Genomic DNA, 56988 nt, shown 5'->3' on the forward strand with positions numbered 1-56988 from the left:
CGCTCGTCGCGACGGAAGCCACCACGGTCGTCCCGACGCTCGAACGAACGGCCACCACGGTCGCCATCACGGTCACGGTTGAACGGACGACGGTCATCACTGCGCTCGTCGCGACGGAAGCCACCACGGTCGTCCCGACGCTCGAACGAACGGCCACCACGGTCGCCATCACGGTCACGGTTGAACGGACGACGGTCGTCACGACGGTCGTCGCGGCGGAAGCCGCCACGGTCGTCCCGACGCTCGAACGAACGGCCACCGCGCTCGTTGTCACGGTCACGGTTGAACGGACGACGGTCATCACGACGGTCGTCGCGGCGGAAACCGCCACGGTCGTCCCGACGCTCGAACGAACGGCCACCACGGTCGCCGTCACGGTCACGGTTGAACGGACGACGCTCGTACGACGACGAACCCGCCGCACGCTCCTCGCGCTCGCCGCGGTCCACGTCCTGCGCGGCCGGCTGCTCCGGCAGGGAGACCTCCACGACACCCTCGGCCGCCGCGACCGCCTGCGCCTCGGCCACCGCGGCCTCGGGGTCCTCGCCCCGCTCGCGCGCGACCCGCGCCACCAGCCGGTCGGCCTCCTCACGCAGCTCGGTCGCACGCCGCTGCGCACGCTCCAACTGCTTGGTCAGCTGAGCGACCTCGCGCTCCGCCTGCTGAGCGGCGTTGCCGGCCGACTCGGCCTGCACCTCGGTCATCGACCGGGCACCCGTGATCTCGGCGACCGCCGGGTCGAAGGCCGCGCCACCCTGGATGATGTGACGCCCGGCGTCGACGCCCGCGTCCTCCATCAGCCGGAAGATCTGGCGCCGCTGGTGCGGCAGGGACAGCGACACGACCGTGCCGGTCCGGCCCGCACGCGCCGTACGGCCCGCCCGGTGCAGGTAGTCCTTGTGGTCGCCGGCCGGGTCCACGTTCAGCACCAGGTCGATGCCGTCGACGTGGATACCGCGGGCCGCGACGTCCGTGGCGACCAGGACGTTGACGTACCCGTCCTTGAAGTCGGCCAGCGTCCGGGTGCGCGCGCCCTGGGTCATGCCGCCGTGCAGCGCGTCCGACTTCACACCCGCGTCGCGCAGCTGCTCGGCGACACGGTCGGCGCCGAGCTGGGTGCGCACGAAGATGATGGTGCGGCCCTTGCGGGAGGCGATGGCCGCGGTGACCGGAGCCTTGTCCTTCGGCTTCACGATCAGGATGTGGTGCGACATGGTGGTGACGGCGCCCTGGGCGGCGTCGACCTCGTGGCTGACCGGGTTGTTCAGGTACCGGTCGACGAGGGTCTTGATCTCGTTCTCCATCGTCGCGGAGAACAGCATCCGCTGACCGCCCGCCGGAACCTGGTCGAGCAGCTCCGTCACCTCGGGCATGAAGCCCAGGTCGGACATCTGGTCGGCCTCGTCGAGAACCGCGATCTGCACGTTCTCGAGCGAGCAGGCGCCGCGGTTGATGAGGTCGCGCAGACGGCCCGGCGTGGCGACGAGGACGTCGACACCGCGCTCGAGGGCGTAGATCTGGTTGCCCATCGACGTACCGCCGCAGACGACCTTCATCTTCAGGCCGAGGACGTCGCCGTACGGCTGGAGCGCGTCCGCCACCTGCATGGCGAGCTCACGCGTCGGCGTGAGGATCACGGCACGCGGCTTGTGCTTCTCGGTGCGGCCGCCGGCCAGCGTGGCCAGGGCCGGCAGACCGAAGGAGAGGGTCTTGCCGGAGCCGGTGCGGCCACGGCCGAGGATGTCCTTGCCGGCCAGGGCGTCCGGAATGGTCGCCGCCTGGATCGGGAAGGGGACCGTCACGCCGTTCTGCGCGAGCTTGCGCACGATGCCCTCGGGGAGACCGAGGTCCGCGAAGGTGACCTCGGGGGTCGCCTCGACGGAGTCGTTCTCGCCGTTCTCGGGCACGACGACGTGATCAGTACTGGAAATGGACATGCGAATGCGAAACCTTCCGGAGTCTCGTCGGCACGCGCCCGTCAACTCCGTGTTCGCATTCGACCGCCTCAATGCGGTCCGCCACGGCAAGGGAGAGTACGCGCCACACGGCGCGCTCTGCGTTGGCGCCGGGCAAATGGGATCAAACGATCTACCACCATACGCACCCCCTGCCCCTCCGCGCAAATCCACTCCGAAACCGCAGCTCAGCAACCTCGCCGCCGCACCCTCGCCGTGCACAGTTGCGGCGGACATCACACCGGCGACCCCGCCATGGGCGCCGGCTCCCGCTGCTCCAACTGCGGCCCCGGAGGCTGAGGCTCATGCGCCGACGACGACGGCTCCGCCACCGTCGGAGTCGGCGACGGCTGCTGCGGCGGCGGCTCCGGCGACGGTTGCGGCGGCAGCGGATCAGGCACCGTCCGCGTCGGCGTCGGCTGCGCCCTCGTCGGCGTGGGCTCCCCCGGCTTCTCCGTCCACCCCGGTGCGACCGGCGCCGAGGCCGACACACTCGCCCCCGGAGACGGCGACGCGGAGGGCGCCGCGGATTCACCCCGCTTGCCCTTCCCGTGCCCACGCTTGCCGTCCCCGGCCGCCACACCCACCCCGGCCCCACCACCCGACACGGCCGGCCCCCCGTCCGGCGCCGCACCACCCCGCTGCCCCGCGGAATGCGACGGGCTCACACTCCCCCCGGCGTCGTCACCCACACTCATGCAACCGGCGGCAGCGGCGACCGCCACCACCGTGACAGCCAGACGGACGGAAACGCACAAGGGGCGCACGAGCAGCCACCTCCGAGGGTGAGGGAGTCAACCTGCCCAACTCCCCCCGCCCACAAGAGGACACGCGCCACACCGAGGACACGGCCACACCCCGACCGGCCTACCCGTACCCCAGTGCGTGCAGCCGCGCGTCGTCGATCCCGAAGTGATGCGCGATCTCATGCACCACCGTCACCTCGGTCTCCTCGACGACCTCCTCCCGCGACTCACACATCCTGAGCGTCGGCCCTCGATAGATCGTGATCCGATCCGGCAGCACACCCGCGTACCACTCCCCGCGATCGGTCAGCGGAGTCCCCTCGTACAGCCCGAGCAACTCGGGATCCTCCGCCGGCGGCTCGTCCTCGACGAACACCGCGACGTTGTCCATCAACCGAGTCAGCTCCGGCGGAATCCGGTCCAACGCCTCGGCAACCAGTTCCTCGAAGTCCTCGCGCGTCATCTCCAGCACACGCTCATTGTCCGGCACAACACCCCCGAACGAGAGTCCCCAACCCACCGCATATCAGCACCAGCGCTTGGGCATACGGGACCAATGGCCCGCGTCCCCCTCGCCGCCCTGCTCCCCGACCACCGCTCACGCCGCCCCCAGCCGACCCTCGAACTCGTCTCCCGCCCCCGCCCCTGGACACGCGCCCTCGGCCTGGTCCTCGTCGTCCTCGTGGGCGCCTGGCTGGGCCTGCTGATCGTGGGAGACGTACGGGCCCCCGTCGGCCCCATGAACACCACCATGACCCTGCGCCCCTCCGTCACCGGCGGCACAAAGATCAACGTCTCCCCACTGGGCGCACTCAGCCTGGACAGCCACATCGCCCCCGTCCGCCTGGACGTGAACGTCGACCAGCTCGACCCGGTCCGCTCCCAGGCCCTCGTCGACCACCCCGAACGCCTCACCGGCCTCCAGGACGAGATCGCCCAGGACGTCGAGCACGGCACCCTCGACCTCGCCGTCCGCTCCTGCGTCGCCGTCGTCACCGGCGCCACCGCCCTCGGCCTCGCCGTCTACCGCCGCCCCCGCCGCGCCCTCGCCGCCGGCGGCCTCGCCCTGACCCTCCTCGCGGCCTCCGGAGCGACGGCCTACGCCACCTGGAACCCCAAGTCCGTCCTGGAGCCCAGGTTCTCCGGACTGCTCTCCTCCGCGCCCTCCCTGGTCGGCAACGCACGCAGCATCGTCACCGAGTTCGACGTCTACCAGAAGGAACTGGCCCGCCTCGTCACCAACGTGACGAAGCTGTACGACGTCACCTCCACGCTGCCCGCCTACGCGCCGGACCCCACCACCCTCCGCGTCCTGCACGTCTCCGACATCCACCTGAACCCCGCCAGTTGGAAGATCATCGCCTCGCTCGTCGAGCAGTACAAGGTGAACGTCATCGTCGACACCGGCGACACCATGGACCACGGCACGGCCGCGGAGAACGGCTTCCTCGACCCGATCCAGGACCTCGGCGCCCCCTACGTCTGGGTCCGCGGCAACCACGACTCCCGGGTCACCCAGCGCTACCTGGAGCGCATGAAGAACGTGCACGTCCTCGACGAGGGCCGGGCCACGACCATCGCGGGCCTGCGCTTCGCCGGCATCGGGGATCCGCAGTTCACCCCCGACCGCTCGAACAAGCCCGGCGCCGAGGAGTCCCAGGAACTGGCGGGCGCCCGACTCGCTCAGGCCCTGCGCGAGCAGAAGGCCGCCGGAAAGCCCGTGGACGTCGCCATGGCCCACGAGCCCTCCGCCGCCCGCGGGACGGACGGCGAGGTGCCGCTCGTGCTGGCGGGCCATGTCCACCACGAGGGGATGGAGGTCATGAAGAAGGGCACCCGCCTGCGCATCGAGGGCTCCACCGGCGGCAGCGGCCTCCGCGCGGTCGAGGGCAAGTACCCCGACCCCATCGAGGCGTCGATCCTCTACTTCGACCGCGACACCCGCCGCCTCCAGGCCTGGGACGAGATCAAACTGGGCGGCCTGGGCCTCACGACAGCCGAGGTCAGCCGCCACCTCCCCAAGGAGAACCAGCCGGGAGCCACGCCGTCCCCGACCTCGACCTCTCCCTCGCCGGGAGCCCCGTCCACGACCTCCCCGGCGCCGGGGTCCCCCAGTCCCTCGCCCGCCCCCGCCTCCACTCCTCGGTAAACCGTTTTGGCGATACCTCCCGCCATCCCATATGCTTCTCACGTCCCCGACGCGCTGAGAAGCGCCCAGGCGGGCCGATAGCCCTCATCGTCTAGCGGCCTAGGACGCCGCCCTTTCAAGGCGGTAGCACGGGTTCGAATCCCGTTGGGGGCACGCAACACCGTGTGCGACACTGTCGTACACACAGCTTGGTCCTGTGGAGCAGTTTGGAGTGCTCGCCACCCTGTCAAGGTGGAGGCCGCGGGTTCAAATCCCGTCAGGACCGCTGAGGTTTCACGTGAAACCTCGTGGCTGGGTAGCTCAGTTGGTACGAGCGATCGCCTGAAAAGCGATAGGTCGCCGGTTCGACCCCGGCCCCAGCCACAACCGCCCTCATCAGGGCATACGGCCCCACCGAAGATTTTCGGTGGGGCTGTTTTCGTGTCGGCGGCGGGATCGCGCGGAAAGGCACGGGAGTTTTCCCGGAAGGCAACGCCCCGGTTGTGTAAGGGCTCTGGACAACGTCCTGGTTGCGTGAGGACTCCGCTGAACGCGGATCATGATCGTTACGCTGGCCGCGGATCGAGTGCATCCCTGAAAAATTTGAAAGAGGTAAGCCATGCGTGCCTTCGGGCGACTCGCGGCAGCGACGGTGTCCGCCGCCGCTCTCTTCGGCGGTCTGGTGGCCATCGCTCCCGCCGCTTCGGCTCTGCCCGCCGCCTGCACCAAGGACACCACCTACCCCGTACCCCTGTCGGAGACGGTCACGGCGAACGTGAACCTCCGCAAGAACCCGGGGACCGGTTCCGCCTCCCTGGGCATCCTGGCCAAGGGCACGAAGTTCACCAGTCACTGCCTCACCAACAAGGGCGGGACGAACTGGGAATACGGCAAGGTGACGTCCGGGGCGAACAAGGGCAAGTGGGGCTGGGTCGCGTGGGAATACCTGCGCGACTAGTGCGACTCCGGTCTCCGGTCACACCCAAGGCCCCGATCTTCCGGTCGGGGTCTTCGTGTGGGCCCGGCAAAAGGGTTCGCCACGAATTTCGCGGGGGTGAGATCCTGGGTTCCGTATGTCTACGCACCCTGCCCCCGCCTTCGGCGCCCTCGCCTCCCGCCTGACCGAGCTTTCCCTGCGTGACGCGCAGCGGCTCGGGCGGCGGCTCGAAGGTGCGCGCAAGATCCGTAAGCCCGACGCCCGGGCCGCCGTTCTCGCTGAGATCGAGGCGGAGGTGGCCAAGGGCGAGGCCCGTATGGCTGCGCGCGCGGCACGTGTGCCGGCCGTCAGCTACCCCGAGCAGCTTCCCGTCAGTCAGAAGAAGGACGACATCGCGGCGGCGATCCGTGATCACCAGGTCGTCATCGTGGCGGGTGAGACGGGGTCGGGCAAGACCACGCAGATTCCGAAGATCTGCATGGAGCTCGGGCGCGGGGTGAAGGGGATGATCGGGCACACCCAGCCCCGTCGTATCGCGGCCCGGACCGTCGCGGAGCGGGTGGCGGAGGAGTTGGAGACGCCGCTCGGGGAGGCTGTCGGCTGGAAGGTGCGGTTCACGGATCAGGTGGATCCGGAGGCGACCTTCGTCAAGCTGATGACGGACGGCATTCTGCTGGCCGAGATCCAGACCGACCGTGAGCTGCGCGCCTACGACACGATCATCATCGACGAGGCGCACGAGCGGTCCCTCAACATCGACTTTCTGCTGGGTTATCTGGCTCAGCTGCTGCCGCGCCGGCCTGATCTCAAGGTGGTCATCACCTCGGCGACGATCGATCCGGAGCGTTTTTCCCGGCACTTCGGTGATGCCCCGATCGTCGAGGTCAGCGGCCGGACGTATCCCGTGGAGGTGCGGTACCGGCCGCTTCTGGAGGACGACTCGGAGGACTCCGACCGGGACCAGATCACCGCGATCACGGACGCGGTGGAGGAGCTGATGGGTGAGGGGAAGGGCGACATCCTCGTCTTTCTCTCCGGTGAGCGGGAGATCCGGGACACGGCCGACGCGCTCACGAAGAAGCAGTACCGGTTCACTGAGGTGCTGCCCCTTTATGCCCGGCTGTCGCACGCCGAGCAGCATCGCGTCTTCCAGCCGCACACCGGTCGCAGGATCGTTCTGGCCACCAACGTCGCCGAGACGTCGCTGACCGTCCCGGGGATCAAGTACGTCATCGATCCCGGATTCGCCCGGATCTCCCGCTACAGCCACCGCACGAAGGTCCAGCGGCTGCCCATCGAGCCGATCTCGCAGGCCAGCGCCAACCAGCGCAAGGGCCGTTGCGGTCGTACGAGCGACGGTGTCTGCATCCGTCTGTACTCCGAGGACGACTTCGAGGCGCGGCCGGAGTTCACGGACGCGGAGATCCTCCGTACGAACCTGGCTTCCGTCATCCTGCAGATGACCGCGGCCGGCCTCGGCGAGATCGAGAAGTTCCCGTTCATCGACCCGCCGGATCACCGCAACATCCGTGACGGTGTGCAGCTCCTGCAGGAGCTGGGTGCGCTCGATCCCGCGCAGAAGGACCCGCGCAAGCGGCTCACGCAGAATGGCCGGAAGCTGGCCCAGCTGCCCGTCGACCCGCGGCTGGCGCGCATGGTGCTGGAGGCCGACAAGAACGGCTGTGTCCGCGAGGTCATGGTCATCGCGGCCGCGCTGTCCATCCAGGACCCGCGCGAGCGCCCGGCCGACAAGCAGGCCCAGGCCGATCAGCAGCACGCCCGGTTCAAGGACGAGACGAGCGACTTCCTCGCCTATCTGAACCTGTGGCGGTACGTCCGTGAGCAGCAGCGGGAGCGGGGTTCGTCGTCGTTCCGCCGGATGTGCAAGCAGGAGTATCTGAACTTCCTGCGGATCCGCGAGTGGCAGGACATCTACACGCAGCTGCGGACGGTCGCCAAGCAGATGGGCATCCACCTCAACGAGGACGACGCCCCGGGCGACCGCATCCATGTCTCCCTCCTCGCCGGTCTGCTCTCGCACGTCGGTATGAAGGACGTGAAGGACGGCAACAAGAACGAGTACCTGGGTGCCCGCAACGCCAAGTTCGCGATCTTCCCGGGTTCGGCGCTGTTCAGGAAGCAGCCCCGGTTCGTGATGTCGGCGGAGCTGGTGGAGACGAGTCGTCTCTGGGCCCGCGTCAACGCCAAGATCGAGCCGGAGTGGGTCGAGCCGCTCGCCGAGCATCTGCTGAAGCGGACGTACAGCGAGCCGCACTGGGAGAAGGACCAGGCGGCGGTGATGGCGTACGAGAAGGTCACGTTGTACGGCGTACCGATCGTCGCCCAGCGGAAGGTGAACTACGGGCGGATCGATCCGGAGGTCTCCCGGGAGCTTTTCATTCGCAACGCTCTGGTGGAGGGCGACTGGCGTACGCACCACAAGTTCTTCGCCGACAACCGCAGGCTCCTCAGCGAGGTCGAGGAGTTGGAGCACCGTGCGCGGCGTCGGGACATCGTGGTGGACGACGACACGTTGTTCGACTTCTACGAGCAGCGGGTCCCGGAGCACGTGGTGTCGGGCGCGCACTTCGACTCGTGGTGGAAGCGCAAGCGGCAGGAGCAGCCGGACTTCCTGGACTTCGAGCGGGAGATGCTCATCCGGGAGTCGGCGGAGGCGGTCACGAAGGCCGACTATCCGGACTCGTGGCGGCAGGGCCCGCTCAAGTTCCGGGTGACGTACCAGTTCGAGCCGGGTGCGGACGCGGACGGTGTGACGGTCCATGTGCCGCTGCAGGTGCTGAACCAGGTCACGGACGAGGGCTTCGACTGGCAGATCCCGGGGCTGCGGGAGGAGGTCGTCACCGAGCTGATCCGGTCCCTGCCCAAGCCGATCCGCCGCCACTACGTCCCGGCTCCGAACTACGCGAAGGCGTTCCTGGAGAGCGCGGTCCCGTTGCAGGAGCCGCTGACGGTGACGATGGCGCGTGAGTTGAAGCGGATGGTCGGGGTGCCGTTCACCGCGGACGACTTCGACTGGTCGAGGGTTCCCGACCATCTGCGGATCACCTTCCGGATCGTGGACGAGCGGCGGCGCAAGCTGGCCGAGGACAAGGATCTGGAGGCGCTGAAGCTCCGGCTGAAGCCGAAGGCCCGCCAGGCGCTGTCGCAGGCCGCCGCGGCGACGGCGGAACGGGAGGGTGGTGAGTCCCTGGAGCGCAGGGGGCTGACCGACTGGACGATCGGCGCCCTGACGCGTGTCTTCGAGACCCGTCGTGCCGGGCAGCCGGTGAAGGCGTTCCCGGCGCTGGTGGACGACGGTGACACGGTCTCCGTGCGGCTCTTCGACACGGAGGCGGAGCAGGCGGAGGCGATGTGGAAGGGCACGCGTCGGCTGATCCTGCGCAACATCCCGGTGAATCCGGCGAAGTTCGCGAGTGATCGTCTGACGAACGCTCAGAAGCTCGCGCTGTCCGCCAATCCGCACGGCTCGGTCCAAGCGCTGTTCGACGACTGCGCGATGGCGGCGGCGGACAAGCTGATCGGCGACTTCGGCGGTCCGGCCTGGGACGAGGAGTCGTACCGGAAGCTGTTCGACAAGGTGCGTGCGGAGATCGTGGACACGACGGTCCGTGCGGTGGGGCAGGTGCAGCAGGTCCTCGCCGCCTGGCAGGCCTGTGAGCGCCGCCTGAAGGCTGTACGGAGCCCTGTGTTGCTGGCAAACCTGCAGGACGTACGGAAGCAGCTGGACGGCCTTGTGAGGCCGGGCTTCGTGACGGAGGCGGGGGTGGGTCGGCTGGCGGACCTGATGCGGTACCTGGTGGCCGCGGACCGACGGCTCCAGCAGATGCCGACGAACGTCCAGCGGGACACCACACGCATGGAGAAGGTCCACGAGATGCAGGACGAGTACGCCTGGCTCCTGGAGCAGATGCCCCAGGGCCGGCCCGTCCCCTCCTCGGTCCTGGACATCCGCTGGATGATCGAGGAGCTCCGGGTCAGCTATTTCGCCCACGCCTTGGGCACGGCGTACCCCGTCTCGGACAAGCGGATCGTGAAGGCGATCGACGCGGCCGCACCGTGACGACATGCGCACGCTGGGTGAGTTCGACCGTGGGGCTCACCCTCCTGTACAGTCCTTCTCGCAGCGCAACGCAGCAGTAAGCGCCGCAAAACCTGGTCCTGTGGAGCAGTTTGGAGTGCTCGCCACCCTGTCAAGGTGGAGGCCGCGGGTTCAAATCCCGTCAGGACCGCATGGAGCTGGCAGGGGCTCGCATCTCGCAAGAGATGCGAGCCCCTTGGCATGTCCCGCCGTCAACTGAGAGCCTGGGCTTCGGCCCGGGCTCTTTCGTGTGTGCGGAGCGCTCTCAGGGCGCCCCAGGGCCCTCACGCCGTCTTGACGGCGTCACATTCCGCCGGTACCCAGAAAACAGGGCCCTGTTCCCCCGTGCGGCCCGCGGAGGTGGCGTATGGCGGCGTCGGTCAGGCACGAGACGCGAGCGTTGCTCCGCGCGCACCTGTCGGCCGCGTCGTCGTACCGGCATCTGACGCGTCACTGCCCGATCTGCCACCACCTGCTGCGGCTGGCGTTGGACTCCGCTCCTCGGGCCGCACAGGCCCCGCAGGGCCCGGAGGAGGCTGTCGAAGGTGAGAATTCCTCCCCCGCCTGAGGATCCTGGGGTGTGACGGGTGTCACTGCATGAGTTTTTGAAACCTGGGTTCTTACCGGTGTCCTACAACTGGTCAATTTAATATGTGCAATTGCACCAGTCTCACAAGAGATCCGCCACCCCTCCCCAGACTCCGACAAGGCCGCTCACACACCGCCCGGTTGAGCACGCTTCGGCGCACAAAAAAGATCGCGCTGGACCCGGCGGAGTCCAGCGCGATCTACGACGCACCCTTGTTGCGTGCCTGCAGAGCTCTGAGTGGCTTGGGCGTGGGGCCTGTTGGGGCAGTACCCGCGTCGCTTGGAGCTAGGGTTCGGGCGCTACGGCATGTTGGGGGAACTGCCGTTTTGCCCGTTTGTGCGAGCCTCAGGCCTCGCTGCGCTGCTGCGGGATGCCCGCGAGCAGCGCGCGGACCTCAGCCTCGCGGTAACGGCGGTGCCCGCCGAGCGTACGAATGGACGTGAGCTTGCCGGCCTTCGCCCACCGCGTGACCGTCTTCGGGTCCACACGGAACATGGTGGCGACCTCAGCCGGGGTCAGCAGCGGCTCGGCATCAGGGGTGCGAGCGGTCATGAGCGGCCTCCTCGGGAGAACCGAACCTTCTCGGTTCTTTCCTCTAAATTCTGCACCTTGACCCGCGTTGCCCGAAATGGCGGACGCGAGTCGAGTCGGTTATAGGACGAACGGCTTGTCCTCGGCACTACAACTACACCATCTGTCCAGCCGCGTCGGCCAAACCGATGGAATTGCCCCCCAGGTGTTCATCGGCGACGGAAGCCGATGGACCATGCCATAGCGGACAGTCACGCCACTGTGACGATCAGTCACAGGGCGATCAGGAGTCACCAGACCCCCCAAAGCGTGCAATGCTGAGATTCCGGCCACAGTGCAACACAGCGGACGGAAGGAGCCCTCCCCGGACTCCTTGTCCTATTTTGGCACGAGGGGGGGCAAGTGGCGCAAGGGCCGCGTAAGTGCGGTCCATCACCCTTGCGACAAAAGCCGGGATCGGGACCTACGCCCCGTCAGTTCCACAAGTGTCGTAGACCGTACGCTGTTCACAGCTCCCCGGCCGTGACGTACGTCACCTCGGCGACCGCTGTAGCGTGCGTCACACACACGTGTCACGCACGGCCGCCTCACACGCCGTCAGGTCACGGAATCCGGTCGGAGAGTCAGTTCGCCGACCGCCGGTCACGCACCGACCGCCACCGCTCCACGAGCCGCCCGTACGCCTCGCCGGCGCCGACGCCGTCACCGCGCCGCAGCGCCTCGATGCCCTCGGTCACATCCGCCGCCGAGTGGTCGTCCTCCAGCTCGCCGGCCGGCAGCGTGTGCACCAGGCCGCCGTAGTCCAGCTCGACCAGCGAGCGCGGGTGGAACTCCTCCAGCCAGCGCCCCACGTCCACCAGGCCGTCGATGAGCGGCCCCTCGTCGATGGCGTCCCGCAGGGTGCGCAGGGCCCGCGCCACCCGCCGCCGGGCCTGCACCATCGGGGTGCGGTAGCGCAGTAGCGGAGGGACGTCGGCGGTCCCCTTGTCGAACCGCCGCTCCTCGTCGGAGACCAGCACGAACCAGTTCAGCGGGACCTGCCAGGTCGCGGTGCGGATCCAGGGGCGGGCGTCGGGATGGCCGGCCAGCCAGCGCTCGTAGTCCTGGGTGGCCTGGCGGCGTACGACCGGGGGCAGGACGGCGTCCAGGACGGACTCCGGGAGCACCTCGGGCAGCTCCTCCAGTGCCTGCCAGCCGCGCAGCCGGGTCCGCCAGGGGCACACGCAGACGACCCCCTCGACCTCCACCACGAAGGCGTCGCCGCTCTCGTGCACCGGGACCGGGATGGGCGGCATGGGCAGCAGGTCGGCGAGCGAGCGGCGCAGCTCGTCCTGGTACGAGGGGCGGTCGGCGCGGCGGGCGTAGCGGGCCCAGTGAGCGCGCTCCGGCTCCGGGAAGGCGGCCAGCGGCTCGTACACGCGCAGATAGGTCGCGTAGGGGACGATCAGCGAGGACACCTTGGGCACGCCTGCTCCCTCCCCCTCCGACTCTCCGGGAAACCTGCGGAACCCGCACACAAAAGCACGGGAAATCTATGCAAATCGTTGCACGGTCGTACTCCGGGAGTGGGTGATCCTGAGCACTGCACGGATGGCGGGGCCCACAGGCTCTAATCTCGTGCTCACAGCCCCCGCCACCCACACGGGAGCTGTTCTCCACCCGCCGCTACTTACCCAGGAGTCACCACCGTGACCGACGTAACCGGCGCACCCGCTGAGGTCCTGCACACCCTGTTCCGGTCGGACCAGGGAGGCCATGAGCAGGTCGTTCTCTGCCAGGACCGTGCCAGCGGCCTGAAGGCCGTCATCGCCCTCCACTCCACCGCCCTGGGCCCCGCGCTCGGCGGTACGCGCTTCTACCCCTACGCGAACGAGGAGGACGCCGTCTCCGACGCGCTGAACCTCGCGCGCGGGATGTCGTACAAGAACGCCATGGCCGGTCTCGACCACGGCGGCGGCAAGGCCGTGATCATCGGCGACCCCGAGCGGATCAAGACCGAGCAGCTGCTGCTCGCCTACGGCCGGTTCGTCGCCTCGCTCGGCGGGCGCTACGTCACCGCCTGCGACGTCGGTACCTACGTCGCCGACATGGACGTCGTGGCGCGCGAGTGCAACTGGACCACCGGGCGCTCCCCCGAGAACGGCGGCGCCGGAGACTCCTCCGTCCTCACCGCGTTCGGCGTCTACCAGGGCATGCGTGCCTCCGCCCAGCAGCTGTGGGGCGACCCCACGCTGCGCGGCCGCCGAGTCGGTGTCGCGGGCGTCGGCAAGGTGGGCCACCACCTGGTGCGCCACCTGCGGGACGAGGGCGCCGAGGTCGTGGTCACGGACGTGCGCGAGGAGGCCGTACGGCGGATCCTCGACACGTATCCGACGGGTGTGAGCGCCGTCGCCGACACCGAGGCGCTGATCCGGGTCGAGGGCCTGGACATCTACGCCCCCTGCGCGCTGGGCGGCGCCCTGAACGACGACAGCGTCCCGGTGCTGACCGCCAGGGTGGTCTGCGGCGCGGCCAACAACCAGCTCGCCCACCCGGGTGTGGAGAAGGACCTCGCCGACCGCGGGATCCTCTACGCGCCGGACTACGTGGTGAACGCGGGCGGGGTCATCCAGGTCGCCGACGAGCTGCACGGGTTCGACTTCGAGCGGTGCAAGGCGAAGGCGGCGAAGATCTACGACACCACCCTCGCAATCTTCGCGCGTGCGAAGACGGACGGGGTTCCGCCGGCCGCCGCGGCCGACCGGATCGCCGAGCAGCGGATGCACGAGGCGGCCGCGGCGCGCGGTTGGTGAGCCGGTCGGCGAGCCATCGGAAGCGCGTTCCGCGCGTTTGACGGGTACCCGTCGACGGGCAGTTAGAGAGAACTCTCACGTTCGTCGGCGGGTCGCCTGCCAAGAAGTGGTTAAAATCGCGGTTGACCAGCGGGGACAGGGCGCCTCGAGGGTTCTGGACCCAGGCACGTCATGCGGGCGACGTACCGTATGGCCGTGGGCTCAGGTACCGTGGAAGCCCTACGGACCGGTCTCTCTGCGGAGAGTCCGTTCCAGATCATGAACGCGTGTCAAGACTCTGGGGCCGTCGAGCCCCGTCACCGAGGGGGTCGAGCCATGGGGCGCGGCCGGGCCAAGGCCAAGCAGACGAAGGTCGCCCGCCAGCTGAAGTACAACAGCGGCGGGACTGACCTGTCGCGTCTGGCCAGCGAGCTGGGCGCATCGACTTCGAGCCAACCTCCGAACGGCGAGCCGTTCGAGGATGACGAAGACGACGACGACCCGTACGCCCAGTACGCGGATCTTTACAACGACGACGATGAGGACGAGGACGGCGAGTCCGGTCCCGCGTCGCATCGCCGCGGCGCTTGACGCTCTAGCAGTGTTTGACCCGGCCCGGGGTGGTTCGCCACCACCGGACCGGGTTTTGCGCTGCCTTCGCCGTCACCAGGCGTAGCCAGCACCAGGCGTAGTCGGCACCAGGCGTAAGCCTCGTCAGGCGTAGTCGCTCACGAGGGTGGCCCCCGTGGAGTGGTCGCCCCGGTCCGTGATCTCGCCGGCCACCCAGGCGTCGACCCCGCGGTCGGCCAGTGTGGCGAGAGCCACATCCGTCGACTCCTCGGGGACGATCGCAATCATGCCGACGCCCATGTTCAGGGTCTTCTCCAGCTCCAGGCGTTCGACGTCGCCGGTCCTGCCGACGAGGTCGAAGACCGGGGCCGGGGTCCAGGTGGAGCGGTCGACGGTCGCGTGCAGCCCGTCAGGGATGACGCGGGCCAGGTTGGCCGCGAGTCCGCCGCCGGTGATGTGGCTGAAGGCGTGCACCTCGGTGGTGCGCGTCAGGGCCAGGCAGTCCAGCGAGTAGATCTTCGTGGGCTCCAGGAGTTCCTCGCCGAGGGTGCGGCCGAGCTCCTCGATGCGGGCGTCGAGGGAGAGGCCCGCCTGGTTCAGCAGGACGTGACGGACCAGGGAGTACCCGTTCGAGTGAAGCCCGGAGGCCGCCATGGCGATCACGGTGTCGCCCTCACGGATGCGGTCGGGGCCGAGGAGGCGGTCGGCCTCCACCACACCCGTACCGGCGCCGGCGACGTCGAAGTCGTCCTCGCCCAGCAGGCCCGGGTGCTCGGCCGTCTCGCCGCCCACCAGGGCGCAGCCGGCCAGCACACAGCCCTCGGCGATGCCCTTGACGATGGCGGCGACGCGCTCGGGGTGGACCTTGCCGACGCAGATGTAGTCGGTCATGAACAGCGGCTCGGCGCCGCACACCACGATGTCGTCCATGACCATGGCGACGAGGTCGTGACCGATGGTGTCGTACACGCCCAGCTGCCGGGCGATGTCGACCTTGGTGCCCACGCCGTCGGTGGCGGAGGCGAGCAGGGGACGCTCGTAGCGCTTGAGGGCGGAGGCGTCGAAGAGGCCTGCGAAGCCGCCGAGGCCGCCGAGGACCTCGGGGCGCTGCGTCTTCTTCACCCACTCCTTCATGAGCTCCACGGCGCGGTCGCCCGCTTCGATGTCTACGCCCGCGGCTGCGTAGCTGGCACCAGTTGTCTCAGACATGGCTAGGGAGAACCTTCGTGTCGTGCGGCAGGTGTGACGGGCTGTCTACGGGCGGCGGATCGCGTCGGCCGCGGCCGTGGCGGCCGGGCCGGCGGCCAGCTCCGTCTCCAGGAGCTGCTTGCCGAGCAGCTCGGGGTCGGGCAGCTCCATCGGGTACTCGCCGTCGAAGCAGGCGCGGCACAGGTTCGGCTTGGCGATGGTGGTCGCCTCGATCATGCCGTCGATGGAGATGTACGCCAGGGAGTCGGCGCCCAGGGAGGTGCCGATCTCGTCGATGGTCATGCCGTTGGCGATGAGCTCGGCGCGGGTGGCGAAGTCGATGCCGAAGAAGCAGGGCCACTTCACGGGCGGCGAGGAGATCCGGATGTGGACCTCGGCCGCGCCCGCCTCGCGGAGCATCCGGACCAGGGCGCGCTGGGTGTTGCCGCGCACGATCGAGTCGTCCACGACGACCAGGCGCTTGCCCTTGATGACTTCCTTGAGGGGATTCAGCTTCAGACGGATGCCGAGTTGGCGGATGGTCTGTGAGGGCTGGATGAAGGTACGGCCGACGTAGGCGTTCTTCACCAGGCCGCTGCCGAAGGGGATGCCGGAGGCCTCCGCGTAGCCGATGGCGGCGGGGGTGCCGGATTCCGGGGTCGCTATGACGAGGTCGGCCTCGGCCGGGGCCTCCTTCGCGAGGCGGCGGCCCATCTCCACGCGGGAGAGGTACACGTTCCGGCCGGCGATGTCGGTGTCCGGGCGGGCCAGGTACACGTACTCGAAGACACAGCCCTTGGGCTTCGCTTCCGCGAAGCGGGAGGTGCGCAGGCCGTTCTCGTCGATGGCGACGAACTCGCCCGGCTCGATCTCGCGGACGAAGCTGGCGCCGCAGATGTCGAGGGCGGCGGACTCCGAGGCGACGACCCAGCCGCGCTCCAGCCGGCCGAGGACCAGCGGGCGGATGCCCTGCGGGTCGCGGGCGGCGTAGAGGGTGTGCTCGTCCATGAAGACGAGGCTGAAGGCGCCCCGGACCTTGGGCAGGACCGTGTGGGCGGCCTCCTCGATGGTCAGCGGCTTGCCGTCGTCGTCGACCTGGGCGGCGAGCAGGGCCGTGAGGAGGTCGGTGTCGTTGGTGGCCGCCACGCGCGGGGTGCGGCCGCCCTCCTGCTTGGGCAGGTCGGCGACCATCTCGGCGAGCTGGGCGGTGTTGACGAGGTTGCCGTTGTGGCCGAGCGCGATGGAGCCGTGCGCGGTGGCCCGGAACGTCGGCTGGGCGTTCTCCCAGACGGAGGCACCGGTGGTCGAGTAGCGGGCGTGTCCGACCGCGATGTGACCCTGGAGCGATCCGAGGGAGGTCTCGTCGAAGACCTGGGAGACGAGGCCCATGTCCTTGAAGACGAGGATCTGGGAGCCGTTGCTCACCGCGATCCCCGCGGATTCCTGACCCCGATGCTGGAGGGCGTAGAGCCCGAAGTAAGTGAGCTTGGCGACCTCTTCACCGGGAGCCCAGACACCGAAGACGCCGCATGCGTCCTGGGGGCCTTTCTCGCCGGGGAGCAGATCATGACTGAGTCGACCGTCACCACGTGGCACGCCACCGAGTGTAGGCGAGGTCGACCACTGGTCCGAATTGGGGATACGCGCCGGTATTGGATCACTCGTCGGCGACAGCTCGGAGAGTGTCGCCGTTTTCGCTGGTCAGAGCCAGTGTGTCGTGATCGATTCGGTAACTGAGCGTGGTGTTGAAGAGGCTCAGCAGGCTTCGTTCCGTGTCCATGAGTGAGGCGTCGCACATCATTCGCGTGGTGGACGGGCGGCCGAGGGTGATATGTCCGTCCCGCACGGTGGCGGTGGCGTTGACGTGGTTGCAGCCGAGCCGGCCGCCGACCTTGCCGGTCTTCTGGTCGAAGGTGAGGTGGGCGTCGCCCTTCGTGCGGTGGGTCTTTCCGTCGACGGTGGCGCTGTCGATGGTCCACCGCACGCCGGTGACGGGCTTCTCGGGGCTGACGGAACCGCTGCTGCCCGCTTCCTCGGTGCCACAGGCGGCGGCGAGCGGGACGAGGGCCACGGCGGCCGTCAGGGTCAGTCGCTGCTTGTACCTGTACATGTCGTTTCGACGGGCACAGGAGGTGTCCGGTTCCCCTCAGGACAGCAACGGCAGCAGATGGCCGAGATCCGCCCGCTCCCCGCTCGCGCCGACCTGCGCCGCGTCGAGGGCGTCCTGCCAGGATTGCCGCCCGGTGGCCAGCCGGACCCAGGTCAGCGGGTCGGTCTCGACGACGTTGGGCGGGGTGCCGCGGGTGTGCCGGGGGCCCTCGACGCACTGCACTACCGCGTAGGGCGGGATCCGCACCTCGGTCGAGCCGCCGGGCGCCTTGACGGCGAGGGCGTCGGCGAGGAGCCGGGTGGCGGCGGCGAGGGCCTGGCGGTCGTACGGGATGTCGAGGCCGGGGACGGCGGCGTTGAGGTCGTCGGTGTGGACGACGAGTTCGACAGTGCGCGTGACGACGTAGTCGTCCAGCGTCAGGGCGCCCGCGTTGGTGGCGAGCAGGCGGGTGCCGGGGTGTTCGGCGAGGACGGCCGTGAAGCGCTGTTCGCGCTCGGCGAGGTAGGCGACGAGGTCCGGGTTCTGCTCGGCGAGTTCGTGGGCGTACTCGGCGATGGCCGGAGCCTCGGCACCGATCGCGCCGGGCCACTCGGCCGGGGTGGCGTCCTGCCTGGCCGGCGCCGGCTCACCGACCAGCCGGATCACTGCCCCGAGGGACATCCCGATGTGCGCGACGAGATCCCGAACCGTCCACTCCCCGAGCCGGGTGGGCAGCGCGAGCTGCTCCGGCGTGAGGCCGGCCACCGCCTGCCGTACGTTCCCGAACTGGGTCAGGACCGCGGCGCGGGTCTTGGCGGGGTCGTAGGTCCGGGCGCGCTTCTTTGTCGGGGGCATGGCGTGAGCCTAGTTCTCGCGGAAGGTGGAGCTGGAGGGAAATTCCAGGTCCGTGCAGCCGCGGCGGGCGGTGACGTCGGTGACGTAGGCCCTGAAGATCCGTTCGAAGTGCGGGGCCGCGCGGCTGGACATCGAGCTGTAGCCGTAGCGCAGGCGCAGGACGTGGACCGCGGGCTTGCCGGCACAGACCGAGGTGGCCCACCACAGGCCGGTGCGCTCGTGACGGCCGGCCGTGCCCGGGGAGATGGGCGCATCGGTGGCCTTGGTGGAGCCGGTGGAGCCGACGTAGACGCTCGGGGAGCCCTGGTCGTAGAAGGTCTGCACGTCGGCCCACCACGCCTCGAAGGGATCACCGGTGGGCGCGTCGTCCGGGCTGATGCCCTTCGTGCCGGCGTATTCCGCGTCGAAGAGGGTGCGGGCTCTGTCAGTGGTAAGCGGCAGGGCGCACCGCTCGCGGAAGACGTGCGGGTCGGCCGGGGCGCCGATCGCCTCGTCGGGCAGCCAGAGCTGCTCGCGGGACGGGGACTCCAGGCGCCCGTACCAGCCGCAGGTCCCGTCGGCCTGTCCGGCGGCGGTGGGCCGAGGGACGGGCGGCAACCGCGCCGGGGGTGTGGGCAGGCGGCGTGAGCAGCCGAGCCGTGCGGCGACGTTGTTGGCGGTGGCGACGGCGAGGGACGCCATGCGCCTGCGGTCGCCGGGGGTGGCGGGCCTGGGGTAGTACGAGGACATGCCGGTGTAGGCAGCGCTCGCGGTGACCTCGATGCGTTCGGCCGGCTTGCCCCTGTAGGTGCCGTCGGGGCAGTCGAGGCGGACGGTGGTCTGGCTGGGCCCGGCGAGTCCGGATACATCCGCGCCGACGGGGACCTCCAGGCGGGCGAAGCGCTCGGGCAGTTCGGTCGCGGGCCACGAGACGATCGTGTCGCGGCCGCTGCCCGGGCCCGCGTCAACCCGGGCCTCGAACAGCCAGGCGCCGTGGGCGTCTCCGTCGTCGCCCGCGTTCTGGATCAGACAGCCGGAGGGCAGGTCGTCGAGGTCGAGGGAGCCTCGGTTGCGGAGCACGGGGTCGGCGTGGTCCATGCCGCGCACCTCGCGCACCGGCACGAGGTCGGCGCAGCCGGAGCCCACGGCCCGGTACGTCCGCCACTCGTCCCACAGGACGGTGCCGCTCCAGCCGATCCCGGCGACGGCGGCCAGGCACAGCAGCACGTTGACAAACTTGCGCACCCGCTCCCCCATCCCCCGATGACTGCCGCCGACGTTAACAGCCGCCTCTGACAGCGCACGAAGGCCCCGCCCGTCGGAACGGGCGGGGCCTTCAGGGTCGTACTCGCTCAGGCCAGCAGCGCCGGGATGGTCCCCTCGTGGGCCGTGCGCAGCTCCTCCAGGGACAGCTCGAACTCGCCCTGGAGCTCGACCGTGTCCCCGTCCACGACGCCGATGCGGGTGGCGGGCAGACCGCGGGCGCCGCACATGTCGTTGAAGCGGACCTCCTCGGAGCGCGGCACGGCGACGACCGCGCGTCCCGCCGACTCGGAGAAGAGGAGGGTGAAGGCGTCCAGACCGTCAGGGACGATCAGGCGGGCGCCCTTGCCGCCGAGCAGGGCCGACTCGACGACCGCCTGGATCAGGCCGCCGTCGGAGAGGTCGTGCGCGGAGTCGATCATGCCGTCGCGGCTGGCGGAGATCAGGATCTCGCCGAGCAGGCGCTCGCGCTCCAGGTCGACCTGAGGGGGCAGGCCGCCGAGGTGGTCGTGGATCACCTGCGACCAGGCCGAGCCGCCGAACTCCTCACGGGTGTCGCCGAGGAGGTAGAGCAGCTGGCCCTCCTCCTGGAAGGCGACCGGCGTGCGGCGGGCCACGTCGTCGATGACGCCGAGGACCGCGACCACGGGCGTCGGGTGGATGGCCACCTCGCCCGTCTGGTTGTACAGGGAGACGTTGCCGCCGGTCACCGGGGTGCCGAGCTGCTGGCAGGCGTCTGCCAGGCCGCGGATGGCCTCCGCGAACTGCCACATGACGGCCGGGTCCTCGGGCGAGCCGAAGTTCAGGCAGTCGGAGACGGCGAGCGGCTTCGCGCCGGTCGTCGCCACGTTCCGGTACGCCTCCGCCAGCGCCAGCTGCGCGCCCGCGTACGGGTCGAGCTTGGCGTAGCGGCCGTTGCCGTCGGTGGCGATGGCGACGCCCAGGCCGCTCTCCTCGTCGATGCGGATCATCCCGGAGTCCTCGGGCTGGGCGAGGACCGTGTTGCCCTGCACGAAGTGGTCGTACTGGGAGGTGATCCAGGACTTGGAGGCCTGGTTGGGGGACGCGACCAGCTCCAGGACCTGGTCCTTCAGCTCCGCGCCCGACGACGGCCTCGGCAGCTTGTTCGCGTCGTCCGCCTGCAGCTCGTCCTGCCAGGACGGGCGGGCGTACGGGCGCTCGTAGACCGGGCCGTCGTGCGCGACCGTGCGCGGGTCGACGTCGACGATCTTGCCGCCGTGCCAGTAGATCTCCAGGCGGTCGCCGTCGGTCACCTCGCCGATGACGGTGGCGATGACGTCCCACTTCTCGCAGATCTCCAGGAAGCGGTCGACCTTCTCCGGCTCGACGACCGCGCACATGCGTTCCTGCGACTCGCTCATGAGGATCTCCTCGGGCGAGAGAGTCGAGTCCCGCAGGGGTACGTCGTCCAGCGTCACGCGCATGCCGCCGGAGCCGTTCGACGCCAGCTCGCTCGTCGCGCAGGACAGGCCGGCCGCGCCGAGGTCCTGGATGCCGACGACCAGCTTCTCCTTGAAGGCCTCCAGGGTGCACTCGATGAGGAGCTTCTCCTGGAAGGGGTCGCCGACCTGGACCGCGGGGCGCTTCGACGGCTTGGCGTCGTCGAAGGTCTCGCTCGCCAGGATCGACGCGCCGCCGATGCCGTCGCCGCCGGTCCGGGCCCCGTACAGGATGACCTTGTTGCCCGCGCCGGACGCCTTCGCGAGGTGGATGTCCTCGTGCCGCATGACGCCGATGGCACCGGCGTTGACCAGCGGGTTGCCCTGGTAGCAGGCGTCGAAGACGACCTCGCCGCCGATGTTGGGCAGGCCGAGACAGTTGCCGTAGCCGCCGATGCCGGCGACGACGCCCGGGAGGACGCGCTTGGTGTCGGGGTGGTCGGCCGCGCCGAAGCGCAGCGGGTCGACGACCGCGACCGGGCGGGCGCCCATCGCGATGATGTCGCGGACGATGCCGCCGACGCCCGTGGCCGCGCCCTGGTAGGGCTCGACGTAGGACGGGTGGTTGTGCGACTCGACCTTGAAGGTGACCGCGTAGCCCTGGCCGACGTCGACGACACCCGCGTTCTCGCCGATGCCGACGAGGAGGGCGTCGGACTGCGGGGCCTTCTCGCCGAACTGGCGCAGGTGCACCTTCGACGACTTGTACGAGCAGTGCTCGGACCACATGACCGAGTACATGGCGAGTTCGGCGCCGGTCGGGCGGCGGCCGAGGATCTCCACCACCCGCTCGTACTCGTCCTTCTTCAGGCCGAGTTCGGCCCAGGGCAGCTCGACGTCGGGGGTCGCGGCCGCGTGCTCGACCGTGTCCAGAGGCGTCCGGCTCATGCGTTGACCAGCTTCTTGAGGATCGAGGTGAAGAAGGGGAGGCCGTCGGTGCGGCCGGTGCCGATGAGCGGCTCCACGGCGTGCTCCGGGTGCGGCATCAGACCCACGACGTTGCCGGCCTCGTTGGTGACGCCGGCGATGTCCCGCTGGGAGCCATTGGGGTTGCCGTATCCATCAGCGGCTTCGCCGCGGACGAGGTACCGGAAGGCGACACGGCCCTCGGCCTCCAGCTTGTCGAGCGTGTACGCGTCGGCGACGTACTGCCCGTCGTTGTTCTTCAGCGGGATGCTGATCTCCTGGCCGGCCGCGTAGTCGGTGGTCCAGGCGGTCTCGGTGTTCTCCACCCGCAGCTTCTGGTCACGGCAGATGAAGTGCAGGTGGTCGTTGCGCAGCATCGTGCCCGGCAGCAGATGCGCCTCGGTGAGGATCTGGAAGCCGTTGCAGATGCCGAGCACCGGCAGACCGGCCCTGGCCTGCTCCAGCAGGGGCTCCATCACCGGCGAGAAACGCGCGATGGCTCCGGCGCGCAGATAGTCGCCGTAGGAGAAACCACCGCACAGCACCACGGCGTCGACCTGGTGGAGGTCCTTGTCCTTGTGCCAGAGGGCGACCGGTTCGGCACCCGCGAGGCGGATCGCGCGCTGTGTGTCCCGGTCGTCGAGGCTGCCCGGGAAAGTGACGACGCCAATACGAGCGGTCACTTCGCGGCCTCCGCGACTTCCTCCACCTTGACGGTGAAGTCCTCGATCACGGTGTTGGCGAGGAAGGATTCCGCAAGATCATGGATGCGGGCGAGCGCGGCCTCGTCGACCGGTCCGTCAACTTCCAGTTCGAATCGCTTTCCCTGACGTACGTCCGAGATGCCGTCGAAACCCAGACGCGGCAGCGCGCGCTGCACCGCCTGGCCCTGGGGGTCGAGGATCTCCGGCTTGAGCATGACGTCGACTACGACGCGTGCCACTGGCACTCCCGGTGTGTGGTGCTGAGCAGGTTCCTTCAGACTACCCGCACAAAATTTCTACGCGGGTAGAGTTGTAGGAATCTACGTGACAGCGGTCACGATGCGGTATCGGAGTGGGGCGTTCACGAAAAGTTACGGGAAAGATCCCCCATCGGTCCCGGATACCTATTGCGCTCGGACACGCGGACAGATTTAGTCGGGCTTCACAATGCATTGCCGCGCACTGTACAAATGAATTGAAAATAGCCAAGACTCGGCACGTCGCCGCAGCTGAGCTGTATGCGATGCCGGACGAAGGGACCGATATTCGTGGCGCAGAAGGTCGTGGTCACGCTCTTTGACGACATCGACGGCTCGGAAGCGGCGGAAACGATCGCCTTCGGACTCGACGGCAAGTCGTACGAGATCGACCTGAATGAAGCCAATGCCAAGAAACTGCGTAAGGCGCTCGCGCCCTACGTGGACGCCGGCCGCAAGCGGTCGAGGTCCGGCAGGGCCTACAAGCAGACGGAGGTCGCCCCCGACCCCGCGGCCGTCCGGGCCTGGGCCCAGGCCAACAAGATGGACGTCCCCGCGCGCGGACGCATCCCCAAGAAGGTCTACGAGGCGTTCACCGAAGCGCAGTGAGCCCCGGGCCGACGGCCGGTCACCCGCCCCTCGGAACAACCGACTTGCGCTGCACCCCTCCTGGTCAGCTAGAGTCTGGAGCACGCCGAGGGGCGAGGCCGAAAAAGCCCAGCCCACGGAGTACATGCGGGTGTAGTTCAGTAGTAGAACATCCCCCTTCCAGGGGGAAGGCGCAGTGTGCAATTCCTGTCACCCGCTCTGCATCGCCGGTCTGACCACTCTTGTGGATCAGGTAGGCTGGTGCCCGCGCCGATCGGTGAGAGCCGGTCGGAGGCAATGCGGACGTAGCTCAGTTGGTAGAGCGCAACCTTGCCAAGGTTGAGGTCGCGAGTTCGAACCTCGTCGTCCGCTCTTGAATGAGACCCCCGGTCCTCTGGACCGGGGGTTTTTTCGTCGTGAAGACGCCAGTGTCCGTCTGACATTTGTCATGAGGAGTGGTGACACCGCGCACTGCTTCCGGGGCCGAAGTGCCGAGACGCTTGAGCCATGAACACCAACGAACACGGACACGTGATTGAGGTCACTGACCTGCGGCGTGTGTACGGGGGCGGGTTCGAGGCGGTGCGCGGAATCAGCTTCTCCGTGCGCCGCGGGGAGATCTTCGCGCTGCTGGGCACCAACGGCGCGGGCAAGACGTCGACGGTCGAACTCCTCGAAGGGCTCGCGCGGCCGGCCGGGGGCCGGGTGCGGATCCTCGGCCACGACCCGTACGCCGAGCGCGCCGCCGTGCGGCCCCGCACCGGCGTGATGCTCCAGGAGGGCGGTTTCCCCTCCGAGCTGACCGTCGCCGAGACCGCCCGGATGTGGGCGAGCTGCGTCAGCGGGGCGCGTCCCACCGAGGAGGCGCTGGGGCTGGTCGGGCTCGCCGGGAAGGCCGACGTACGGGTGAAGCAGCTGTCCGGGGGTGAGCGGCGGCGCCTGGATCTCGCGCTCGCGCTGCTCGGGGAGCCCGAGGTGCTGTTCCTGGACGAGCCGACGACCGGCCTTGACGCCGAAGGGCGCCGGGACACCTGGGAGTTGGTGAGCGCGCTGCGTGACGCGGGCACGACCGTGCTGCTGACCACGCACTACCTGGAGGAGGCGGAGGGCCTCGCCGACCGGCTCGCGATCCTCCACGAGGGGCGCATCGCGGCCGCCGGCACCCCGGCCGAGGTGACCGCCGCCCAGCCGTCCCGGATCTCCTTCGAACTGCCCGAGGGGTACTTCCTCGGCGACCTGCCGCCCCTCGGCGAGCTGGGGGTCCTCGGACACGAGGTGGACGGCCGGGTCGTACGGCTGCGGACGCGGCAGTTGCAGCGGGCGGCCACCGCGGTGCTGGTCTGGGCCGAGCGGGCGGGGGTCGAGCTTCGCGGGCTCGACGTGCGGTCGGCCTCGCTGGAGGAGGCGTTCCTGGGGATCGCGCGTGAGGCGTCCGGGGCGGAACGGGAGAAGGAGTACGTGGCATGAGCGGCACGACGGCAGTCACCACCCCCGCCCGACGGGAGGTCACCACCCCCGCCGGGCGCATGGCCGCCCTGGCACGCGCCGAACTGACGCTGCTCGGACGCAGCAGGAGCGCGCTCGTGACGGCCGTACTCGTGCCGCTGGCGCTGCCGTTCAGCGTGCAGTCGGCGGTCGGCCAGATGGACGTGGAGGAGGCCGGTCTCACGGTCGGCCTCGTGCTGCTGCCCGCCGCGATCGGCTTCTCGCTGCTGTTCGCGGTGTACGGCACGCTCGTCGGCGTCTACACGGCCCGGCGCGAGGAACTCGTGCTGAAGCGGCTGCGCACCGGTGAGCTGCGGGACGTGGAGATCCTCACCGGGGCCGCACTGCCGGCCGTCGTCACGGGCCTCGTACAGTCCCTGCTGCTGGCGGTGGGCTGCACGGTCCTCCTCGACGTCCCCGCGCCCGAGGCGCCCCATCTCGCCGTCCTGGGCCTGCTGTTGGGCCTGGCGATGTGCGCGGCCCTCGCGGGGGCCACCGCCGGCCTGACCCGGACCGTGGAGAGCGCACAGGTCACCACGATGCCGCTGATGCTGGTGTCGATGGTCGGTTCCGGTGTCACCTTCCCCCTGGAGCTGCTGCCCGACAACGTGGCCTCGGTGTGCGAACTGCTGCCGCTGTCACCGGTCATCACCCTGGTGCGCGGCGGCTGGACCGGTGACCTGTCGGCGTACGAGGCGCTGGGCACCCTCGCCACCGCGCTGGCCTGGACGGTGATCGCGGTGTTTGCTGTACGGCGGTGGTTCCGCTGGGAGCCGCGGCGCTGACGTCGGCGCGACACGGGGGAACCGAGGACATCACGGAAATCGGGGGGCACGGGGAGATGGGCGGGCCGGGGCGTTGGTGGCGGAACAAGAGCACACCGGCGAAGGTCGAGTGGTACACCCGCTGGACGTTCCACCTCTTCGCCGTGATCGAGGTGGCCGCGCTCGGGCTGCCCCTGTTCGGGAACGTGGGGCCGCGACTGGCGGGTGTGCTGCTGCTGACGCTGTCCGTGCACGCCCTCGCCTGTGGTGTGACCGCGTCGATGGCGCTGGACTGGACGCGGGGACGCCGTGAACAGCCCCTGCGGATGGTGTGGACGCTGGGCGTCGTCACCGCGCTGGTGGCCGTCGCGGCGATCGGCATCGCGCAGCGCGGCCCCGACGGTGAGGGCGTCGACGCCGCGGTGGGCGGGACCTTCGGGGTCGTCCTGGTCTTCGGTTCCGGTGTCATGTCGCTCGGCGTCCGCAGGCGACGGCGGGTGTTCGCGGTCGTGGCCGGCTTCGCGGCGGGCTCGGGCCTGGTGGCGTTCCTCCTGGGCGTGCCCGGGCTCGCCGCGCTGGGCACCGCGCTGATGGTGATGGTGGGCAGCGGGTTCCTCGCCTTCACCTCGATCTTCTCCGTGTGGCTCCTCAACGCCGTCTACGAGCTCGACGAGGCCCGCGAGACGCGTGCCCGGCTCGCCGTCGCCGAGGAGCGGCTGCGGTTCGGGCGGGACCTGCACGACGTGATGGGCCGCAACCTGGCCGTCATCGCGCTGAAGAGCGAACTGTCCGTGCAGCTGGCGCGACGCGGGCGGCCCGAGGCGGTGGAGCAGATGATCGAGGTGCAGCGGATCGCGCAGGAGTCCCAGCGCGAGGTGCGGGACGTCGTACGGGGGTACCGGGACGCCGACCTGGGCGTCGAACTCGCCGGTGCGCAGGGCGTGTTGACTGCGGCCGGGATCACCTGCGAGGTGAGTGGGGAGGCGGTCGGGCTGCCGGGCGAGGTGCAGTCGGCGCTCGCCTGGGTGGTGCGGGAGGCGACGACCAACGTGCTGCGGCACGGGGACGCCGGCCGGTGTTCGGTGGGGCTACGGGTGACGGAGGGGCACGTGGTGCTGACGGTGGAGAACGACGGGGCGACTGGGGCAACCGGGGCGGCCGCGTCGCCCGGCAGGGGCTCCGGCTCGGGGCTCGCCGGGCTGCGGGAGCGGCTGGCGGCGGTGGACGGGACGCTTGTGGCGGGGCCGACGGACGCCGGGGTGTTCCGGCTGGTGGCGCAGGTGCCGGTGGCGTCGGCGGAGGTGGCCTCGTGACCGTGCGGGTGCTGCTCGCCGACGACGAGCACCTCATCCGGGGCGCGCTGGCCGCGCTGTTGTCCCTGGAGGACGACCTGATGATCGTCGCGGAGGCGGCCACCGGACCGGAGGCGCTGGCGATGGCGCGGGCGCACGCGCCCGACGTCGCCGTCCTGGATCTGCAGATGCCGGGCGCCGACGGTGTGAAGGTCGCCACATCCCTGCGGGCGGAGCTGCCCGCCTGCCAGGTGCTCATCGTCACCAGTCACGGCCGGCCCGGGCATCTGAAGCGGGCGCTTGCCGCAGGTGTGCGCGGGTTCGTCCCCAAGACCGTCAGCGCGCAGCGGCTCGCCGAGATCATCCGCACGGTCCACGGGGGAAACCGTTACGTCGACCCCGAGTTGGCCGCCGACGCGATCTCCGCCGGTGACTCCCCGCTGACCGCCCGGGAGGCCGAGGTGCTGGAACTCGCGGCCGACGGGGCGCCCGTCGCGGAGATCGCCGAGCGGGCCGCGCTGTCCCAGGGGACCGTGCGGAACTACCTCTCCTCGGCCGCATCCAAGCTCGGGGCGGAAAACCGGCACACGGCGGTACGTCTCGCTCGCGAGCGAGGTTGGGTATAGTTGGTCTCGCGCCACGGCGCAACGCGGACGTAGCTCAGTTGGTAGAGCGCAACCTTGCCAAGGTTGAGGTCGCGAGTTCGAACCTCGTCGTCCGCTCTGGATCGGCCCCCCGGTTTCCGCCGGGGGGCTTTTTCGTGTCCCTTTGTCCGGGGCTACGCCCAGCTCGTGCCCGTCAGGCGTTCGTACGCCTCGATGTACTTGGCGCGGGTGGCCTCGACGACCTGCTCGGGCAGCGGCGGCGGGGGCTGCTCGCTCTTGCGGTCCCAGCCGGACTCCGCCGAGGTGAGCCAGTCGCGGACGTACTGCTTGTCGTACGACGGCTGCGCGCGGCCCGGCTGCCACTGGTCGGCCGGCCAGAAGCGGGAGGAGTCGGGGGTGAGCACCTCGTCCGCGACGACGAGGGTCTCCCCGTCGAAGCCGAACTCGAACTTCGTGTCGGCGAGGATGATTCCCCGTGCCCGGGCGATGTCGCGGGCCCGGCCGTAGATGGCGAGGGTCGCCTGGCGCAGCTGGGCGGCGGTGTCGGCGCCGACCTGGCGCACGACCTCCTCGTAGGAGACGTTCTCGTCGTGCTCTCCGACGGCGGCCTTGGTGGCCGGGGTGAAGATCGGGGCGGGCAGCTCGGAGCCGTCGACGAGGCCCTCGGGGAGGGCGAGGCCGCAGACGGTGCGGGAGTCGTTGTACTCGACCAGGCCGGAGCCCGTGAGGTAGCCGCGCGCCACGCACTCCACGGGGGCCATCTGCAGGGACTTGCAGACGAGGGCGCGGCCGGCCCAGTCGGCGGGGGCGCCGGCGGGCAGCTCGGTGCTCAGTACATGGTTGGGGACCAGGTCGGCGAACTGGTCGAACCACCACAGGGAGAGCTGGGTGAGGACGCGGCCCTTGTCGGGGATCTCGGTCGGCAGCACCCAGTCGAAGGCGGAGATGCGGTCGCTGGCGACCATCACGAGGTCGCCCGCCTCGTTCTGGTACAGCTCGCGCACCTTGCCGGTGTGCAGATGCACCAGACCCGGGACCTGGATCGGCTCGGGCTTTTCGACGAATCCGGACACGGTTCCTCCCCGTGGTTCTGTCCAAGTGCGTCGATTGTCCCGTACGAGGACGGCTGCTCGAGGACGGGGGGTCACTCGCGTTTGCAGATGCGGTCCAGGAGGTTTGCTGTGGCGCGCTGGACTCGTGGGTCCACGTGGCCCGGTCGGTCCAGGGCCGGGGACCAGGCGAAGGTTCCGGCCGCGAAGACCAGGGCGCCGGAGGGGGCGCGGTAGAGGGAGGTCTCCTGGTGGCGCAGGACGCCGTCGCCGTCGGTGTACGGAGAGTGGGCGAGCAGGATGCGCTCCTCGTGCTCGGGGAGCGGGGCGCGTGGGAAGTATCGGTCGGCCTCGCCCGCGACCAGGCCCTCGATCTCGTCGCCCTCGTGTGCGCCGGTCGCCTCCCACAGCCAGTGCCCGGCGTTGCGCACGATCAGCGGGTGGGGCTCGGGGACGCGGCCCGCGTACTGGATGCCCACCAGCTGCTGCTCGGGGCGGTCGACCTCCCGCCAGAGGAGCGGCTTGCCGGGGCCCTTGCGTTTACGGCAGGTGAGTAACCGGTCGGGGACGCCGGAGGGCGAGGGGCCGAGCTCCACCTGCCAGTACATGCTGTTCGCGGACAGGAACACGAGCGACGTGCCGTTCTCCACGGCGAGCTCCGCGCCCCGGCGCATGGCGTTCGACCAGTACTCGTCGTGGCCGGGGAAGACCAGGCCCCGGTAGCGGGTGGCGTCGACGCGGCCGGCGTGCAGGTCGCGGGCGTCGGCGTAGGCGAGGTCGTAGCCGTAGCGTTCGGCCCAGCGGATGAAGTCGTAGGCGTGGCCGACGTGGAGCGGGAGGCCGGCGCCCGCGTACGGCCGGTCGAAGGAGACCGTGGTCGCGGCGTCGGCCTCGCCGAGGAGGCGGCCGTTCTCGTCCCAGGCGTGGTAGAGGCTGGCGCCGATGCGGCCGTCCTCCGGATAGAGGTTGTAGGCCTGCCAGGTGATGTCGGGGAGCAGCAGGAGCAAGTCTGCGGGGCGGTTGTCGCGGACCGTGAAGGGGATGTGGGAGCGGTAGCCGTCGGCGGTGGTGAGCACGGCGACGTACGCGCCGAGGCTCCAGTACGACGGGATCTGCATCCGCCAGGACAGCCACCAGTGGTGGCAGGAGACCGTGCGGTCGGCGGTCAGCGGCTGGGGCTGGACGATGCCGGACAGGCGCGGGCTGGTGGTGACCTTGGCGGCGCCGTCACCGCCGTAGTGGCCGATGCGGTAGATGTCGACGCTGAATTCCTGGGGCGGGTCGACGGTGACGTGGAAGTCGACGGCCTCGCCGGGGGCGACCGCGCCGGTGGAGACGAAGCCCTTGATCTGGCGGCGGACGTCGTCGGCCGAGCGGGGGCCTCCGGCGGCCCGCGGGGCTGGGATCCTGGGAGCTTCGGGCGAGTGGTCCGCTGGGTTCGGGTCCATCTGGTCCACGTACCAGGGGACGACTTGGCCGGTGTCGCCGAAGTACGTCTCGGTGCCGCGCAGCCAGGGGACGGGGCCCTGGCCGAAGGGGTCCGTCACGGCGTGCGCCAACGCTCCCGACTCCCAGCGGCGGATCTGCTCCGACCCCATGTTTGCTCCCCTCCCTCGTGCCCCTGTGTGCCTCGTACGTGCGTGGCCTATGTCGCAAGCCTTTGCCATGTGCGCGATCGGTCCCAGCACATCACATAACGCACGCAGGCTGTCACTATTCGTTGCGAATTGACCGAAAGTGGAACCGGGTTGTCCGGTCAGAGGGAGGTCATACCGGGCGCATCAGAGGAGCTGATCAGGCGCGGTGATCAGACGAGCCGTACCGGCTTCTCCGGGCGTATCCCCAGCTCGACCATCCAGGCTCGCAGCGGGGTCGGGTCGCCGTCCTCTATCAGGCTGAGGACCCGGGGAGCCAGGTCGGTGGTCCTCTCACCGTTGACCAGGAGGGAGGGGCCGTCGAGCCAGTCCAGGCCCGGGGTGGCGCCGGCGGTGTCCATCGCTGCGCAGCACACCATCGCCGTGACGTGGTCGGCGAGGAGTTCACGCGGGGTGCGTGGGGGCTGGAGCGGGAATAGGGGGAGCGTCCCGTCGTCCCAGAGAGCGGTTTCGGGGCTGCCCTGGCCGGGGGCGGGCGGGGCATCGGCACCCTGCGGCGCGGAGGCGGCTTCCTCACGGGCGAGCTCGGCGGTGAGACGGGCGGCCAGGGCGGCGCTGCGGGGGTTGGGCGGGGGTGGCTCGTCGTCTTCTAGCTCATCGGTGGGGGTGTAGGGGGAGGTGGGGGTGTAGGGGGAAGTGGGGGCTGGGGTTGAGGTGGCGGCGTCGGGGGCCGGGGTGGTGGGGGCGAGGGGAGCTGGGGGGGCGCTGTGCGGCTCGGTGGACGTCGCGGGGTCGCCGTGCGGCTCGGCGGGCGTCACGGGGTCGCCGTGCGGCTCGGCGGGCGTCACGGGGTCGCTGTGCAGCTCGGCGGACGCGGCGGACGGCTCGACGGACCCAGCGGACGGCTCTGCGGGCCCTACGGGCTCGCTGTGCGGCTCGGCGGGCTCGCCGTGCGGCTCGGCGGACGCGGCGTGCGGCTCTGCGGAGGACGCGGCGGACGCGGCGGACGCGCCGTGGAACTCTGCGGGCGCTGCGGGCTCCCCGTGCGACTCGCCCGGCGCGGCCGACGCTGCCTGCCGCTCGACGGACGGCGCGGACTCCCCGTTCGTCTCGGCCGACGCGGCGGGCTCGGTGTGGAGCTCGGTCATCGCGGGCGACCCGCTGTGCGGCTCGGTGGGCGAGCTGGGATGCGGGGAGCCCGTGAGGTGGTCCAGGACTCGGGAGAGGGTGGGGCCGTCGTTGTCCGAGGGGGAGTGCTGCGGGGCTGTGGGGTCCGAGGGGGCGGGGTCGTCCTGGCAGCGGCGTACGCCGAGGTTGTCGAGGGCGCGGTGGAGGCGCGCGGCGTCGGTGCGCCACTTTCGGTCGACGACCTCCTCCGGATACTCCTGCCAGTCGACCGGGGACCAGTCGGAGCCGGTCTCGGCGGGCCCGCCGTGGAAGAGGCGGGCGGCCAGGAGCGAGGCGGCCTCGTCGATCGCGCCGGGCTCTTCGAGCAGGTCGCAGGCTGGACGCTCGCCCAGCCGGGAGGCGAACCCCTCGGCCAGCCGGTCCCGACGGGACAGCTCGGTCAGCGCGGCCACGACGCCCGCGTCCAGCCGGGAGGGCCAGCGGCCCATCCGCCAGGCGGGAAGTGCGACGCGTGTGAGCAGCCGGTCCCAGCCCGCGTACGCCAGGCCCACCTGCTCCTGGGCGACGATCCGCAGCCCGTAATCCACAGCCTGTGCACGCTCGGCGGCCGCGGCGGCCACGCCCCGCTCCATCTCGGCCGCGTGCCCCCGACAGCTGCGCAGCAACAGGCGGGCCACCCAGCCGATCCCCGCGCACCCCGAGCGGAACAGGGGGCAGCGGCCCTGCGTCGAGGCCACGGCCACCGCCGCGTCCAGGCCACGTACGAAGCGGCGGGCGGCGGCTATGTCCGGGTGCGCCGAAGGGCCCGTACCCGCGACGACCGGGGCGAGGACAGCGCGCAGCTCACCGACGCGCATCCACCACAGGAACGGGGAGCCTATGACGAGGACGGGCGCGGCCGTCGTACGCCGATGGGAGTGGCGCCCCGCCGCCACCTCGTCGCGGCCCTCGGGCGGGGGCGGGCCGTGGGCGCGGTGGGTGCGGTCCTCCAGCCAGCTGTCACAGTCCGGGGTGAGCGCCACGGCCGAGGGGGCGGGCACGTCGAGGCGGTCGGCCAGGTCACGCACCAGGCGGTACAGATCGGGTGCCGCCTGTTCCGAGATCGGCACCGTGGGGCTCACCGCGGGTCGGGAGCGGGCGACGACCAGGGCGATGACGCCGGCCGCGACCAGCACGACGACCGCCACCACGGACACCGCCCAGCGGGCCGCGTCCCAGCCCGGGCCGACGAGGTGGCCGGTGGAACCGCCGGCGAGCAGGATCACGGCGGCGGCCGCGGGCAACACGGCGACGGCCAGCGCGCGGCTGCGGATGCGCAGCACGGCGAGGGCCCGGACGCGCGCTGCCTGTGCCCCCGCTTCCATCCCGATGCCGGTCACGACCCGACCTCACCCCCCTGCCGTCCTGGCGCTTTCCGCTGCGCTTTCCTGGCGTTGCTCACTCCCCCACTGTGGCACCCACGACTGACATCGCAATGCCGGTGGGCCAAGTGCCGGAATGCTTGCGCCGCACCCTAGTTGGGGCTTCGGCCCACGTCAGCCGTATGGGCCAGCGGTCACTCGATGGAATGGCTTTGGGGAGAGCTGGATGACGTTGGGCAAGGATCAGGCCCCGAATCCAGAGACGGATCCGGGGCCTGTCGGGTTCATCGGGTGAGCGCTCGCGTTCGGCGCACGCGGGCTCGGCGCACGCGGGCTCGGCGCACGCGGGCTCGGCGCACGCGGGCTCGGTGCGCGCGGGCTGGGTGCGCATGTGGGCACGGTGCGCGCCCGCGATGCCGGCCACGCGCCCCGGCCCTACTGCGAGGCCGCCGCCTTCGCCGCGATGTCCGTGCGGTGCTGGGAGCCGTCCAGGCGGATGCGCTCGACCGCGCGGTACGCCCGGTCGCGGGCCTGCGTCAGGTCCTCGCCGGTCGCGGTGACGGAGAGGACGCGGCCGCCGGCGCTGACGACGGCGTCACCGTCGCGCTTGGTCCCGGCGTGCAGGACGTACGCGTGCGGGGCGTCCTCGGCGGCCACCTCGTCGAGGCCGGTGATCGGGTCGCCGGTGCGCGGGGTGCCGGGGTAGTTGTGCGAGGCGACGACGACGGTGACGGCCGCGTCGTCGCTCCAGCGCAGGGGCTCCAGGTGCGCGAGGTTGCCACTGGCGGCCGCCATCAGGAGACCGGCGAGCGGGGTCCGGAGGCGTGCCAGGACGACCTGGGTCTCCGGGTCGCCGAAGCGGGCGTTGAACTCGATGACGCGGACGCCCCGGCTGGTGATCGCGAGGCCGGCGTAGAGCAGGCCGGAGAAGGGGGTGCCGCGGCGGCGCATCTCGTCGACGGTCGGCTGCAGGACGGTCTCCAGGACCTCCTCGACCAGCTTCGGGTCGGCCCAGGGCAGCGGCGAGTACGCGCCCATGCCGCCCGTGTTCGGGCCCTCGTCGCCGTCGAGGGCGCGCTTGAAGTCCTGGGCGGGCTGGAGCGGGACGACCGTCTCGCCGTCGGTGACCGCGAAGAGGGAGACCTCCGGGCCGTCGAGGAACTCCTCGATGACGACGCGTTCGCAGGCGGCGGCGTGCGCGGCGGCGGCGTCGAGGTCGTCGGTCACGACGACACCCTTGCCGGCTGCGAGGCCGTCGTCCTTCACGACGTACGGGGCGCCGAAGGCGTCGAGGGCCTCGGCGACCTCCTCCGGGGTCGTACAGACGTAGGAGCGGGCGGTGGGCACGGAGGCCGCTGCCATCACGTCCTTGGCGAACGCCTTGGAGCCCTCGAGCTGCGCGGCCTGGCCGGACGGACCGAAGACCGGGATACCCGCCTCGCGCACGGCGTCGGCGACCCCGGCGACGAGAGGTGCCTCCGGGCCCACGACCACGAGCTCGGCGCCGAGTTCCGTGGCGAGTTCGGACACGGCCTTGCCGTCGAGCGCGTCGACCTGGTGCAGCTCGGCGACCTCGGCGATGCCGGCGTTGCCGGGAGCGCAGTGCAGCGCGGTGACGGCGGGGTCGAGGGACAGGGAGCGGCACAGGGCGTGTTCGCGGGCGCCGCTGCCGATGACGAGGACCTTCACGGGGGTCAGCCTAACGGCAGGAAGGGGAATGGGTTTGTGCGGGCTTCTCAAGGGCCGGGGGTGGAGGGATTGTGGGTTCCTCCAAAGCGGCTTCCCCTTGACTACTCGTTCGTGAACTCCTCCACCACCGTCGCCCCCAGCTCCCGCACGATCAGGTCGTACCCGGAGAGGGCCGACTCGTTCAGGTCGGGATCGTCGTCCTCGGGGATGTCGTCCTCGATGGAGACGGACGGCGGCGGCTCGGGCGCGGCGGACGGGCGGGACGCCGGAGCGGGGTTAGACGTGTGGGCGGGGGCGGGAGTCGGCGCTGAGCCCGGCGACGTGGAGGAGGCGGACGTGAACTGGGCCGACGCCGGGCGCGGGGCGGCCGTACCGCCTCCGCCCGAGCTCCCGTAACCACCGCCCGAGCCGCCGTAACCGCCCGAGGCGCCCTGGCCGCCGTAGCCACCCTGGCCGCCGCCCGCGGCTCCTTGCCCACCCTGGCCACCCTGGGCGCCGTAGCCGCCGGGGGCGCCGCCTCCGCCGTAGCCGCCGGTCGACGGGGGCGCGGAGCCGCCCGAGGGGTCGACGATCGCCTCGATCTTCCAGTGGACGTTGAACTGCTCGGCCAGCGCCTGCCGCAGTACGTCCTCGCTGCCGCTGCCCGCGAAGTTGTCACGGGCGCCGGCGTTGACGAAGCCGAGCTGGAGGGTGGTGCCGTCGAAGCCGGCGACCTGGGCGTTCTGGCTGAGCAGGATCCAGGTGAACCGGCGGCGGTTCTTCACCGCCTCCAGGATGTTCGGCCAGAGCATGCGCGGGTCGAGGCCACCGGCAGGGGGTGCGTACGAGGCGGCAGCGGCCGGAGCAGGGGCGGCCTGCGGGGTTGCCGGGGGCGCGGCCGGGGCGGAGGAGGCGGGCGCGGCGGGGGTGGGCGTAGCGGCAGGTCGGCCGCCACCCGCGGGCGTCGCCGTGGGCCAGCCTCCGGGTCGCCGACCGCTGCCGGCACCGGCGGCGGTGGGCCAGGCGCCGGGGGCGGACGCGGGGGCGGGCTGGGACGGTCCGGAACCTGCGCCGGGGCCGCCCTGATCCGCCGGCGCGGAGGCGGCGGCGGTGTCCATCCCGGCGGAGGCCGGGGCGGGGGCGGGCGTCTGTACCGAGCCGGGACCGGGAGCCTGCTCGGGCCCGGAGGCCGGAGCGGGGGCCGGGTCGGCAGCCGGAGCCTGGCCGGGCCCCGGAGCAGGACCTGCAGCGGGAGCCGGAGCGGGGGCCTGGCCGGACCCCGGAGCAGGACCTGCGGCGGGAGCCGGAGCGGGAGCCGAGGGCTGACCCGCCGCCGCTCCCGGCGCACCGGACGAAGCGGGACCCGAAGCACGCACCGCGGCCCGAGCAGCGGCCGCGCCGCCCCCCGGCGGGATCTGCGCACCGGTGCCCGGCGCACTCCCCTGCGTCACTCCCCCCTGCACCACTCCCCCGTGCCCATGCGCCTCGGGACCCGGCACGTACCCCATGGCAGGCATCGCGCCGCCCGCGCCGCTCGCGCCGCCCGCCGAGAAGTTCACGCCGCGCTCGAGCCGGTCGAGGCGGGCCATGACGGAACGTTCGTCGCCGTAGGCAGCGGGGAGCATCACGCGCGCGCAGATCAGCTCGAGCTGGAGGCGAGGAGAGGTGGCTCCCCGCATCTCGGTCAGCCCCTCGTTGACGAGGTCGGCGGCGCGGCTGAGCTCGGCGGCGCCGAAGACGCCCGCCTGGGCCTGCATCCGCTCCAGTACGTCGGCCGGGGCGTCGATGAGCCCCTTCTCCACGGCATCCGGGACGGCGGCGATGATCACCAGATCCCGCAGCCGCTCCAGCAGGTCGGCGACGAATCGCCGAGGGTCGTTGCCGCCCTCGATCACCCGGTCCACGACCTCGAAGGCGACGGACCCGTCACCGGTGGCGAAGGCCTCGACCACGGAGTCGAGCAGCGAGCCGTCCGTGTAGCCGAGGAGGGAGGTCGCCATGGCATACGTCACACCGTCCGCGCCCGCGCCGGCGAGGAGCTGGTCCATGACGGACATGGAGTCACGCACGGATCCGGCACCGGCCCGCACGACGAGCGGCAGCACACCCTCCTCGACGGGGATGTCCTCCTTCTGACACACCTCGCCCAGGTACTCCCGCAGGGTCCCGGGCGGCACGAGCCGGAACGGATAGTGATGGGTCCGCGACCGAATGGTCCCGATGACCTTCTCCGGCTCGGTCGTGGCGAAGATGAACTTGAGATGCTCCGGCGGCTCCTCGACGACCTTGAGCAGCGCGTTGAAGCCTGCCGACGTGACCATGTGGGCCTCGTCGATGATGTAGATCTTGTACCGGCTGCGGGCGGGCCCGAAGAAGGCCTTTTCGCGCAGGTCACGGGCGTCGTCCACACCACCGTGCGAGGCGGCGTCGATCTCGATGACGTCGATGGACCCGGGTCCGTTCCGTGCGAGGTCCTTGCACGATTCGCACTCACCGCACGGCGTGGGCGTGGGACCTTGCTCACAGTTCAGACAGCGGGCCAGGATGCGCGCGCTGGTCGTCTTGCCACATCCACGCGGACCGCTGAACAGGTACGCGTGATTGACCCGGTTGTTCCGCAGCGCCTGCTGCAACGGGTCGGTGACATGCTCCTGCCCGATGACCTCGGCGAACGACTCCGGGCGATAGCGGCGGTACAGCGCGAGAGACGACACGCCTACGAGGTTATAGGCGCCCACTGACAAAGCGGACCGCACACGCAAACGCCCCCCACGCACCCGCCAGAGCCAACCTACCCTTGCTGCCTTCCGGCCCTGGGGGAGTTCAGTCAGATAGCGCCGCGTGAGGGGCTGCCCAAACAGTACCCGATGGCAGGGGGCGGGAACGAGTTCGCGAGCACTCCTCTCGGTCATGTAATGTTTCCGGCGGAGGATTCGCCTAGAGGCCTAGGGCGCACGCTTGGAAAGCGTGTTGGGGGCAACCCCTCACGAGTTCGAATCTCGTATCCTCCGCCAGTGCCTCACCGGGCACGATGTCGAAGGGCCCCACCGTTCGCGGTGGGGCCCTTCGACATTGTCCGTCTCAGTTTCCGTCTCAGTTCGCGTCCGGGAGCTCCCAGAGCGCATCGCCGACTTGTTGAGCGACTTTTCGGAGCATGGTCCCGGTCACGTGCATGTACCGAGCGCGCATCCGGGCCGCTCCCGGGCTCCCAACCCATGATCGGTCAATCACGACGTCGGGGACGCCGAAGATCAGGAGGACGGTCGTGGCGGCGTGGCGAGCGTCATGGAGACGGCCGTCGCGGACGCCGGCGTCCCGCAGGAGCCGCTTCCAGATGTGGAAGTCGGTCTCGGAGCTGAGAGGGCCGCCGGTCGGCGAGGCGAAGACGTTCCCCTTCCCTGCGGCCTGCCTCCTGTTCTGCGCCCCGACTGGCCGCGCCCGGCGGCGCGCTCGGCGACTGCGGGCAGGACGTGGGAGACACCCTCCGTGGCCGGGGCGGTCGGCTCCACGGCTCTTAGGGAAGGATGAGCGTTCTCACCGAAGGCTGGGGTCAGGTCCGACGGCGTCGGTAGCCGTGTCGGCGATACCGGTGGAGGCGAGGTAGGCCTCGGCCTTCTTGGCCACGTTGCGCGGCCGTCAGCCCGATGACATAAGGGGCGTTGCACCAGGCAGGGGGCAGGGGCTCTCCGCCCATGCCGTACCCGAAGGCGAATGGCAGTCGCCAGATGCCGACGGGCAGTACGACCAGTGGGATGGCGTGCGCGACGCGCTCCGCCCAGGCGGGCACGCTGCGCTGTGCAAGGCCCGTCGCTTCGGGGTCCAGGGGGGCGTGGGGGTGCCTTGTTGTCGTCGTGCACCCAGCCTGCCGGGGCGCATGACGACGCGGATCATCTCCGAGGCTGACCTTGTCCCCGCCCTCAGTGGAGCAAGGTTCAACCTCCGAGGTGATGAGGGCGGAATTTCGCGGCTTGGGGTAGCGACCAACCCGCTTGAAAGCAGATGGTATCGACGGCAATGGTATCGATGGCGATAGTATCTCTGTCGATACTATTGCTCCATCAGGAGGCCGGATGCGCCGTTTCATCGGGCGGGACCGTGAACTGAGCGTGCTCGGCAACGCCTTGCAGGCGGTTCAGGATGCCGTCGGGTCGGCGAAACCGGGTCAGTGCATCCTCATGCGGGGAAGGCGGCGGGTGGGTAAGTCCAGCCTCGTCGAGGAGTTCCTCCGGCGCACCGAAACGCCGTACCTCTTCTTCACCGCGGCGGGCGGCACGGCGGAGGACGAGCTGACGGAGTTGCTCGACGCTGTCGCCAGGTCCACCCTGCCGGAGCGGGGACTGTTCTCAGAGGAAACCCCGGAGCAGTGGAACGCGGCATTCAGGCTGCTCGCGGACATCCTGCCCGACGACACCCCGAGCGTTGTCGTCGTCGACGAGGTTCCGTATCTCATGGACCGCATCGACGCCTTCGAGGGCATGCTCCAGCGGGCATGGGACCGCCTGCTCAGCCGCAAGCCGGTGCTCCTCCTCCTGGTCGGATCCGACCTGTCGATGATGGAGGCGCTGAACAGCTACGACCGCCCCTTCCATCAGCGAGGCCGGGAGATGGTCGTGGGGCCACTGAACCCGGCCGACCTCGGCGAAATGCTCAACCTGTCGCCGGCGGTCGCCTTCGACGCCGCCCTGATCACGGGCGGTCTTCCGCTGATCTGTGCGGAGTGGCGGGCCGGAGCGGATGTCTGGGAGTTCCTCCGCGACTCGCTGGACAACCCGATCTCGGCGCTGCTGGTCTCCGCCGAGCGGTCACTGGCCGCGGAGTTTCCGCCGCAGGCGATGAGCAGGGAAGTCCTGCGGGCCATCGGAAGCGGGGAGCGCACCTTCACCAACATCGCGCGCGCCGCGGGCGGCATCGCCCACACCACTCTCACCCGGGCCACCGATGTCCTGACCGAGAAGCGGGTGGTGGCAGCCGAGCTGCCCCTGTCACTGCGGCCGTCGAAGGAACGCCGCTATCGCGTGGCCGACCCTTACCTTCGGTTCTGGCTCGCGTTTCTGGACCCGCACATGGCGGAGATCGAACGAATGCGGGGAGATCTCACCCTGAGCCGCATCAAGGAGCAGTGGACGAGTTGGCGGGGCCGCGCGATCGAACCCCTCGTCCGGGAGTCCCTCGCCCGTCTCCTGCCGGACGGGCTCCTGCCCTCCGCCCCGGCGATCGGCGGGTACTGGACCCGCAGCAACGACGTCGAAATCGACCTGGTGGGCGCCGACCGGCAGCCGGTGGCCAAGCAGTTGCTCTTTCTCGGCTCGGTCAAGTGGCTGGAGAACTCCGCCTTCGACAGCCACGACCTCGCCGCACTGCAGAAGCACCGGGCAGCGATCACCGATGAGCCGGTACCGCTCGTGGCCGTCTCCCGCAGCGGGGTCGGTTGTTCCGGCCTTCAGGCGGAGTACGGCCCCGAGGAACTGCTCAGCGCTTGGCGCAGGGCGTGAGCAGAAACTGAGCCCTGGTTGCAGTTCTCGTTGCAGTTCTGGCTGCATTCGCCGGTGCCCAGTTCCAGCAGCGTCCGCCACCTGCCCTCAGCTCCACTCCGCCGCAGGTCAGGACTCTCCTGATCACCCCCGAACCCCGTGTCCTCCGCCAGTGCCTCGACGTTGTCCGTCTCGACTTCCGTCGCGATGCACGCTGCCGACGGCGTTCTCGAGATGACTCTGATACCGAACGGCGACGTAGGCGGACACACACAAGACGCATACTTGGTGCAATGACAAGGCCTGCGGCACCGAAGCGTCATCTGCCCACCAGCCCCTTCAAGCCCCCGCCCGCACCGGCTCCCCGGCGCTTCGCCGTGGGTGACCAGGTCACACACGACATGTACGGCCTCGGCCGGGTGATCGACATCGAGGATGGAATCGCCGTGCTCGTGGATTTCGGCTCGGCGCACATGCGGATCCCCAGCCCGTACTCCAAGATGACCAAGCTGTAGGACCGCTGCGCGCGGTCCCGGCACCACAGGCTCCCTCAGGGAGCCTGTACCGAAAGGAACACCTCTCATCGACCTGACCTCTCTGTTCTCCGCTCCGGAAGGGCGCCCTCGCTGTTCCACTGCAGCGTCGCCGCCTCCGACGACAAGCCCCTTCCAGGCCCCGGACTTCGGGGAGGACGAGACCTTCCTGCTCGAGGATGCGCAGGAGCTCACGCGAGACACGCGATCGGTGCGGCCCAAGGCACTCCGCTCCCACGAGTGAAAACCGGCTGACAGGGGAACGCGCCGCCACCGCGTGGCCGACCCCTGCCTACGGTTCCGGCTCGCCTTCCTGGGTCCGCACAGGGCGGAGATCCAGCGGATGCGGGGAGATCTCACTCTGCGCCGGATCAAGCAGCGGCGGACGAGCTGGCGGGGCCGCGCGATCGAACCCCTGGTCCGGGAGTCCCTCGCCCGTCTCCTGCCGGACGGGCTCCTGCCCTCCGCCCCGGCGATCGGCGGGTACTGGACCCGCAGCAACGACGTCGGAATCGACCTGGTGGGCGCCGACCGGCACCCCGTGGCCGAGGAGTTCCTCTCCCTCGGCTCGGTCAAGTGGCTGGAGAACTCCCCGTTCGACAGCCACGACCTCGCCATGCTCCAGAAGCACCGCGGCCATCACCGACGAGCCGGTACCGCTCGTCGCGGTCTCCCGCAACGGATCAGCCGCTCCGGACTCCAGGCGGCATACGGCCCCCGAAGACCTGCTCAGCGCCTGGCGCAGGGCATGAGCAGCGCCGTCGGTCGCCGTGAAACGTGAGGTTTTCCCCGCGGCTCGTCAGGGACCTGCGGCGGATGAGCGTCTGTCCTACGAGGTCGGCGCCTCGGTCCGTGTCCCCCACGTCGCGTCGGGTGGAACCGTCGGGATGGCGGAGTCGTCCGGCTCCGCTGACGGCGTCATGGCGGGTGGGGAGGCAGGGCTGGTGGGTGAGGCTGCCGAAGGTGGTTCGGAAGGTACCGGCGAGGGGGCGGTGGACGGGGCCATGGACGGGGCGGAGGTGTCGGTCGAGGGGCTGGGAGAGGGGGTCGAGGGGTCGGACCGGGTAGCCGACGGGGTGGGGCTCGACGGTGACGGCGGGGCCATGGGGACCGTGGGCGTCGTGGGCTTCTCGGGGGCCGTCAGACGGAGCGGCACGGCGACCAGGGCCGCTACCGCGCAGACAAGGCCCGCCCCGGCCGCGGTGCGCAGCAGCCGGCGCCGGAACGCGCCGCGGCGGATCGCCTCGTAGTGGCCGGGCGGCGGCCCGAGATAGGCGGACGAGGGCGGTCGCAGGATGACGGCGAGGGGGTCGTCGGGGTCGAAGTCCGGACCGTCGTCAGGGTGTGTGATCAAGACTTCTCCTCAGGTGGGCGCGGAGCAGTTCGCGAGCCGTGTGAAGGTCGGCCTTGACGGTCCCTTCCTTGCGTCCGGTCAGCACGGACACCTCCCGGATCGGCATGTCAGCGTAGTAGTGCAGCAGGATCGGCACGCGCAGTCGTTCCGGCAGCGACTGCACGAGGAGGCGTACCGAGGGATCCGCCTGTTCCGGCTGCGGCTGTACGGCGGCTTCGGCGGTGGCGCGGTACACGGCCCTGCGTTCGCGCTCCAGCTTGCGCCAGTGGTCCCGGACGAGGTTGGCCGCGGTGACGTAGAGGAAACCGCGGGGCTCCGCCACGGACGTCCAGCGGGCCCAGAGCCGGGTGAAGGCCTCGGAGGCGATCTCGTGGGCCGTCTCGTCGTCGTCGACGAGACGGCGGCACCAGCCGGCGAGGCGTGGGTAGAGGGCGGCGAACAGCTCGGACGCTGCCTTCTCGCGGGACCGTTTCAACGCTCTCCAGGGTCGTGGGGCACCCGTACGGGGGTGGGGTGAGGGGTGGCGGAGCCAGGGCCTGTCGTTTGGATCACGCCGCAGACGCGGGTCTGGCACGCCCTCCTCCGCCCTGCAGCTGCACGCCCCGGACCCCGCTCACCGGCGCTGACCAGCCGGCGTCGATTCCCTGCGCCCTGATCCAGACGACAGGCCCTAGCTCAGGCCCGCGAAGACGATCACGTTGTCGCGGTAGCCGTCACCGGTACGGGGCCCACCACAGGTGATGAGCCGCAGCTCCGGGCGGTTCACGTCCCCGTAGACCTCCCGTGTGGGGAAGTCCGCCTTGGCGACGGTCCGTACGGTGTGGACGGTGAACTCCGCCGTCGTGCCGTTCCCCAGGCGCGCCACGATCCGGTCGCCCCGCCGCAGTCGGGCGAGGTCGTGGAAGACGCCGTCCCCGTAGGCGCCGACGGTGGCGTGGCCGAGGATCACCGACGGGCCGACCTGGCCCGGTGTCGGCGAGTGCCCGTACCAGCCGGCCCGGTCGTGCGCCGTGATCGGGGGCACCTGCACGCTGCCGTCCGGGGCGAGGCCCAGCCGCATGACCGGGGTGTCGACCCCGATGGCGGGGATCCGCAGCCGGACCGGGACCGAACGCGCGAGGGCGTGGGCCGCGTTCGGGGAGGGCCGCGAAGGGGATGGCGTACCGGCGCCGGTGCGCGGGCCGGTCGAGGGCCGGCCGGACTGGCCCGACTCGCCGGAATGGCCGGTGCCGCAGCCCGCCAGCAGCGTGGCCATCGCCGCGGTGAGACAGGCGCGCCTGGAGAGCGGGGTCATGCTCCGGTCGCCCGCCGGCGCCGTACGACGAAGACGGTCGCACCGCCGACGAGGAGGACCGCGGCGGCGCCCCCGCCGATCACACCGCCCTGGCCGCCGTCGCCTCCGGAGTCCGCCGCCACGACGCCGGTGTCGGGGGCGCCGCTCGGTACGACGCTGACCTGGCTGCCCTCGGACGGCGCGACGGTCGGCTCAGCGCCACCCTGGCCCTCGGAGGGCTCGCTGGTCGGGGCCTCGCTCGCCGTGGCCGTCGGTACGGGTGTCGCGCCCTCACTCGGCGGGAGCGTGGGTTCGGCGCTCGGGACCGCGGTCGCCGGGACCGTCGGGACCGGGGACGGCTCGTCCGCCAGCGCGGGCGCGGTGCTCGCCAGTACGGCGGTGCACGCGAGTGCCACGGCACTGAGGATGGTTCGGCGCATCTGTCGCTCTCCTTGGTCGGTCAGCCCGGCCGGTGGCCCGCGGGCTGGGTTGCGAATCGAGAGGAGAGACGAGGGGGCGGCGGGGTGGGTTGTAAAGAGATGGCAAAGTCGCGGGAGGCGGTGCTCGCCGCTCCGCGGACGTCGGTGAACGGTGTTCCGGCAGGCGGTGCTCGCCGCTCCGCGGACGTCGGTGAACGGTGTTCGGGGAGGCGGAGGTGTCGGCCCGTCCCGGCGTCAGTCCTCGATGCGGACCTGCTTGGTCTCGCTCACCTGGTCCACGTCCGACACCCGCACCGTCACCTTCATGTCCCAGGTGCCGGCGATGGGCAGGTTGAAGGAGTCCGCGACCCAGTAGCCGCCCCGGTCGGTGACGCGGGTGTCGAGGGGACCGATCTTCTGGCTGGGGAGGGTGAACGTGATGCGAAGTTCGGGGACGACGGCCACGCTTCCGTCGAGGCCGAAGACGAGGGCCTCCACCTCGTTGTCCCCGGCCCGGTTGGACTGGAGGGTGACCTGGACGCGGCCGCGCGCCGAGCCGACCTCGAAGGGGACGTCGGTGACGGAGGCGGCGGTCACCGCGCTGGAGCCCGACGACCCCGACGATGTGGACGCCTCGGCCGCCGCGCGACCGGGGAGGGTGTTCGTCAGTACGGTCGTGATCATCAGCACCAGGACCGAGATGGCGACCTCGACCAGCACCGAGCGGCGCAGCGCCTTGCGGTGCGCGTCCTCCGGGTCGGCCCGCTCAAGGGCCTTGGCGGCGCCGGGGGCGTCCTCCCTGCCCTCGGGCTCCGCCGGTCCCCCCACCTGCGCGGGCACCCGCTCCTTCACCGCCACCTCGGCCTCCTTCTCCGTCTCCGTCTCCGCCGTCACCAGCCGAGCCGTCCAGCGCCGTGAGTAGCCCGCCGCCGCCAGCAACAGCGTCACGGCCGCCAGCTTGACGAGCAGGATGCGGCCGTACGGCGTCCCCGTCAGCGCGTTCCAGGAGCCGAGGCCGCGCCAGGACTGGTAGACGCCGGTGACCGCCAGGACGATCACGGAGGCGAAGGCCAGCCGGGAGAAGCGGGCGAGGGTGAGCGCGGGGAGCGGGCCGCGGTGGAGCAGGGTGAGCAGCGCCGTCAGACCGCCCAGCCAGGCCGCCGTCGCCAGCAGGTGCAGCACGGAGGACGTCATCGCCACCGGCACCTGGATCCCGGCCGACGCGTGCTCCGCCGACGCCCAGGTCAGCGCCAGGCCGACGGCGACGACGGCGCCCGCGCCCAGGGTCACCCGGTCGGGCCGTTCCTGCTTCCGGGCGCGCAGGAGCAGTACGGCCGCGCACAGCAACAGCAGCAGGCGGGCCAACAGGGCCAGGCCCGGACGGGTCGTCAGGGTGCGGCTCAGGGCGGACGGGTCGAACACGGTCGCAGGGCCGGTGCCGGACTCGTAGGGCGCGCGCAGCAGGAGGAGTGCGACGGTGGAGACCAGCAGCGTCCACCAGCCGACCACGAGCGTCCTGCGCAGGCGGCCCGGCTCGGGCGGGCGGCAGACGGCGAGGAAGACGGCCGTGCCGACGAGCAGCGCCGCCGCGCCGTACGCGAGGTAGCGGGCGAGGTCGTAGAGGCTGCCGGTGGCCGGGTTCTCGACGGGGCCGGTGCTGATCGCGGCCGGGGTCGGGGAGGGCTTGCCGACGGAGTAGGTGAAGGCGCCGGAGACCGGGTGGCTGTCCGCGGACACCACTCGCCAGGCCACGACATACGTACCCTCGGTGGCCTTCGCGGGCAGGCTGACCTGCACGGTGTCCGACCTGCCCGAGGCGTGCCGGGCCTCGCCCTCGTCGACCCGGCGGTTGTCGGGGTCGAGGACGCGCAGGGAGTCGTCGAGCAGGCCCACGGACTCGGTGAAGGTCAAGGTGAGGGAGCGGGGTGCCGTCTTGAGGACGGCTCCGTCGGCGGGGTCGGTGTCACGGAGGGCGGCGTGGGCCGACGCCGGTCCCGCGCCACCGAGGACGAGCAGGACCAGCATGGCGCCCAGCAGCACCAGCCCTTGAAGCCGCCGTGTTCCGTCTCGTCGCCCGCCATGGCGCTCTTCGTCCACGTCACTACTCCGTCTTCGGACTCGCCGCTCGGGGATACATACGGTTGCGAGCCCACCGGTGCTCACTTCAGGCCCGAGGTGACACGTCTCACCAGGTCGGCCGCGCCGACACCCCGCCGTCGATCACCAGATCCTGCCCGGTGATCCAGGACGCGAGCGGCGAGGCCAGAAACACGCACGCGTCGCCCACGTCCTCCGGCCGGCCGAGCCGGTCCAACGCGACCGCCCGCCGCCACCGCGTCACGCCCTCCGGCCAGGCCTCCGCCAGTCCCTCACGGTCGATCAAACCGGGCGAGACCGTGTTGACGCGGATGCCGTACCGGCCGTACTCCAGCGCCGCGGACCGGGCGTGCATCACGACCGCCGCCTTCGACGCGGCGTAGTGGGCGTGCCCCTCTGCGGGCAACCGGGCCTCGACGGAGGCGATATGGGTGACCGTGCCGCCGCCGTCCTGTTCCCGCATGATCTCGGCGGCCGCCTGGGTGCAGGCGAAGACGCTGGTCAGGTTGGTGTCCACGACCTCCCGCCACTGGGCCGCGGACATCTCCGGGAGCGGACTCACCGGCTGGACGCCCGCGTTGTTGACGAGGGTCGTCAGCCGGCCGCCGCCCCACTCGGCGGCCTCGCGGACCAGTCGGCGGCACTCGTCCTCGTCGGTCAGCTCGGCGCGCAGGACGACGGCCCGGCCGCCCAGCTCACCGATGAGCGAGGCCACTTCGCGCGCGGAGCCGACGGCCGTACGGCAATGCAGCGCCACGGCGGCGCCCTCCTGCGCGAACCGCAGCGCGATGCCCCGGCCGATGCCGCCGCCCGCACCCGTGACGAGCGCGGTCAGGCCCGCCAGCAAGCCCGTGCTCCCCGTCCTCATGGACGGCACAGTTGCACGATCCGGGACGCCAGCGCCGGATAACGCGCCGTCAGGTCGGCCGCGTCCCCGTGCTCGTACCCCGCGTCCGTGAACCCCGGCGCCATCGTGCAGCCGAAGAACGTCCACGCGCCGCCCGCCATCACCCGGCCGCCCATCCAGGTACCCGCGGGCACCGTGAACTGTAGGTGCTGGCCTGCCAGGACGTCAGGCCCGAGAACGGCGGTGCGGGAGGTGCCGTCGGGGGCGAGGAGCAGCAGCTCCAGCGGGTCGCCGAGGTAGAAGTGCCAGACCTCGTCGGTGGGCAGGCGGTGCAGGGCGGAGAAGTCGTCCGCGGTCAGCAGGGCCACTATGGCGGTGCCCTCAGGGCGGCCGTCGGCCCGCTCGGGTCCCGCCCAGGTACGGCGGAACAGGCCGCCCTCGCGCGGGATCGGCTCCAGTCGGTAGTGGGCCACGAGGTCCTCGGGAGTCACCCGGGGAAGGCTACATCCCGCCTGAGGAAAGCCAGTTGGGCCCGCTTCTCCGGCAGGTACACGTCCGGCAGGTCGATCTCCGGCAGCGTCACGACCGGGCCCGCCTCGAAGCCCTGGCGCAGGAAGCGGGACACCGCCTTCTCGTTGCCCACGTCCGGGTCCACCACGACCCGGCGCCGGCCCAGTCCCCGCAGGACGTACGAGGCGATGACCGACACCAGCGCCGCCGTCCAGCCCGCACGCGCGCCGTCGGGTCCGGCGGGGGCGAGCAGCAGGTGGACGCCGATGTCACCGTGCTCGACCGGGTAGCACTCGCCGACTCGGTCGGCCTCCGGCTCGTACGTCTGGAGGAGCGCCGCGGGCTCGCCGTCCTTCACGACCAGGTAGGCGTGGTGGGTGTCGAGGGTGTCCATGTGGGCGTAGATCTCGGCGACCTGGTCCCTCGTCAGGCCGTTCATGCCCCAGAAGGAGGCCCGTTCCTCGGCGGCCCAGCGGTGGATCACGTCCGCGTCGGCCTTCGGGTCGAGGGGCAGGACGCGGACGGTACCGAAGCCGTCGAGCACCTGCTCGTGGACGGGGGTGCGCGGGGTGCGCTTGTCAGACATCGGTCTCCTTCGCGGTCTCCTTCGCGGTTTCCTTCGCGGTTTCCATCGCGGTTTCCTTCGCGGTTTCCTTCGCGAGACGGTCCCAGTCGTCGCATACGGGGACGAGCTGCCCCTCCAGCCACAGCGGGAGTTGGTCGTGGTGGTGCGGGTCGCCGGGGTCGCCGGACGCGCCGAACGGCACCACCCAGCGGCTGTCCTCGCGCCGGGCCAGGTCCCACACGTAGCGGGCGGCCGGGCCGCGCGCCGCGAGGTCGGTCCAGCCGGGCACGGCCGAGGTGCACAGCACACAGTCGTGGTCGCCGGAGAGGACCGGGCCCTCGTACGAGGGGTCGGTCAGCGCGCGCCAGGGGGCGAGGCGGTGGGTGTCGCCCCAGCGGGCGGACGGCAGCCCGGCGACCTTCTCGAGGGCCGCGCGGACGACGGCGGGGCGGTCGACGCCGTACAACTCCTCCACTCGCAGGAGATGTTCGAGGGCGAAGCCGATGCGCGGGACGAGGGCGAGCCAGGGGAGGAGGACCTCCGGGTAGGCGGGCGGGGTGGTCAGCGCGGCGAACGCCGGGTGCGCGGCGAGGAGGCGTACGACCGCGCCGCGCACCGCCGCATAGGCGGACGCGTCCCGGCTGTCCGCGTCCATGCGGCGGTCCCAGCGCAGGAGGCGGTCGCGCAGGGCAGCGGCCTCGTCGGACAGGTCGTCGAGGGCGGCGAGGTGGTCGAGGAGGGGCCCGGCGGAGCCGAGGTGGGTGTCCGTGTGGATCGCGGGCATGTCCGCCGCGGACCACTGGCGGCGCTCGTCGAGGAGGGCGCGGATGCGGTCGGCGCGGTGCGGCGGGGCGAACTCGACGCCGAGCGGGGCGGCCGGGCCGCGCTGGTTGGCCATGACCGCGATGCCGTCGGTCAGACCGGCGCGGGGCGTCTCGTGCCAGCCGGTCCACTCGTGGCCGGGCTCCCACGCGGGCACCAGGCGGGTGCGGTTGGCCTCGGCGCGCACCGGCACCCGGCCCGCGACCCGGTGCAGCAGGCCGCCGTCGGTGTCGGCGGCCTGGACGACGTTGACGGGCTCGGCCCAGGCGTCGAAGGCGCGGTCCACGTCGGCGACCCGGCGGGCCCGCAGCAGCGGGAGCAGGGCGCCGAAGCCGAGGTCGGCGGTGACGCGGGGCGGGTAGCGCAGGCTGAGCGCGACCGGGGTGCCGTCGTCGAGTCCTTCCGGGCCACCGGCGATCACCGGTCCGCGCTCGGTCTCGATCACCTCGACCTCGACGGTCTCCTCACCCGCCACCCGGACCAGCTCCGTGTGCCGGGCGGCGCGCCGCCACACCCCGTCGGGGTCGAGGGCCTCGATGCCGGCGCCGGTGCGTCGCAGCCGCTCCCTGTAGAGGTCCTGGTAGTCGGCCATGGCGTTGGTGATGGCCCAGGCGACCGTGCCGGTGTGCCCGAAGTGGGCGATGCCCGGGACGCCGGGGACGGCGAGGCCGATGACGTCGAACTCGGGGCAGGCGAGGTGGATCTGCTGGTAGACGCCGGGGTCCTCGATGAAGCGGTGCGGGTCGCCCGCGATGACGGCCTGTCCGGTGAGCGTGCGCTCCCCGCTCACCAGCCAGCCGTTGCTGCCGGAGGTGCCGGGGCCGTCGGTGGCGAACAGGCCGACCGCCTCGGGGCCCAGGTGGCGTACGGCCTCCTCCCGCCACAGTTTGGCGGGGAACCCGGCGAAGAGGATGTGGGTGGCCAGCCAGACGGCGAGCGGGGTCCAGGGCTCCCAGCGGCCGGGGGCGAGGGCGACGCGATCGAACTCCCGGGTGACATGGAGGCCCTCGTTGACGCCGTCGACGTACGAGCGCACCCACTCCGCCGTCTCCGGGTCCGACTCCCCTAGCGCGGCCCAGCAGCGGCGGGCGGTGTCGTCGAGGCGGGCACGGCGGGCGAACACGTCCCAGGGCACGGCCGCGGCGCCGAGGAAGGACGCCGAGGTGCCCTGGGCGCGGTGCCGCTCGACCTCCAGCTGCCAGGCGCGGTCGTGGGCAGTGACGCGGCCCTGGGCGCGGGCGAGCGCGAGGGGGCTGCCCGCGCGCAGGTGCGGGACGCCCCAGGCGTCTCTGTGGATCTCGGTGGTCACCCTGTGGCCCCTCTATGCTTTAGGTTAGCCTTGCCTAAGTCGACTGTTGCGGAATCGTACGCGAGGGGTGGAGGCGCGATGGCGCAGGGGCGGGGATGGGAGGGCGCGGTCCTCAGGCTGATGCGCGCCAAGGACTTCGAGTTCACCGTGACGGACGCGGAGGATGTCACACCGCACTACCGGCGCCTGCGTCTCACCGACGGCGGCATGCTCGCCGCGACCGGCGTCCACCCCACCATGTGGGTACGGCTCTGGTTCGACAACGCGGGCAAGCCGCACCAGCGGGCGTACACGCTGGTCGACCCCGACCCGGCCACCGGCACCTTCTCCCTGGAGTTCGCCCTCCATGAGGGGTGCGCCAGCGACTGGGCCCGGGCGGCCAAGCCGGGCGACACCATCGAGGCGACGGTCCAGGGCACCGGCTTCCAACGGCCGCAGCCCGCCCCCTCGCACGTCTTCGCGATCGGCGACCCGGCGTCGCTGCCGGCTCTCAACTCCTTGCTGGCGGAGTTCGAGGCCCCGGCGACCGTCTGGTTCGAGGGCACCCCCGACGACCTCCCCCTCCGCGCCGACCCCGCCCGCCACGACCTGCGCCCGGTGCCCCGCCGCGAGGCCGGGGCCCACCTCGTCTCACGCGTACGGGCCGACCTGCCGGACCTGCTGAGGGCCACCCCGGAGCCGTACGTCTGGATCGCCTGCGACACGGCGACGACCCGCGCCCTCTCGTCGTACGTCCGCAAGGAGCTCGGCGTTCCCAAGCAGCGCACGCACGCGCTGGGGTACTGGCGCGCGACCTGATCCCGTACGCGGGATCATCGACGCATGGACGTCACCCTGCACCTCTCCCAGGACCCCGAGGCCGACGAACTCCTCGGACGCTCCCCGCTCGCCGCGCTGGTCGGCATGCTGCTCGACCAGCAGGTGCCGATGGAGTGGGCGTTCAAGGGGCCCCGCACCATCGCCGACCGGCTCGGCTCCTCCGACCTCGACGCGCACGAGATCGCCGCCCAGAGCCCCGAGGCCTTCGCCGCCCTGCTCTCCGAGAAGCCGGCCGTGCACCGCTACCCCGGCTCCATGGCCAAGCGGGTCCAGCAGCTGTGCCAGTACCTCGTCGAGCACTACGACGGTGACGCCGAGGCGGTCTGGCAGGGCGTCGACAACGGGCGAGAGCTGCTGAAGCGTCTGGAGGCCCTCCCCGGCTTCGGCAAGCAGAAGGCACAGATCTTCCTGGCCCTCCTCGGCAAACAGCTCGGCGTGGCCCCCCAGGGCTGGCGCGAGGCCGCCGGCGCCTACGGCGAACCGAAGTCCTTCCGCTCCGTCGCCGACATCACGGGCCCGGACTCCCTGACGAAGGTCCGCGCCCACAAGCAGGAGATGAAGGCGGCGGCGAAGGCGGCGAAGGCGGCGAAGCCCGCCAAGTAGCCGTGGACTGGGGGCCTGCCCCCGGCGCCGGAGGAGGCAGGGAGCCACCCGTCGTCCGGCGGCCGCACCGACCACGGCGGGAGCAGCGAGACACCCGCCGGTCAGCGGCCGCACCGACCACGGCGGGGGCAGCGAGACACCCGCCGGCCGGTGGCCACCTCGCCACCGGCAAGGCCACGCGAGCAGCCGCCGACCAGCCGCCCGCCCCGGCAACCGGGAGGCAGCGAGACACCCGCCGCCCGCCCGGCAACGGCAACGGCAACGGCGCAGGCAGCGAAGCACACCCGCCAGCCCTGTCCACCACTCCGCCACCGGCGAAAGGGCGCGCCAGCAGCCGCCCGTGGCCCGCTGGCCGGCAGCTCGCCACTCGCGAAGCCGCAGGGCGCGCGTCGGTCTACCGGCAGGGCCCGATGCCGGCCCATCGGCCAGCCGGGGCTGGCCCGGCGCTCGGTCGGACGGGCCGTTTCAACAGGGGCGGAGCCGCGCGGAGGATCCGTCAGTCGAGCGGACCGTCTCGGATGGCGGGGCGGTCGTGGTCGGTTTCAGGATGGATCATGACCGAGCCACCGACCGGCTCCCCCAGGGGCCCGGAGTACGACGACCGGAGGGTGCACGCCCGGCACACCGCGACCGCTCACGAGCCGGAGCCGCCCTTCGAGGGCCCGCTGCACGCCCTGTCCCGGGCCGCCTGGCAGGTCGTCCTGGGCACCGGCGTCGCCTCTCTGGTCATGGGCGTGCTGGTGCTGGTCTGGCCGGGCGCCTCCCTGTTCGCGGCCGGCATCCTCTTCGGCCTCTACCTCGTGATCAGCGGCGTCCTCCAGCTCGTCTCCGCCTTCGGCACGCACAAGACCACCTCGCTGCGCGTCCTGGCCTTCATCAGCGGCGCCCTGTCGATCCTGCTGGGCCTGTTCTGCTTTCGCGGGCCCATGCAGTCGATCCTGCTGCTCGCCCTGTGGATCGGCATCGGCTGGCTGATCCGCGGGATCACCCACACCCTGGCCGCCGCCTCCGACCCGTCCATGCCCGCACGCGGCTGGCAGATCTTCCTCGGGGCCCTCACCGTCGTGGGCGGCATCGTGCTGATCGACTCCCCCTTCGAGTCGGTCGCCGTGCTCACCCTCGTCGGAGGCATCTGGCTGGTCGCGGTCGGAGTCGTCGAGATCGTCGTCGCGCTCACCATCCGGAGGCGGGCCCGTCAGCTCCCGCACACGGTGTGATGGCCGCACCCATACCCTGTACACCCCGTACGCCGTGCGAGCGGATCTCGCGGCCCGTGCGATGAACCCCCCGGGGCCGGCGGGGACATGACTCCCGTGAGCGCCACGCGAAGCCTTCCGCGCAGCCGCGCCTGGCTGCGGGTGCTCGCGCTGCTGCTCGCCGTGCTGGTACCGGCCGCGCACGCCGCGGCTCATACGGCGCCCGTCGAGGCAACCGTCGGCGAGAGCGTGGAGTACGACGTCCTCGACACGCTCCTGCGCCCCCCGGCCCGCAACACCCACCGCCCCGCCGTACCCCTGCGCCCCGCGCCCCTTCCGGCCCCGCCGCCCGGCGTCCCACCGGTCCTGCCGCCCCCGGCACCGCCCGGCCCGCCGTACGCCCCCCGCACCCCGCACCCCCTGCGTTCCGTGGTCCTGCGCTGCTGACGTGCCCGCCTCCCCAGGCCAGTCGGCACAACTCCTCACACCCGCGACAAGGACCAAGGAACACAGCCATGCCCTCAGACCCGTACGCCGTCCTGCGCGCCCTGTTGCGCGCGGAGGCCGCCCGCAGCACCCAGAAGCCGCAACTGAAGGAAGCCCCGCCGCAACAGCAGCGGCCCCCGGAGGAACCGGGACGCTGAACCACCGGCGGAGGCGGGCCGACCGCCTCCGCCACGCCCACGCGTGACGAGGAACACATCAGCTCTGGGGAGGGAATCAGCTGAAGCATCAGGGGAAGGGGATGCGCGCTGGGTGCGCCCGGATCGAAGACCGGGCGCGCTCTTTCCGGTTCGCCCCCTTTCGCGGCACCTTTCCCCCCTCACACTCCGTCGCCATGGCTGCGCCCTGAAGGTCTGGGCCGGTAGGCTTTCCGTGTGATCTTCAAGCGCATCGGAAACGGCCGGCCGTACCCCGACCACGGCCGGGAAAGCACCCGGCAGTGGGCGGACGTCGCGCCGCGCCCGGTCCGCCTCGATCAGCTGGTGACGACCAAGCAGCAGCTCGACCTGGAAACGCTCCTCGCCGAGGACTCGACGTTCTACGGCGACCTCTTCGCGCACGTCGTGAAGTGGCAGGGCGACCTCTACCTGGAGGACGGCCTGCACCGCGCGGTGCGAGCCGCGCTGCAGCAGCGCCAGGTGCTGCACGCGCGCGTGCTCGAGTTGGACTGACGTCGACCGGTTGCGGGTTGGCCCTTTCGGGTTCTCCTGCGGCGGCCGAATGATCATCTAGTAGGCATGGCCGCCCGGGCGCACTACGCTGCGTTCATGAGCATGCTGACTCCCCGGGGCATGGGCGGCAAGTACCGGATCACGGGGAACAAGTACCCACGAATGCGCCCCCATCGGCGGCGCGCCAGGCTCGCCGTACTGACGGTCGCCTGCGCCACTGCGCTCGCAGTCGCGGGCTGGGGAACCCTGCAGCTCATCGACGTCTTCACCGGTGGCGGGGGAACGGCCTCGGCGGCCGGTACCAAGGCGGACTGCGCCACCAAGGCAAGCCCCCCGGCCAGCGCGACACCCGCGGCGACGGCCGTGCCCGGGCCGGGCCGGATCACCGTCAACGTCTTCAACGCCACGCCCCGCAGCGGGCTCGCCAAGAAGACCGCCGACGAGCTGAAGAAGCGCGGCTTCCGCATCGGCGACGTGGGCAACGCGAGCAAGGAGTACGACAAGAAGGTCGACGGGACCGGCTTGCTGCTCGGCCCCGCCTCCTCCCTGAACACCTCGCTGCCCGTCCTCGCCACGCAGCTCGCCGGCGCCGAGCGCCGCACCGACGCCGCCCGCAAGGGCGACGCCGTCGACCTCGTCATCGGCACCGGCTTCAAGGAGCTGGTCAAGCAGGCGGACGCCGACAAGGCCCTGGCCGCGCTGTCGGCGCCGAAGCCGACGCCGAGCGGGGGCAAGAAGAGCTGCTGAGGCGGGCGGTGCGGCTTATTCAGCCGCGCCGTACAGCCGGTCCCCCGCGTCGCCCAGGCCGGGGACGATGTAGCCGTGCTCGTTGAGGTGGTCGTCGACGGCGGCCGTGACGACCGTGACCGGCGTGCCCGCGAGCTCGCGCTCCATCAGCTCGACGCCCTCCGGGGCGGCCAGCAGCACCACCGCCGTCACGTCGTCGGCACCGCGCTCGATCAGCTCCCGGATCGCCGCGACGAGCGTGCCGCCGGTGGCGAGCATCGGGTCGAGGACGTACACCTGACGCCCGGAGAGGTCCTCCGGCATGCGCGTGGCGTACGTGGACGCCTCCAGCGTCTCCTCGTTGCGGATCATGCCGAGGAAGCCCACCTCGGCGGTCGGCAGCAGCCGCATCATGCCGTCCAGCATCCCGAGTCCGGCCCGCAGGATCGGCACGACCAGCGGGCGCGGGTGGGAGAGCTTCACGCCGGTGGTCCCGGCGACCGGCGTGATGATGTCGACCTGCTCGGTGCGCACGTCGCGCGTGGCCTCGTAGGCGAGCAGGGTGACCAGCTCGTCGGCGAGGCGACGGAAGGTCGCGGAGTCCGTGCGCTGGTCGCGCAGCGTGGTGAGCTTGTGGGCGACCAGGGGGTGGTCGACGACGTGGAGACGCATGACCACAACAGTAACCGGGCCCCATGGGCCCGGCGCCCCTGACGTTCCACAAGGCTCTCCCCCCGGCTCGTTAAGCCATCCGCTGGCATCAAACCCGCCGACCGGGGGAAACCGGTGAAGACGGACTGGGGTGATGAGCCGATGCCCGACCTGCCTGACCGCACATCCGAACAAGGCCCGCCGCGGGGGCCGGAGACGGACGCCGAGCGCCGCCGACGGCGCGCCCAGTTCCTGCGCGATCTCGCCGAGGCCCGCGAACTGCGCGACCGCGTCCAGCCCCGCCGCGCGAAGGTCGCCCGGCTGCGACACGCGATGCGAATGCGGACGTTCCGCTGGTAGGTGCGTACACCGGAAAGATCCACGCCCACCGGGGCGTTGCGGAGGTGGGTGTGCGCGGACGCCTGGGAAAGCCGCGTACGATCCGCAGGTGGCCGCAACGAGTGTGCTGGTAGTTGCCAACGGACGTGCTCAGGGACGTGCGATCAAAACCACCGGACACAGGGAGCAGAAGACGTCCCCTGAACGCCTTGTTTCTGCCACGATTCCGAGTGGGCGGGGCTCGGAGCACAGCTCTCTCCGCCCGAAACCTCCGCCGGGGGGACCCCCAACCGGCACGCCTATGACCAGTGGGAGAGTCACGGTGTACTTCGCCGCACTGCTCGCGCGCACCGAAGACGGGTGGGAAGCGAGCGACACAGAGCTCGACGATGTGGAGACCCTGTCGGATCTGGCCGACCTGGCCCGGGAAGCCACTCCCGACGAGGACACGGTGCTCGTGCTGATCGAGCAGGAGGACGCCTGGTTCGGCGTCGTCCGCATCGACGGCGAGGAGGACCCTCGCATCTACGTCTCCGATGCCGCCGCCGCTGCCCGCAGCAGCTACGGGGAGATCCTGCTCACCGACGAACTGCTCGGCAGGGAGCCCGGCGACGACGACGCCGACCTGGACTCCCTCGACCTCGACGGCACCGAGGACGGTGACGGCGAGGACGACGACTCCGAGGACGGCGGCTCCGCCGACGCCGTGCCGCACGGCCCGGTCGGTGACGCCGGCATCCTCGACGACCTCGGGGTCACCGAGAAGGAGCTGCGGTCGCTGTCCGCGGACGCCGTCACGGAGATCGCCGACGCCCTGGGCGCCTCGGAGACCCTGGAGACCGTCCGCTGACCGCACCGACCGCGGGAGGGACGCCCGACCCGGTACGCGACCGGTGGCGGGCCGCGATGCGGCTCGCCCTCGACGAGGCCGGGCAGGCCGTCCGGGGCGGTGACGTCCCGGTCGGCGCGGTCGTGCTGGCCGCGGACGGCACGACCGTGCTCGCGACCGGGCACAACGAGCGGGAGGCCGTCGGCGACCCGACCGCGCACGCGGAGGTCCTGGCCATCCGGCGGGCGGCCTCGCGGCTGGGTGAGTGGCGGCTGTCCGGCTGCACGCTGGTCGTGACGCTGGAGCCCTGCACGATGTGCGCGGGCGCCCTCGTCCAGTCCCGCGTGGACCGCGTCGTCTACGGCGCACGTGACGACAAGGCGGGCGCGGCCGGCTCCCTCTGGGACGTCGTACGCGACCGGCGGCTCAACCACCGGCCCGAGGTGATCGAGGGAGTCCTCGCGGACGACTGCGCACGCCTCCTCACCGAGTTCTTCCGCTCCCGCTGACCACAGCCCTCCGCTCCCCCTGAATACCGATTTCAAAGCAGGCCCCACCGTGCTGTAAGGTCTCCCTCGGTAGCGTGTCCGAGCGGCCGAAGGAGCTCGCCTCGAAAGCGAGTGTGGCGCAAGTCACCGAGGGTTCAAATCCCTCCGCTACCGCTGTTGACGAGGGGCTCGATCCGATGGATCGAGCCCCTCGTGGCTATCCGGGCCGGCTTCTTGCCCAGGTACGACCAGACGAGGGCGCCGAAGACCGGGGCGTGGATCAGGAAGAGCAGCCACACCAGCTTCGGCACGAAGCGGACCTGCTCCGCCGGGGTGCGAAGGAAGTCGCGCAGGGCTCCCACCCACAGCAGGACCGCAACACCTATCAGAACCAAGGTCA

52 protein-coding genes, 9 tRNA genes, 1 other RNA gene and 1 pseudogene (1 of these 63 running past the window's edge) are annotated in these 56988 nt (G+C 71.1%); 33 read left to right on the forward strand and 30 right to left on the reverse strand.

Annotated features, from left to right (window positions below):
- Together AC067M_RS33095 and AC067M_RS33100 are read right to left on the reverse strand one after the other, a co-directional pair.
- The coding region (locus tag AC067M_RS33095; protein WP_478700729.1) for a DEAD/DEAH box helicase at positions 1 to 1937 on the reverse strand (1937 nt) is incomplete at its 3' end.
- Positions 1938 to 2822: 885 nt separating this feature from the next.
- Complete coding sequence (locus tag AC067M_RS33100) at positions 2823 to 3173, reverse strand: metallopeptidase family protein (protein ID WP_208299007.1); 351 nt, start codon at positions 3171 to 3173, stop codon at positions 2823 to 2825.
- An 84-nt stretch (positions 3174 to 3257) separates the two neighbouring features.
- On the opposite strand from AC067M_RS33100, the gene AC067M_RS33105 reads away from it, so the two are divergent.
- The 8 genes from AC067M_RS33105 (at position 3258) to AC067M_RS33140 (ending at position 10433) form a co-directional block, all read left to right on the forward strand.
- Entirely contained in the window at positions 3258 to 4850 is a 1593-nt protein-coding gene (locus AC067M_RS33105) for a metallophosphoesterase family protein (RefSeq protein ID WP_478700730.1), read from the forward strand.
- An 80-nt stretch (positions 4851 to 4930) separates the two neighbouring features.
- Positions 4931 to 5003, forward strand: a tRNA-Glu gene (locus AC067M_RS33110).
- A 37-nt stretch (positions 5004 to 5040) separates the two neighbouring features.
- Positions 5041 to 5115: transfer RNA gene (locus AC067M_RS33115), tRNA-Asp, on the forward strand.
- A 24-nt stretch (positions 5116 to 5139) separates the two neighbouring features.
- Positions 5140 to 5213 (forward strand) — tRNA-Phe (locus tag AC067M_RS33120).
- Positions 5214 to 5448: 235 nt separating this feature from the next.
- A complete protein-coding gene (locus AC067M_RS33125) occupies positions 5449 to 5787 on the forward strand; it encodes an SH3 domain-containing protein (protein ID WP_478700731.1) in 339 nt (112 codons plus the stop codon).
- Between the two features lie 115 nt (positions 5788 to 5902).
- The gene (gene hrpA / locus AC067M_RS33130; RefSeq protein ID WP_478700732.1) at positions 5903 to 9847 is read left to right on the forward strand and encodes an ATP-dependent RNA helicase HrpA; all 3945 of its coding nucleotides are present in this window, start codon (positions 5903 to 5905) and stop codon (positions 9845 to 9847) included.
- 94 nt (positions 9848 to 9941) lie between these two features.
- Positions 9942 to 10016 (forward strand) — tRNA-Asp (locus AC067M_RS33135).
- Positions 10017 to 10232: 216 nt separating this feature from the next.
- Positions 10233 to 10433 carry a DUF6274 family protein gene (locus tag AC067M_RS33140; RefSeq protein ID WP_478700733.1) on the forward strand — a complete coding sequence of 67 codons (201 nt, stop codon included), beginning with the start codon at positions 10233 to 10235 and terminating at the stop codon, positions 10431 to 10433.
- 366 nt (positions 10434 to 10799) lie between these two features.
- Here the strand turns inward: AC067M_RS33140 and bldC are convergent, their stop codons facing one another.
- Positions 10800 to 11006, reverse strand: a complete 207-nt coding sequence (bldC, locus tag AC067M_RS33145) for a developmental transcriptional regulator BldC (protein ID WP_003949541.1) — start codon at positions 11004 to 11006, stop codon at positions 10800 to 10802.
- Between the two features lie 602 nt (positions 11007 to 11608).
- Positions 11609 to 12451 carry a DUF8083 family protein gene (locus AC067M_RS33150; RefSeq protein ID WP_478700734.1) on the reverse strand — a complete coding sequence of 281 codons (843 nt, stop codon included), beginning with the start codon at positions 12449 to 12451 and terminating at the stop codon, positions 11609 to 11611.
- A 222-nt stretch (positions 12452 to 12673) separates the two neighbouring features.
- On the opposite strand from AC067M_RS33150, the gene AC067M_RS33155 reads away from it, so the two are divergent.
- Positions 12674 to 13777, forward strand: a complete 1104-nt coding sequence (locus tag AC067M_RS33155) for a Leu/Phe/Val dehydrogenase (RefSeq protein WP_478700735.1) — start codon at positions 12674 to 12676, stop codon at positions 13775 to 13777.
- Positions 13778 to 14092: 315 nt separating this feature from the next.
- On the forward strand, positions 14093 to 14347 hold the full coding sequence (locus tag AC067M_RS33160; RefSeq protein ID WP_133927882.1) for a DUF3073 domain-containing protein: 255 nt from the start codon (positions 14093 to 14095) through the stop codon (positions 14345 to 14347).
- Positions 14348 to 14470: 123 nt separating this feature from the next.
- Here the strand turns inward: AC067M_RS33160 and purM are convergent, their stop codons facing one another.
- The 8 genes from purM to purS all read right to left on the reverse strand — a co-directional run bounded on the left by purM (position 14471) and on the right by purS (position 23009).
- Positions 14471 to 15535, reverse strand: a complete 1065-nt coding sequence (gene purM, locus AC067M_RS33165; protein WP_478700736.1) for a phosphoribosylformylglycinamidine cyclo-ligase — start codon at positions 15533 to 15535, stop codon at positions 14471 to 14473.
- A gap of 45 nt (positions 15536 to 15580) precedes the next feature.
- Positions 15581 to 17110, reverse strand: a complete 1530-nt coding sequence (gene purF / locus AC067M_RS33170) for an amidophosphoribosyltransferase (RefSeq protein WP_478700737.1) — start codon at positions 17108 to 17110, stop codon at positions 15581 to 15583.
- A gap of 61 nt (positions 17111 to 17171) precedes the next feature.
- Positions 17172 to 17624, reverse strand: a complete 453-nt coding sequence (locus AC067M_RS33175; protein WP_478700738.1) for an META domain-containing protein — start codon at positions 17622 to 17624, stop codon at positions 17172 to 17174.
- 36 nt (positions 17625 to 17660) lie between these two features.
- Positions 17661 to 18458, reverse strand: coding sequence for a maleylpyruvate isomerase family mycothiol-dependent enzyme (locus AC067M_RS33180; protein ID WP_478700739.1), 798 nt, complete (start codon positions 18456 to 18458; stop codon positions 17661 to 17663).
- A gap of 9 nt (positions 18459 to 18467) precedes the next feature.
- Positions 18468 to 19682, reverse strand: a complete 1215-nt coding sequence (locus AC067M_RS33185; RefSeq protein ID WP_478700740.1) for a hypothetical protein — start codon at positions 19680 to 19682, stop codon at positions 18468 to 18470.
- 107 nt (positions 19683 to 19789) lie between these two features.
- Positions 19790 to 22048 carry a phosphoribosylformylglycinamidine synthase subunit PurL gene (purL, locus tag AC067M_RS33190; protein WP_478700741.1) on the reverse strand — a complete coding sequence of 753 codons (2259 nt, stop codon included), beginning with the start codon at positions 22046 to 22048 and terminating at the stop codon, positions 19790 to 19792.
- Positions 22045 to 22749, reverse strand: a complete 705-nt coding sequence (purQ, locus tag AC067M_RS33195; RefSeq protein WP_478700742.1) for a phosphoribosylformylglycinamidine synthase subunit PurQ — start codon at positions 22747 to 22749, stop codon at positions 22045 to 22047. The genes purL and purQ overlap by 4 nt, the downstream gene beginning before the upstream one ends.
- Positions 22746 to 23009: a phosphoribosylformylglycinamidine synthase subunit PurS gene (gene purS, locus AC067M_RS33200; RefSeq protein ID WP_007383088.1), complete on the reverse strand. Its 264-nt coding sequence runs from the start codon at positions 23007 to 23009 to the stop codon at positions 22746 to 22748. Before purS ends, purQ begins: the two co-directional genes overlap by 4 nt.
- Before the next feature lie 309 nt (positions 23010 to 23318).
- Here purS and AC067M_RS33205 point away from each other — a divergent pair, with 309 nt between their 5' ends.
- The 8 genes from AC067M_RS33205 (at position 23319) to AC067M_RS33240 (ending at position 27878) form a co-directional block, all read left to right on the forward strand.
- On the forward strand, positions 23319 to 23636 hold the full coding sequence (locus AC067M_RS33205; protein WP_478700743.1) for a histone-like nucleoid-structuring protein Lsr2: 318 nt from the start codon (positions 23319 to 23321) through the stop codon (positions 23634 to 23636).
- A gap of 126 nt (positions 23637 to 23762) precedes the next feature.
- Positions 23763 to 23834: transfer RNA gene (locus AC067M_RS33210), tRNA-Gly, on the forward strand.
- A gap of 80 nt (positions 23835 to 23914) precedes the next feature.
- Positions 23915 to 23987, forward strand: a tRNA-Gly gene (locus AC067M_RS33215).
- Positions 23988 to 24122: 135 nt separating this feature from the next.
- Positions 24123 to 25082, forward strand: a complete 960-nt coding sequence (locus AC067M_RS33220) for an ABC transporter ATP-binding protein (protein ID WP_478700744.1) — start codon at positions 24123 to 24125, stop codon at positions 25080 to 25082.
- Positions 25079 to 25885, forward strand: a complete 807-nt coding sequence (locus AC067M_RS33225; protein ID WP_478700745.1) for an ABC transporter permease — start codon at positions 25079 to 25081, stop codon at positions 25883 to 25885. Before AC067M_RS33220 ends, AC067M_RS33225 begins: the two co-directional genes overlap by 4 nt.
- Positions 25867 to 27177, forward strand: coding sequence for a sensor histidine kinase (locus AC067M_RS33230; protein WP_478700812.1), 1311 nt, complete (start codon positions 25867 to 25869; stop codon positions 27175 to 27177). Before AC067M_RS33225 ends, AC067M_RS33230 begins: the two co-directional genes overlap by 19 nt.
- A complete protein-coding gene (locus AC067M_RS33235; protein WP_478700746.1) occupies positions 27174 to 27782 on the forward strand; it encodes a response regulator in 609 nt (202 codons plus the stop codon). Before AC067M_RS33230 ends, AC067M_RS33235 begins: the two co-directional genes overlap by 4 nt.
- A gap of 23 nt (positions 27783 to 27805) precedes the next feature.
- A tRNA-Gly gene (locus AC067M_RS33240) sits at positions 27806 to 27878 on the forward strand.
- Positions 27879 to 27934: 56 nt separating this feature from the next.
- On the opposite strand, the gene AC067M_RS33245 is transcribed toward AC067M_RS33240, so the two are convergent.
- The 6 genes from AC067M_RS33245 to ffs all read right to left on the reverse strand — a co-directional run bounded on the left by AC067M_RS33245 (position 27935) and on the right by ffs (position 37415).
- The gene (locus tag AC067M_RS33245; protein WP_478700747.1) at positions 27935 to 28834 is read right to left on the reverse strand and encodes a phosphoribosylaminoimidazolesuccinocarboxamide synthase; all 900 of its coding nucleotides are present in this window, start codon (positions 28832 to 28834) and stop codon (positions 27935 to 27937) included.
- A 71-nt stretch (positions 28835 to 28905) separates the two neighbouring features.
- The gene (locus AC067M_RS33250; protein WP_478700748.1) at positions 28906 to 30408 is read right to left on the reverse strand and encodes a N,N-dimethylformamidase beta subunit family domain-containing protein; all 1503 of its coding nucleotides are present in this window, start codon (positions 30406 to 30408) and stop codon (positions 28906 to 28908) included.
- Between the two features lie 209 nt (positions 30409 to 30617).
- Positions 30618 to 32912 carry a M48 family metalloprotease gene (locus tag AC067M_RS33255; RefSeq protein WP_478700749.1) on the reverse strand — a complete coding sequence of 765 codons (2295 nt, stop codon included), beginning with the start codon at positions 32910 to 32912 and terminating at the stop codon, positions 30618 to 30620.
- Positions 32913 to 33329: 417 nt separating this feature from the next.
- Positions 33330 to 34583 (reverse strand): phosphoribosylamine--glycine ligase, encoded by a 1254-nt coding sequence (gene purD, locus AC067M_RS33260; protein ID WP_478700750.1) that lies wholly within the window; start codon positions 34581 to 34583, stop codon positions 33330 to 33332.
- A 101-nt stretch (positions 34584 to 34684) separates the two neighbouring features.
- Positions 34685 to 37276 carry a DNA polymerase III subunit gamma and tau gene (locus AC067M_RS33265; protein WP_478700751.1) on the reverse strand — a complete coding sequence of 864 codons (2592 nt, stop codon included), beginning with the start codon at positions 37274 to 37276 and terminating at the stop codon, positions 34685 to 34687.
- Between the two features lie 44 nt (positions 37277 to 37320).
- An RNA gene (ffs, locus tag AC067M_RS33270) (signal recognition particle sRNA small type) lies at positions 37321 to 37415 on the reverse strand.
- Positions 37416 to 37488: 73 nt separating this feature from the next.
- Here ffs and AC067M_RS33275 point away from each other — a divergent pair.
- Positions 37489 to 37576, forward strand: a tRNA-Ser gene (locus tag AC067M_RS33275).
- Between the two features lie 79 nt (positions 37577 to 37655).
- Here AC067M_RS33275 and AC067M_RS33280 read toward each other — a convergent pair.
- A pseudogene (locus tag AC067M_RS33280) lies at positions 37656 to 37961 on the reverse strand (tyrosine-type recombinase/integrase); the annotation flags it as partial.
- 671 nt (positions 37962 to 38632) lie between these two features.
- On the opposite strand from AC067M_RS33280, the gene AC067M_RS33285 reads away from it, so the two are divergent.
- The 3 genes from AC067M_RS33285 (at position 38633) to AC067M_RS33295 (ending at position 41347) form a co-directional block, all read left to right on the forward strand.
- Entirely contained in the window at positions 38633 to 40054 is a 1422-nt protein-coding gene (locus tag AC067M_RS33285) for an ATP-binding protein (protein ID WP_478700752.1), read from the forward strand.
- Between the two features lie 272 nt (positions 40055 to 40326).
- Entirely contained in the window at positions 40327 to 40548 is a 222-nt protein-coding gene (locus AC067M_RS33290) for a hypothetical protein (protein ID WP_478700753.1), read from the forward strand.
- Between the two features lie 295 nt (positions 40549 to 40843).
- A complete protein-coding gene (locus AC067M_RS33295; protein ID WP_478700754.1) occupies positions 40844 to 41347 on the forward strand; it encodes a DUF234 domain-containing protein in 504 nt (167 codons plus the stop codon).
- A 48-nt stretch (positions 41348 to 41395) separates the two neighbouring features.
- Here the strand turns inward: AC067M_RS33295 and AC067M_RS33300 are convergent, their stop codons facing one another.
- From AC067M_RS33300 to AC067M_RS33340, 9 genes are all read right to left on the reverse strand, one after another.
- A complete protein-coding gene (locus AC067M_RS33300) occupies positions 41396 to 41920 on the reverse strand; it encodes a hypothetical protein (protein WP_478700755.1) in 525 nt (174 codons plus the stop codon).
- Entirely contained in the window at positions 41904 to 42395 is a 492-nt protein-coding gene (locus AC067M_RS33305; RefSeq protein ID WP_478700756.1) for an RNA polymerase sigma factor, read from the reverse strand. The genes AC067M_RS33300 and AC067M_RS33305 overlap by 17 nt, the downstream gene beginning before the upstream one ends.
- 195 nt (positions 42396 to 42590) lie before the next feature.
- The gene (locus AC067M_RS33310) at positions 42591 to 43214 is read right to left on the reverse strand and encodes a class F sortase (RefSeq protein WP_478700757.1); all 624 of its coding nucleotides are present in this window, start codon (positions 43212 to 43214) and stop codon (positions 42591 to 42593) included.
- Positions 43211 to 43633: a sortase-dependent protein gene (locus tag AC067M_RS33315; RefSeq protein ID WP_478700758.1), complete on the reverse strand. Its 423-nt coding sequence runs from the start codon at positions 43631 to 43633 to the stop codon at positions 43211 to 43213. Before AC067M_RS33315 ends, AC067M_RS33310 begins: the two co-directional genes overlap by 4 nt.
- A 234-nt stretch (positions 43634 to 43867) precedes the next feature.
- Complete coding sequence (locus tag AC067M_RS33320) at positions 43868 to 45652, reverse strand: copper resistance CopC/CopD family protein (protein ID WP_478700813.1); 1785 nt, start codon at positions 45650 to 45652, stop codon at positions 43868 to 43870.
- 145 nt (positions 45653 to 45797) lie between these two features.
- A complete protein-coding gene (locus AC067M_RS33325; protein ID WP_478700759.1) occupies positions 45798 to 46577 on the reverse strand; it encodes an SDR family NAD(P)-dependent oxidoreductase in 780 nt (259 codons plus the stop codon).
- Complete coding sequence (locus AC067M_RS33330) at positions 46574 to 47047, reverse strand: cupin domain-containing protein (RefSeq protein ID WP_478700760.1); 474 nt, start codon at positions 47045 to 47047, stop codon at positions 46574 to 46576. The genes AC067M_RS33325 and AC067M_RS33330 overlap by 4 nt, the downstream gene beginning before the upstream one ends.
- The gene (locus AC067M_RS33335) at positions 47044 to 47652 is read right to left on the reverse strand and encodes a GNAT family N-acetyltransferase (protein ID WP_478700761.1); all 609 of its coding nucleotides are present in this window, start codon (positions 47650 to 47652) and stop codon (positions 47044 to 47046) included. Before AC067M_RS33335 ends, AC067M_RS33330 begins: the two co-directional genes overlap by 4 nt.
- Entirely contained in the window at positions 47645 to 49762 is a 2118-nt protein-coding gene (locus AC067M_RS33340) for a penicillin acylase family protein (protein ID WP_478700762.1), read from the reverse strand. The genes AC067M_RS33335 and AC067M_RS33340 overlap by 8 nt, the downstream gene beginning before the upstream one ends.
- Positions 49763 to 49840: 78 nt before the next feature.
- Between AC067M_RS33340 and AC067M_RS33345 the strand changes: the two genes are divergently transcribed.
- The 7 genes from AC067M_RS33345 (at position 49841) to AC067M_RS33375 (ending at position 54302) form a co-directional block, all read left to right on the forward strand.
- On the forward strand, positions 49841 to 50560 hold the full coding sequence (locus AC067M_RS33345; RefSeq protein ID WP_478700763.1) for a siderophore-interacting protein: 720 nt from the start codon (positions 49841 to 49843) through the stop codon (positions 50558 to 50560).
- A gap of 24 nt (positions 50561 to 50584) precedes the next feature.
- A complete protein-coding gene (locus AC067M_RS33350) occupies positions 50585 to 51184 on the forward strand; it encodes an HhH-GPD-type base excision DNA repair protein (protein ID WP_478700764.1) in 600 nt (199 codons plus the stop codon).
- A gap of 554 nt (positions 51185 to 51738) precedes the next feature.
- Positions 51739 to 52401: an HdeD family acid-resistance protein gene (locus AC067M_RS33355; protein ID WP_478700765.1), complete on the forward strand. Its 663-nt coding sequence runs from the start codon at positions 51739 to 51741 to the stop codon at positions 52399 to 52401.
- A 96-nt stretch (positions 52402 to 52497) separates the two neighbouring features.
- Entirely contained in the window at positions 52498 to 52827 is a 330-nt protein-coding gene (locus AC067M_RS33360; protein ID WP_478700766.1) for a hypothetical protein, read from the forward strand.
- 68 nt (positions 52828 to 52895) lie between these two features.
- Positions 52896 to 53024, forward strand: a complete 129-nt coding sequence (locus tag AC067M_RS33365) for a hypothetical protein (protein WP_478700767.1) — start codon at positions 52896 to 52898, stop codon at positions 53022 to 53024.
- A gap of 234 nt (positions 53025 to 53258) precedes the next feature.
- Positions 53259 to 53555 (forward strand): type II toxin-antitoxin system VapB family antitoxin, encoded by a 297-nt coding sequence (locus AC067M_RS33370; protein ID WP_004943146.1) that lies wholly within the window; start codon positions 53259 to 53261, stop codon positions 53553 to 53555.
- A 96-nt stretch (positions 53556 to 53651) separates the two neighbouring features.
- Positions 53652 to 54302: a LytR C-terminal domain-containing protein gene (locus AC067M_RS33375; protein ID WP_478700768.1), complete on the forward strand. Its 651-nt coding sequence runs from the start codon at positions 53652 to 53654 to the stop codon at positions 54300 to 54302.
- A gap of 15 nt (positions 54303 to 54317) precedes the next feature.
- On the opposite strand, the gene upp is transcribed toward AC067M_RS33375, so the two are convergent.
- The gene (gene upp / locus AC067M_RS33380; protein ID WP_478700769.1) at positions 54318 to 54953 is read right to left on the reverse strand and encodes a uracil phosphoribosyltransferase; all 636 of its coding nucleotides are present in this window, start codon (positions 54951 to 54953) and stop codon (positions 54318 to 54320) included.
- Between the two features lie 141 nt (positions 54954 to 55094).
- On the opposite strand from upp, the gene AC067M_RS33385 reads away from it, so the two are divergent.
- The 4 genes from AC067M_RS33385 to AC067M_RS33400 all read left to right on the forward strand — a co-directional run bounded on the left by AC067M_RS33385 (position 55095) and on the right by AC067M_RS33400 (position 56762).
- A complete protein-coding gene (locus AC067M_RS33385) occupies positions 55095 to 55292 on the forward strand; it encodes a hypothetical protein (RefSeq protein WP_133927912.1) in 198 nt (65 codons plus the stop codon).
- 301 nt (positions 55293 to 55593) lie between these two features.
- The gene (locus AC067M_RS33390; protein WP_478700814.1) at positions 55594 to 56121 is read left to right on the forward strand and encodes a tRNA adenosine deaminase-associated protein; all 528 of its coding nucleotides are present in this window, start codon (positions 55594 to 55596) and stop codon (positions 56119 to 56121) included.
- A 56-nt stretch (positions 56122 to 56177) separates the two neighbouring features.
- A complete protein-coding gene (gene tadA, locus AC067M_RS33395) occupies positions 56178 to 56609 on the forward strand; it encodes a tRNA adenosine(34) deaminase TadA (protein ID WP_478700770.1) in 432 nt (143 codons plus the stop codon).
- A gap of 68 nt (positions 56610 to 56677) precedes the next feature.
- A tRNA-Ser gene (locus AC067M_RS33400) sits at positions 56678 to 56762 on the forward strand.
- Here the strand turns inward: AC067M_RS33400 and AC067M_RS33405 are convergent.
- Positions 56744 to 56988, reverse strand: partial view of a PLDc N-terminal domain-containing protein gene (locus AC067M_RS33405; protein ID WP_478700771.1) — the 3' portion only. The gene runs 13 nt beyond the window's last position; 245 of the gene's 258 nt are visible here — the last part of the coding sequence; its start codon lies off the right edge, out of view; its stop codon occupies positions 56744 to 56746. The two genes, AC067M_RS33400 and AC067M_RS33405, sit on opposite strands and share 19 nt — an antisense overlap.

The sequence above is a fragment of the Streptomyces sp. NPDC043427 genome (assembly GCF_056436655.1).

Coding starts and splice junctions, on each gene's coding strand:
- AC067M_RS33175 (WP_478700738.1), bottom strand. CDS start 17,624: ATGTACAGGTACAAGCAGCGACTGACCCTGACGGCCGCCGTGGCCCTC.
- upp (WP_478700769.1), bottom strand. CDS start 54,953: ATGCGTCTCCACGTCGTCGACCACCCCCTGGTCGCCCACAAGCTCACC.
- AC067M_RS33180 (WP_478700739.1), bottom strand. CDS start 18,458: ATGCCCCCGACAAAGAAGCGCGCCCGGACCTACGACCCCGCCAAGACC.
- AC067M_RS33140 (WP_478700733.1), top strand. CDS start 10,233: ATGGCGGCGTCGGTCAGGCACGAGACGCGAGCGTTGCTCCGCGCGCAC.
- AC067M_RS33285 (WP_478700752.1), top strand. CDS start 38,633: ATGCGCCGTTTCATCGGGCGGGACCGTGAACTGAGCGTGCTCGGCAAC.
- AC067M_RS33220 (WP_478700744.1), top strand. CDS start 24,123: ATGAACACCAACGAACACGGACACGTGATTGAGGTCACTGACCTGCGG.
- AC067M_RS33250 (WP_478700748.1), bottom strand. CDS start 30,408: ATGGGGTCGGAGCAGATCCGCCGCTGGGAGTCGGGAGCGTTGGCGCAC.
- AC067M_RS33375 (WP_478700768.1), top strand. CDS start 53,652: ATGAGCATGCTGACTCCCCGGGGCATGGGCGGCAAGTACCGGATCACG.
- AC067M_RS33335 (WP_478700761.1), bottom strand. CDS start 47,652: ATGTCTGACAAGCGCACCCCGCGCACCCCCGTCCACGAGCAGGTGCTC.
- hrpA (WP_478700732.1), top strand. CDS start 5,903: ATGTCTACGCACCCTGCCCCCGCCTTCGGCGCCCTCGCCTCCCGCCTG.
- AC067M_RS33105 (WP_478700730.1), top strand. CDS start 3,258: ATGGCCCGCGTCCCCCTCGCCGCCCTGCTCCCCGACCACCGCTCACGC.
- purL (WP_478700741.1), bottom strand. CDS start 22,048: ATGAGCCGGACGCCTCTGGACACGGTCGAGCACGCGGCCGCGACCCCC.
- tadA (WP_478700770.1), top strand. CDS start 56,178: ATGCGGCTCGCCCTCGACGAGGCCGGGCAGGCCGTCCGGGGCGGTGAC.
- AC067M_RS33315 (WP_478700758.1), bottom strand. CDS start 43,633: ATGCGCCGAACCATCCTCAGTGCCGTGGCACTCGCGTGCACCGCCGTA.
- bldC (WP_003949541.1), bottom strand. CDS start 11,006: ATGACCGCTCGCACCCCTGATGCCGAGCCGCTGCTGACCCCGGCTGAG.
- AC067M_RS33225 (WP_478700745.1), top strand. CDS start 25,079: ATGAGCGGCACGACGGCAGTCACCACCCCCGCCCGACGGGAGGTCACC.
- AC067M_RS33160 (WP_133927882.1), top strand. CDS start 14,093: ATGGGGCGCGGCCGGGCCAAGGCCAAGCAGACGAAGGTCGCCCGCCAG.
- AC067M_RS33325 (WP_478700759.1), bottom strand. CDS start 46,577: ATGAGGACGGGGAGCACGGGCTTGCTGGCGGGCCTGACCGCGCTCGTC.
- AC067M_RS33290 (WP_478700753.1), top strand. CDS start 40,327: ATGACAAGGCCTGCGGCACCGAAGCGTCATCTGCCCACCAGCCCCTTC.
- AC067M_RS33310 (WP_478700757.1), bottom strand. CDS start 43,214: ATGACCCCGCTCTCCAGGCGCGCCTGTCTCACCGCGGCGATGGCCACG.
- AC067M_RS33385 (WP_133927912.1), top strand. CDS start 55,095: ATGCCCGACCTGCCTGACCGCACATCCGAACAAGGCCCGCCGCGGGGG.
- AC067M_RS33355 (WP_478700765.1), top strand. CDS start 51,739: ATGACCGAGCCACCGACCGGCTCCCCCAGGGGCCCGGAGTACGACGAC.
- purM (WP_478700736.1), bottom strand. CDS start 15,535: ATGTCTGAGACAACTGGTGCCAGCTACGCAGCCGCGGGCGTAGACATC.
- AC067M_RS33125 (WP_478700731.1), top strand. CDS start 5,449: ATGCGTGCCTTCGGGCGACTCGCGGCAGCGACGGTGTCCGCCGCCGCT.
- AC067M_RS33350 (WP_478700764.1), top strand. CDS start 50,585: ATGGACGTCACCCTGCACCTCTCCCAGGACCCCGAGGCCGACGAACTC.
- AC067M_RS33365 (WP_478700767.1), top strand. CDS start 52,896: ATGCCCTCAGACCCGTACGCCGTCCTGCGCGCCCTGTTGCGCGCGGAG.
- AC067M_RS33345 (WP_478700763.1), top strand. CDS start 49,841: ATGGCGCAGGGGCGGGGATGGGAGGGCGCGGTCCTCAGGCTGATGCGC.